The sequence below is a fragment of the Pseudomonas sp. SJZ131 genome (genome assembly GCF_007828705.1).
Lineage (GTDB): Bacteria > Pseudomonadota > Gammaproteobacteria > Pseudomonadales > Pseudomonadaceae > Aquipseudomonas > Aquipseudomonas prosekii.
In genome coordinates this window covers 1,318,986-1,375,937 of sequence record NZ_VIVC01000001.1, presented here as the reverse complement: position 1 = coordinate 1,375,937, position 56,952 = coordinate 1,318,986, and the positions used below count along the sequence as shown (strand labels likewise).

At 60.2% G+C, this 56,952-nt stretch carries 49 protein-coding genes and 1 pseudogene (1 of these 50 cut by a window edge); 25 read left to right on the top strand and 25 right to left on the bottom strand.

The features are described from left to right. The first annotated feature begins 101 nt into the window (after positions 1–101). A complete protein-coding gene (gene cynR, locus FBY12_RS05950) occupies positions 102–980 on the top strand; it encodes a transcriptional regulator CynR (RefSeq protein ID WP_145251945.1) in 879 nt (292 codons plus the stop codon). A 162-nt stretch (positions 981–1,142) separates the two neighbouring features. Here the strand turns inward: cynR and FBY12_RS05945 are convergent, their stop codons facing one another. The 5 genes from FBY12_RS05945 to FBY12_RS05920 form a co-directional block, all read right to left on the bottom strand. Further along, positions 1,143–1,472 (bottom strand): hypothetical protein, encoded by a 330-nt coding sequence (locus FBY12_RS05945; RefSeq protein ID WP_092280526.1) that lies wholly within the window; start codon positions 1,470–1,472, stop codon positions 1,143–1,145. A gap of 495 nt (positions 1,473–1,967) precedes the next feature. Next, on the bottom strand, positions 1,968–2,486 hold the full coding sequence (locus tag FBY12_RS05940; RefSeq protein ID WP_145252340.1) for a GNAT family N-acetyltransferase: 519 nt from the start codon (positions 2,484–2,486) through the stop codon (positions 1,968–1,970). A gap of 47 nt (positions 2,487–2,533) precedes the next feature. Beyond that, positions 2,534–3,163 carry a glutathione S-transferase family protein gene (locus FBY12_RS05935; protein WP_109503736.1) on the bottom strand — a complete coding sequence of 210 codons (630 nt, stop codon included), beginning with the start codon at positions 3,161–3,163 and terminating at the stop codon, positions 2,534–2,536. A gap of 79 nt (positions 3,164–3,242) precedes the next feature. Continuing rightward, positions 3,243–5,192, bottom strand: a complete 1,950-nt coding sequence (locus FBY12_RS05930) for a DNA topoisomerase III (RefSeq protein WP_145251943.1) — start codon at positions 5,190–5,192, stop codon at positions 3,243–3,245. A 230-nt stretch (positions 5,193–5,422) separates the two neighbouring features. After that, positions 5,423–6,340, bottom strand: coding sequence for an AraC family transcriptional regulator (locus tag FBY12_RS05920; RefSeq protein WP_145252338.1), 918 nt, complete (start codon positions 6,338–6,340; stop codon positions 5,423–5,425). Positions 6,341–6,547: 207 nt separating this feature from the next. Between FBY12_RS05920 and FBY12_RS05915 the strand changes: the two genes are divergently transcribed. From FBY12_RS05915 to FBY12_RS05905, 3 genes are all read left to right on the top strand, one after another. Further along, entirely contained in the window at positions 6,548–7,381 is an 834-nt protein-coding gene (locus tag FBY12_RS05915; RefSeq protein ID WP_145251939.1) for an oxidoreductase, read from the top strand. Positions 7,382–7,591: 210 nt separating this feature from the next. Continuing rightward, the gene (locus tag FBY12_RS05910; RefSeq protein ID WP_145251937.1) at positions 7,592–7,960 is read left to right on the top strand and encodes a DUF427 domain-containing protein; all 369 of its coding nucleotides are present in this window, start codon (positions 7,592–7,594) and stop codon (positions 7,958–7,960) included. Between the two features lie 197 nt (positions 7,961–8,157). Then, positions 8,158–9,141, top strand: coding sequence for a GlxA family transcriptional regulator (locus tag FBY12_RS05905; RefSeq protein ID WP_145251935.1), 984 nt, complete (start codon positions 8,158–8,160; stop codon positions 9,139–9,141). A 138-nt stretch (positions 9,142–9,279) separates the two neighbouring features. On the opposite strand, the gene lldD is transcribed toward FBY12_RS05905, so the two are convergent. From lldD to FBY12_RS05890, 3 genes are all read right to left on the bottom strand, one after another. Further along, entirely contained in the window at positions 9,280–10,428 is a 1,149-nt protein-coding gene (gene lldD / locus FBY12_RS05900) for an FMN-dependent L-lactate dehydrogenase LldD (protein WP_145251933.1), read from the bottom strand. A 376-nt stretch (positions 10,429–10,804) separates the two neighbouring features. Beyond that, the gene (locus tag FBY12_RS05895; RefSeq protein WP_145251931.1) at positions 10,805–12,427 is read right to left on the bottom strand and encodes an MFS transporter; all 1,623 of its coding nucleotides are present in this window, start codon (positions 12,425–12,427) and stop codon (positions 10,805–10,807) included. 149 nt (positions 12,428–12,576) lie between these two features. Continuing rightward, complete coding sequence (locus tag FBY12_RS05890; protein WP_145251929.1) at positions 12,577–14,229, bottom strand: GMC family oxidoreductase; 1,653 nt, start codon at positions 14,227–14,229, stop codon at positions 12,577–12,579. A 133-nt stretch (positions 14,230–14,362) separates the two neighbouring features. Here FBY12_RS05890 and FBY12_RS05885 point away from each other — a divergent pair, with 133 nt between their 5' ends. After that, positions 14,363–15,259, top strand: a complete 897-nt coding sequence (locus tag FBY12_RS05885) for a LysR family transcriptional regulator (RefSeq protein WP_121733068.1) — start codon at positions 14,363–14,365, stop codon at positions 15,257–15,259. 237 nt (positions 15,260–15,496) lie between these two features. Here the strand turns inward: FBY12_RS05885 and FBY12_RS05880 are convergent, their stop codons facing one another. Continuing rightward, on the bottom strand, positions 15,497–16,600 hold the full coding sequence (locus FBY12_RS05880) for a DNA alkylation repair protein (protein WP_145251927.1): 1,104 nt from the start codon (positions 16,598–16,600) through the stop codon (positions 15,497–15,499). Between the two features lie 389 nt (positions 16,601–16,989). Between FBY12_RS05880 and FBY12_RS05875 the strand changes: the two genes are divergently transcribed. Continuing rightward, positions 16,990–17,394: a TraR/DksA family transcriptional regulator gene (locus FBY12_RS05875; RefSeq protein WP_010459637.1), complete on the top strand. Its 405-nt coding sequence runs from the start codon at positions 16,990–16,992 to the stop codon at positions 17,392–17,394. 196 nt (positions 17,395–17,590) lie between these two features. Continuing rightward, the gene (locus FBY12_RS05870; RefSeq protein WP_145251925.1) at positions 17,591–19,195 is read left to right on the top strand and encodes a methyl-accepting chemotaxis protein; all 1,605 of its coding nucleotides are present in this window, start codon (positions 17,591–17,593) and stop codon (positions 19,193–19,195) included. A gap of 194 nt (positions 19,196–19,389) precedes the next feature. Here the strand turns inward: FBY12_RS05870 and FBY12_RS05865 are convergent, their stop codons facing one another. The 3 genes from FBY12_RS05865 to FBY12_RS05855 form a co-directional block, all read right to left on the bottom strand. Then, positions 19,390–19,626 carry a DUF2789 domain-containing protein gene (locus tag FBY12_RS05865; protein ID WP_121733071.1) on the bottom strand — a complete coding sequence of 79 codons (237 nt, stop codon included), beginning with the start codon at positions 19,624–19,626 and terminating at the stop codon, positions 19,390–19,392. A 127-nt stretch (positions 19,627–19,753) separates the two neighbouring features. Next, complete coding sequence (locus FBY12_RS05860; RefSeq protein WP_092280552.1) at positions 19,754–19,984, bottom strand: hypothetical protein; 231 nt, start codon at positions 19,982–19,984, stop codon at positions 19,754–19,756. A 159-nt stretch (positions 19,985–20,143) separates the two neighbouring features. After that, a complete protein-coding gene (locus FBY12_RS05855; protein WP_145251923.1) occupies positions 20,144–20,392 on the bottom strand; it encodes a hypothetical protein in 249 nt (82 codons plus the stop codon). Positions 20,393–20,802: 410 nt separating this feature from the next. On the opposite strand from FBY12_RS05855, the gene FBY12_RS05850 reads away from it, so the two are divergent. The 3 genes from FBY12_RS05850 (at position 20,803) to FBY12_RS05840 (ending at position 22,621) form a co-directional block, all read left to right on the top strand. Continuing rightward, positions 20,803–21,273 carry a hypothetical protein gene (locus tag FBY12_RS05850; RefSeq protein WP_121733073.1) on the top strand — a complete coding sequence of 157 codons (471 nt, stop codon included), beginning with the start codon at positions 20,803–20,805 and terminating at the stop codon, positions 21,271–21,273. Next, entirely contained in the window at positions 21,273–21,476 is a 204-nt protein-coding gene (locus FBY12_RS05845; RefSeq protein ID WP_145251921.1) for a hypothetical protein, read from the top strand. The genes FBY12_RS05850 and FBY12_RS05845 overlap by 1 nt, the downstream gene beginning before the upstream one ends. A 128-nt stretch (positions 21,477–21,604) precedes the next feature. Then, a complete protein-coding gene (locus FBY12_RS05840) occupies positions 21,605–22,621 on the top strand; it encodes an ABC transporter substrate-binding protein (protein WP_145251919.1) in 1,017 nt (338 codons plus the stop codon). A gap of 150 nt (positions 22,622–22,771) precedes the next feature. Here FBY12_RS05840 and FBY12_RS05835 read toward each other — a convergent pair. Beyond that, positions 22,772–24,916: pseudogene (locus FBY12_RS05835) on the bottom strand (TonB-dependent receptor). Positions 24,917–25,005: 89 nt separating this feature from the next. Continuing rightward, positions 25,006–25,392, bottom strand: a complete 387-nt coding sequence (locus tag FBY12_RS05830) for a DUF2946 domain-containing protein (RefSeq protein ID WP_145251917.1) — start codon at positions 25,390–25,392, stop codon at positions 25,006–25,008. Positions 25,393–25,487: 95 nt separating this feature from the next. On the opposite strand from FBY12_RS05830, the gene FBY12_RS05825 reads away from it, so the two are divergent. Beyond that, positions 25,488–25,925, top strand: coding sequence for a DUF3995 domain-containing protein (locus FBY12_RS05825; RefSeq protein ID WP_145251915.1), 438 nt, complete (start codon positions 25,488–25,490; stop codon positions 25,923–25,925). A gap of 111 nt (positions 25,926–26,036) precedes the next feature. On the opposite strand, the gene FBY12_RS05820 is transcribed toward FBY12_RS05825, so the two are convergent. The 7 genes from FBY12_RS05820 to FBY12_RS05790 form a co-directional block, all read right to left on the bottom strand. Then, positions 26,037–26,399: a Na+/H+ antiporter subunit G gene (locus FBY12_RS05820; protein ID WP_145251913.1), complete on the bottom strand. Its 363-nt coding sequence runs from the start codon at positions 26,397–26,399 to the stop codon at positions 26,037–26,039. Then, positions 26,396–26,674: a K+/H+ antiporter subunit F gene (locus tag FBY12_RS05815; RefSeq protein ID WP_145251911.1), complete on the bottom strand. Its 279-nt coding sequence runs from the start codon at positions 26,672–26,674 to the stop codon at positions 26,396–26,398. The genes FBY12_RS05820 and FBY12_RS05815 overlap by 4 nt, the downstream gene beginning before the upstream one ends. Further along, entirely contained in the window at positions 26,671–27,159 is a 489-nt protein-coding gene (locus tag FBY12_RS05810) for a Na+/H+ antiporter subunit E (protein ID WP_145251909.1), read from the bottom strand. The genes FBY12_RS05815 and FBY12_RS05810 overlap by 4 nt, the downstream gene beginning before the upstream one ends. Next, positions 27,156–28,841 carry a monovalent cation/H+ antiporter subunit D gene (locus FBY12_RS05805; RefSeq protein WP_145251907.1) on the bottom strand — a complete coding sequence of 562 codons (1,686 nt, stop codon included), beginning with the start codon at positions 28,839–28,841 and terminating at the stop codon, positions 27,156–27,158. The genes FBY12_RS05810 and FBY12_RS05805 overlap by 4 nt, the downstream gene beginning before the upstream one ends. After that, on the bottom strand, positions 28,838–29,182 hold the full coding sequence (locus tag FBY12_RS05800; RefSeq protein WP_007986256.1) for a Na+/H+ antiporter subunit C: 345 nt from the start codon (positions 29,180–29,182) through the stop codon (positions 28,838–28,840). Before FBY12_RS05800 ends, FBY12_RS05805 begins: the two co-directional genes overlap by 4 nt. Next, on the bottom strand, positions 29,182–32,118 hold the full coding sequence (locus FBY12_RS05795; RefSeq protein ID WP_145251905.1) for a monovalent cation/H+ antiporter subunit A: 2,937 nt from the start codon (positions 32,116–32,118) through the stop codon (positions 29,182–29,184). Before FBY12_RS05795 ends, FBY12_RS05800 begins: the two co-directional genes overlap by 1 nt. A 311-nt stretch (positions 32,119–32,429) precedes the next feature. Next, a complete protein-coding gene (locus FBY12_RS05790) occupies positions 32,430–33,458 on the bottom strand; it encodes a DMT family transporter (RefSeq protein WP_145251903.1) in 1,029 nt (342 codons plus the stop codon). On the opposite strand from FBY12_RS05790, the gene FBY12_RS05785 reads away from it, so the two are divergent. From FBY12_RS05785 to FBY12_RS05735, 11 genes are all read left to right on the top strand, one after another. Continuing rightward, the gene (locus FBY12_RS05785; RefSeq protein WP_145251900.1) at positions 33,453–34,016 is read left to right on the top strand and encodes a helix-turn-helix domain-containing protein; all 564 of its coding nucleotides are present in this window, start codon (positions 33,453–33,455) and stop codon (positions 34,014–34,016) included. The genes FBY12_RS05790 and FBY12_RS05785 overlap by 6 nt on opposite strands. Before the next feature lie 156 nt (positions 34,017–34,172). Continuing rightward, entirely contained in the window at positions 34,173–35,366 is a 1,194-nt protein-coding gene (locus tag FBY12_RS05780; protein WP_121733082.1) for an SfnB family sulfur acquisition oxidoreductase, read from the top strand. 10 nt (positions 35,367–35,376) lie between these two features. Then, complete coding sequence (locus tag FBY12_RS05775; RefSeq protein WP_145251898.1) at positions 35,377–35,826, top strand: acyl-CoA dehydrogenase; 450 nt, start codon at positions 35,377–35,379, stop codon at positions 35,824–35,826. Further along, positions 35,826–37,229, top strand: coding sequence for an LLM class flavin-dependent oxidoreductase (locus tag FBY12_RS05770; RefSeq protein ID WP_145251896.1), 1,404 nt, complete (start codon positions 35,826–35,828; stop codon positions 37,227–37,229). The genes FBY12_RS05775 and FBY12_RS05770 overlap by 1 nt, the downstream gene beginning before the upstream one ends. 151 nt (positions 37,230–37,380) lie before the next feature. Beyond that, positions 37,381–38,283 (top strand): AMP-binding protein, encoded by a 903-nt coding sequence (locus FBY12_RS05765; RefSeq protein ID WP_145251894.1) that lies wholly within the window; start codon positions 37,381–37,383, stop codon positions 38,281–38,283. Further along, the gene (locus FBY12_RS05760) at positions 38,280–39,056 is read left to right on the top strand and encodes an ABC transporter ATP-binding protein (RefSeq protein ID WP_145251892.1); all 777 of its coding nucleotides are present in this window, start codon (positions 38,280–38,282) and stop codon (positions 39,054–39,056) included. Before FBY12_RS05765 ends, FBY12_RS05760 begins: the two co-directional genes overlap by 4 nt. After that, a complete protein-coding gene (locus FBY12_RS05755) occupies positions 39,056–39,937 on the top strand; it encodes a branched-chain amino acid ABC transporter permease (RefSeq protein ID WP_145251890.1) in 882 nt (293 codons plus the stop codon). Before FBY12_RS05760 ends, FBY12_RS05755 begins: the two co-directional genes overlap by 1 nt. Before the next feature lie 4 nt (positions 39,938–39,941). After that, positions 39,942–40,991 carry a branched-chain amino acid ABC transporter permease gene (locus tag FBY12_RS05750; protein WP_145251888.1) on the top strand — a complete coding sequence of 350 codons (1,050 nt, stop codon included), beginning with the start codon at positions 39,942–39,944 and terminating at the stop codon, positions 40,989–40,991. Between the two features lie 26 nt (positions 40,992–41,017). Then, a complete protein-coding gene (locus FBY12_RS05745) occupies positions 41,018–42,358 on the top strand; it encodes an ABC transporter substrate-binding protein (protein ID WP_145251886.1) in 1,341 nt (446 codons plus the stop codon). 3 nt (positions 42,359–42,361) lie between these two features. Further along, positions 42,362–43,129 (top strand): ABC transporter ATP-binding protein, encoded by a 768-nt coding sequence (locus FBY12_RS05740; protein WP_121733089.1) that lies wholly within the window; start codon positions 42,362–42,364, stop codon positions 43,127–43,129. Positions 43,130–43,142: 13 nt separating this feature from the next. Beyond that, positions 43,143–44,576, top strand: coding sequence for an FAD/NAD(P)-binding protein (locus FBY12_RS05735; RefSeq protein WP_145251884.1), 1,434 nt, complete (start codon positions 43,143–43,145; stop codon positions 44,574–44,576). A gap of 174 nt (positions 44,577–44,750) precedes the next feature. Here FBY12_RS05735 and FBY12_RS05730 read toward each other — a convergent pair whose 3' ends face one another. From FBY12_RS05730 to FBY12_RS05715, 3 genes are all read right to left on the bottom strand, one after another. Next, positions 44,751–44,996 carry a hypothetical protein gene (locus tag FBY12_RS05730; protein ID WP_121733091.1) on the bottom strand — a complete coding sequence of 82 codons (246 nt, stop codon included), beginning with the start codon at positions 44,994–44,996 and terminating at the stop codon, positions 44,751–44,753. Between the two features lie 935 nt (positions 44,997–45,931). Continuing rightward, positions 45,932–46,318: a hypothetical protein gene (locus FBY12_RS05720; RefSeq protein WP_145251882.1), complete on the bottom strand. Its 387-nt coding sequence runs from the start codon at positions 46,316–46,318 to the stop codon at positions 45,932–45,934. Between the two features lie 171 nt (positions 46,319–46,489). Next, positions 46,490–47,230, bottom strand: a complete 741-nt coding sequence (locus FBY12_RS05715; protein ID WP_092280586.1) for a response regulator — start codon at positions 47,228–47,230, stop codon at positions 46,490–46,492. Positions 47,231–47,488: 258 nt separating this feature from the next. Between FBY12_RS05715 and FBY12_RS05710 the strand changes: the two genes are divergently transcribed. The 3 genes from FBY12_RS05710 to FBY12_RS05700 all read left to right on the top strand — a co-directional run bounded on the left by FBY12_RS05710 (position 47,489) and on the right by FBY12_RS05700 (position 52,250). Then, complete coding sequence (locus tag FBY12_RS05710; RefSeq protein ID WP_145251880.1) at positions 47,489–48,511, top strand: alpha/beta fold hydrolase; 1,023 nt, start codon at positions 47,489–47,491, stop codon at positions 48,509–48,511. Positions 48,512–48,782: 271 nt separating this feature from the next. After that, positions 48,783–49,835, top strand: a complete 1,053-nt coding sequence (locus FBY12_RS05705) for a YCF48-related protein (RefSeq protein WP_145251878.1) — start codon at positions 48,783–48,785, stop codon at positions 49,833–49,835. 39 nt (positions 49,836–49,874) lie between these two features. Next, positions 49,875–52,250 (top strand): RND family transporter, encoded by a 2,376-nt coding sequence (locus FBY12_RS05700; RefSeq protein ID WP_371918724.1) that lies wholly within the window; start codon positions 49,875–49,877, stop codon positions 52,248–52,250. A 63-nt stretch (positions 52,251–52,313) separates the two neighbouring features. Here FBY12_RS05700 and FBY12_RS05695 read toward each other — a convergent pair whose 3' ends face one another. After that, positions 52,314–56,952 carry the 3' portion of a dermonecrotic toxin domain-containing protein gene (locus tag FBY12_RS05695; RefSeq protein ID WP_145251876.1) on the bottom strand. 92 nt of this gene lie beyond the right edge of the window, so only the last 4,639 of its 4,731 coding nucleotides appear in the window; its start codon lies off the right edge, out of view — the gene reads right to left on this strand; its stop codon occupies positions 52,314–52,316.

Sequence of the window (56,952 nt, the reverse complement as noted above, 5' to 3'; positions counted from 1 at the left end):
GTCGCTGGGTGTGGAGCAATCTTCGGCCGATTGATCCATAGCGTCCAAGACCGATATACAATGCCGCGCATAAGCACAGCCTATAGATGGAAGTCGCCCCGATGCTGCTCCGCCATTTGCGTTACCTGATAGCCGTCGCCGACCACGGCGGCTTCACCCGCGCTGCCGAAGCGCTGCATGTGTCGCAGCCGACTTTGTCGCAGCAGATCCGCCAATTGGAGGACACCCTCGGCGTCAGCCTATTTGATCGCACCTCGCGCACGGTCAAACCCACCGATGCTGGCACCGCGTATATCGAATGCGCTCGGCGGGTGTTGGTGGAACTGGAGGCGGGAAAACGTGCGTTGCACGACGTCAAGGACCTGTCCCGTGGGACCTTGCGGCTGGCGATGACGCCGACCTTTATGGCGTATCTGGTCGGGCCGCTGGTGCGCGACTATGCGGCGCGCTTCCCGAATATCCGGCTACAGATTTTCGAACTGTCGATGGACGACATCGAGGCCGGGTTGACGGATGACTCGCTGGACATCGCCATCGCTTTTACCCCGGTGCGCAATCCCGAGATCGAGTGCATTCCGGCATTTGTCGAGACGTTGGCGCTGATGGTCGGGCGCGATCATCCGTTGTATGCGAGTGATACGACGCTGACACCGAGCGAAGTGGCGCAACTGGATTTCGCGCTGCTGGCGCCGGAATTCATCACGCGCTCAGCCACCGACGAGTATTTCCGTGAGCAAGGGATCACGCCCAACGTGGTGATCGAGGTGAATTCGGTGAGCACCTTGCTGGAAGTGATTCGGCATACGGCGGTGGCGACGATGTTGCCGGAGCCGATTGCGACGCAGGATCGCGCGTTGCGCAAGATTGCTGTGGCAGGTGAAGCGCCGCAGCGGGGCGCGGCGTTGTTGCGGCGGCGTAATAACTATCACAGCGCGGCAGCGTTGGCGTTTGTGGAGATGGTTTTGTCACCGCGCAACTAATGTAGGAGTGAGCCTGCTCGCGATGGGGTGTTCATATCCAACATCATTGCTGACTGATCCGCCGCGATCGCGAGCAGGCTCGCTCCTACAGGAGAAGGTGTGATTTTTGGGCAATAAAAAGGGCCTGCTCCATGAAGAAAGCAGGCCCTTTTTTAATCTTGATCAGTAGAACCGATCAATCACCCGAACTTCGTTCTGGTTCTGCATCGATGCCCACGCCTGTTTGAGAGTTTGCAGAACATTGCCGATGAAGTCCTTGTCGGCCGCGGCTTTCTTGCCGACGTAACCTTGGCCGCGACGGTACATCTTCAGGCGAGCCAGCAGGTTCTGGTTGTTCTTGTCGAACTCTTCTTCGTGGGTGTGTGGCGACAGGCAGTCCATGTGCACCTGGCCGGACTTGCTGATCCACAGAATATGGCTGTCGTGGCTGTCTTTTTGTTCAGCGAACATACGCGCCAGTTCATCGATAGTCGGTTGATTGTTCAGATTCATAATTAAGCCCCTTGACCATTTGGTGATCTTTCAAAGTTGATTCGCTAATACAAGTAGCCCATCGGTTAGTTGATCCCTGGCACCGAAACCAGGACGTCAGCGGTCAGCCGCCAAATTGACGGGGTCCCGCGTCTGCTGCATGTAGTCATGTTGAATAACTGCTACGCAAAAGCGTCACAACGAAGAGAAGCGGCGAAAACCTGGAGGCCACTGCCGACGTTTCAAGGGTCGGCCACAAGCTTCATGAGAACATTTCGCCAGCGCTTCTCGTCCTTGTACTGGACGTTCGGGCCAGGTCAGCTTCTTCAATCTGCCTTGTGGGCAGTGTGTATCCGGAAAAAAAAGCTCGGCGGTCAGACGAGCTTGCTCAAACATGTTGCCTGTACTCCCGATCGGGGAGACGTCTGCATCATGCAAGGGCAAATCGAAGACGTCAACGGTTATGTAGTGATTATTTTTAGCCACTACATATTGTCGGACAAAGTGCTTTTGGAATTAGAGAGGGCGCCCAACAGGCTGCTGGGGCGAGCTTTCGAGGCGGTAGAGCGTGCACGGATAACCGTCTACGGTCAGTGGCTGCGTGGTGAAGTTTCCCTCGGTGAAAGCAGGGATCAAACGCGCCCAGAACCGCCGTGCAGGCTGGTTGGCGTCGATGTGGAAAATTTGCCATTGACCGGGGATTTGGCTCAAGAGGGCAGAGACGACAAATTTCGCGACACCTTGGCCACGAAAGCGCTGACTGACAAAGAAATAACCGATGTTGTGCTCGGCGCCGGGGACATGAGTGTCGGCATCCACGACAACAAACCCGCCGAGTTCGCCGTTTACCTTGATAAGAAATGGCCGGGTTGCCGGGTTGCGCCAGTAGCCCGGTTTTATCTGGAAGTTGAACAAACCCTGTTCGCCCAGCTTCAGCGGCAGCCATTCACTGAAATCGTGCAGGTAGAACTGCATCATGTTTTCAATGGTTGCCACTTCGTCGCGCTGAGCGGCGTGCAGTTCTATTGACGACATGGCTGGCTCCTGATGTTCCGGGCCATTGCTGGCCCGGACATGTGTGCTCAGTGCGGCGCGAAGTCGTACTTGCCACCGGTTTTCAGTGCAGCGGCGTAGGCCGGGCGGGCCTGGAAGCGATCGACCCAAGCCGCAACGTGCGGGTAGTCGCGCAACTTGCCTTGAGCCCGAGCGATCTCGCCGATAAAGCTCATCTGAATGTCAGCGGCGCTGAATTCGTCGCCCAACAGATAGTCGGATTGGCTCAACGCGCTGTCGAGGTAGCTCAGGTAATTGGCCACTTCCGAGTTGATCCGTGGGTGCAGCGGCGCCCCGGCTTCACCGAGTTTGCCGACGTACAGGTTGAGCATCAGCGGCAGCATCGCCGAACCTTCGGCGAAGTGCAGCCATTGCACGTATTGATCGTAAGCCGGGGTGGACGGATCCGGTTGCAGACGACCTTCACCGTGGCGGCGAATCAGGTAGTCGATAATCGCAGCGGACTCGATCAGCTTTTGCGCGCCGTCCTCAATAACCGGCGATTTGCCCAAGGCATTGATCGCTTTCAATTCCGGCGGTGCCAGATTGGTCTTCGGGTCGCGCTGGTAGAGCTTGAGTTCGTAGGGGATGGCCAATTCTTCCAGCAACCAGAGAATGCGCTGGGAGCGGGAGTTATTCAGGTGATGAACGATGATCATGGTCGATGCCTTTTCTGAAAGTGCGGTGAGCGCCTGGGCTTGAGCAACACTAGACCATTGGGCGCTGGCCGAAGTGCCCTTAAGCCTTGCTTGCCGGTTTGGCGGCGCGTTTGGTCCCGGTCGCAGCTTTGCGCGGAGCAGTTTTGCGTTTTTTCTTCCACGGGGCCGCACCGCGACCGGCCGGGCTGGCCGGGCCGGTGATGGTCATGCTCAGACCGGAGCACCGGGCGACTTGTTTGCTCATCCACGCCGCTTGTTTGGTGACGAATTCTTCGAGGCTCATTTCGCCGCTTTGCACCATGTCCAGTGCCTGCTCCCAAATGGCCGTGGTGCCGGGGTCGGCAATCGCCCGCGGCACCGCGTCGATCAGGCTGAACGCCGCCGGGGTGGCCGCCAGTGCCTTGCCGTTTTTCACCAGATAACCACGGTCGAGCAGGCCCTGAATGATCGAGGCGCGGGTCGCTTCAGTGCCGATGCCGGTGGTGTCCTTGAGTTTCTGTTTGAGCAGCGGGTCCTCCACCAGTTTGGCGACGTTCTTCATTGCCTTGATCAGGTCGCCCTCGGTGAACGGCTTGGGCGGTTGGGTCCAGAGGTCTTTGAGCCTGACCTCGTCCACCGCGTAATCGCAGCCTTCGGCGAGTGCCGGCAGGGTTTGAGGGGCCGGCGCCTCGCGTCCCTTGGCCGGGGCAAGCGCTTCTGGCAAGGCACGTTTCCAGCCCGGCTCGACGATTTGTTTGCCCACGGCGCGCAACGCTTCGCCGGCACATTTGAAGTCGGCCTGGGTGCGATCGTATTCATGGTTGGGCAGGAACTGCGCCAGATAACGCGCGCGAATCAACGTGTAGACCGCGCGTTGTTTGCCCACCAGCCGCTCGAGGTTTTTCGCCGCCGCGGTGGGGATGATGCCGTGGTGGGCACTGACCTTGGCGTCGTTCCAGGCCCGCGAGCGTCGCTGTGGCTGCAAATGATCGTTCAGGGCGTTCAGGCTCGAATCGGCCTGACGCAGCGCGGCAAGAATGCCCGGCGCCTCGCTGTGCTGGCTCAGCGGCAGGTAACCGCAGTCGCTGCGTGGGTAAGTGATGACTTTGTGGGTTTCGTAGAGCGCCTGTGCGATGTCGAGGGTTTCCTGGGCGCCCAGGCCGAGCTTCTTCGAGCAGACTTCCTGCAAGGTGCCGAGGTCGAACGGCAGCGGGGCGATTTCACGCATGCGCTCGGTGCGCAGTTTCAGCAGTCGGGCGCTGCTCGCGTTGCTCATCGCCGCTGCCGCTTGTTGCGCCAGCGACTGATTCAGGCAGCGGTCCTGATCGTCGCAAACGTCTGCAGCGGCGCGCCATTGCGCGGTGAACGGCGTGCCGTCGTGGAGCAGTTGCACGTCGATCGCCCAATATGCGACGGGGACGAAATCGGCAATGCTGCGATCCCGATCGACCACCAACCGCAATGTCGGCGTTTGCACGCGACCGACCGGCAACACGCCTTGATAGCCCGATTGGCGGCCGAGCAGGGTGAACAGGCGGCTCATGTTCATCCCGATCAGCCAATCGGCGCGCGAGCGACCCAGTGCCGAGTGGTAGAGGCTGAAGGTTTCGGCGCCGGGTTTGAGCGCCGCCAGTGCCTTGCGGATCGAGGCGTCGTCGAGTGCCGACAGCCACAAGCGGCGGATCGGCCCGCGATAGCGGCAATGCTCGACCAGTTCCCGGGCGATCATTTCGCCCTCACGGTCGGCGTCGGTGGCGATCACCAGTTCGGTGGCTTCGCCGAGCAGGCGTTTGACTGCTTTGTATTGGCTGGCGGTACGCGGTTTGACGGTCATCTTCCATTTGTCCGGGATGATCGGCAGGTCGGCCAGCACCCAGCGCTTGTAGCGCGCGTCATAGGCGTCCGGCGGCGCGGTTTCGAGCAGATGGCCGATGCACCAGGTCACCGTGACGTTCGTTCCCAGCCAGCAACCGTCGCCGCGACGCTTGGCGCCGAGCACTGCTGCAATGTCTTTGGCCTGGGAAGGTTTTTCACAGAGGTACAGCTGCATAACCACCATCGTTCGAGTCGGTTTGAAGAAGTGCACAGAATGCGCAGGGATTGTGAATGGGGCAACCTTTATCTGTATGGATATACAGATAAAAGGATTTCAGTGATAACAAAATATTGCGCCGGCAATGGAGCCAATGTGGGAGTGAGCCTGCTCGCGATGGCGGTTTGGAATTCAAAAGAGCAAGTGACTGACACTGCGCTTTCGCGAGCAGGCTCGCTCCTACAGGGTCAGTGCGAGGACACGAACACCGCATCCTCCAGCGGCGGCGGCAGTGCGAACGCGTCCTTCATCCGTGCCACCTCGGCGGTCGGCGTGCGCCCGAACAGCCTCTTGAATTCACGACTGAACTGCGAGCCACTTTCATAACCCACCTGGGCGCCCGCCCGCGCCACGCTGTAGCCATTGCGCGCCATCAACAACCGCGCCTGATGCAAACGGGTCGACTTCAAATACTGCATCGGCGAGGTGTGCGTCACCGCTTTGAAATGCGCGTGAAAGGTCGGCACGCTCATGTTGGCTTGCGCAGCCAGCTGTTCGACGTCGAGCCGTTCACCGAGGCTGCCATGGATTGTGCGCAATGCCCGGGAGATGCGCCCGAACTGCCCGCGAGCGGCGAGGGCGGCGCGCATCGAGCCACCCTGCGCGCCAGTGAGAATCCGGTAATAGATCTCGCGCACCAGCGCCGGCCCCAGCAAACGGCCGTCCAGTGGCGAGTCGAGGGCTTCGAGCAGACGCAGCACTGATTGGCGCAAACGCGGCTCCATCGGCGAGGCGTACATACCCTTGGGCTCGGCGCTTGGCTGGTCATCGACTTGCAGCAAGTCATCGATCTGCAACATCAGCTCGGCGGCGAGGTTGAAATCCAGATGTAAATAGATCGCCAGCAATGGTTCTTCAGCACTCGCGTCGGTTTCCATGGTGAACGGCACGGGCACCGCGACCGCCAGGTAATGCTGGGCGTCGTAGCGATAAATCGCCTCGCCCCAATAGCCAATTTTGCGGCCCTGACAAACGATGACGATGCCCGGATCGTAAAGCACTGGCGTGCGTTGCAGCGCCCGGTTGGAGCGCAGCAATCGCACGTCGGGCAGCGCCGTGAGGTTGTAGCCCTCATCCGGCGCGAGTTTCGCCAGCAGCGCGACCATCTGCTGCTGTTCATCGTTTTGAGCAATCGCTGGTGCGCTCACCTGTCGGTCCTGTTCGATAACGCTGGGCTGAATGTGGACCCCCTCGCGCGGGAAATCAATCACCTCATAGGATTAGGCAAAACACTCACAACAATCGGCGTTCAACCGCCGCCAGTGCCTGCTTACCATGGTCGACAACTCCACAAACCACGGCGGAACTTGATCATGACTGTCCCTAAAACCTTGTTTATCACCGGTGTCAGCAGCGGTTTTGGCCGCGCGCTGGCCAACGAAGCACTGGCCGCCGGTCACCGGGTGATCGGCACCGTGCGCAGCGAAACGGCGCGGGCCGAGTTCGAACAACACCCCGGCGGACAGGCATTTGCTCGCTGCTTGGATGTCACCGATTTCAGCGCGATCGACGCGGTGGTTGCCGAGGTCGAAAACAGCCTCGGTCCGGTGGATGTGCTGGTGAACAACGCCGGTTACGGGCATGAGGGCGTGTTCGAAGAGTCGGCGCTGGAGGAAATGCGCCAGCAGTTTGATGTCAACGTCTTCGGCGCCGTCGCGGTGACCAAAGCCTTCGTGCCGTTCTTCCGCCAGCGCCGCGCCGGGCACATCATCAACATCACTTCCATGGGCGGTTTTATCACGATGCCCGGCATCGCTTACTACTGCGGCAGCAAATTCGCCCTTGAAGGTATTTCCGACACGCTGAGCAAGGAACTCAAACCGTTTGGTATCGCCGTCACGGCGGTCGCGCCGGGCTCTTTTCGCACCGATTGGGCGGGGCGCTCGATGCGTCGCTCCGAGCGCAGCATTGCCGACTATGACGCCAGTTTCGATCCGATCAGAGCTGCGCGTCAGGCCAAAAGTGGTCAGCAATTGGGCGATCCACGCAAAGCCGCGCGCGCCATGCTGAGCTTGATTGCCAGCGACGCACCACCAGCGCATCTGCTGCTGGGCAGCGACGCGTTGAAACTGGTGCGTGAGCGGTTGGCGAGCATGGCGCAGGAGATTGACGCGTGGGAGGCAGTGACGCGTTCCACCGATGGTTGAGGCGCTCCGTTCGGCTGCGCAGCCGTCGTCGAGGCGAAAGTTGGGTTATACCTGACAGATCGTGGTCTCAGGTTTTGGGGCCGCTTCGCCTACCTTCCTGTAGGAGCAAAGCTTGCTCGCGATCAAGCAAAACGCGGTGTGCCCGGCGCGCCGCCCTCGCGGGCAAGCCTTGCTCCCACAGGTTTATCAGCGTCAGGAGGAACGTCGTCCATGAAAAGCACCGGTCCCAGCCCCGTCATCACCATCGCCGAGCAGCCTGGCTGCCTGTTGGTGAAATTCCACGGTATTCAAGTGGCCGCGTCCGCCCGGGCGCTGGTGTTGCTGGAGGCCAACTATCCGCCGGTGTATTACATCCCGCGCGAAGACATCGACGAAAAGTATTACGCGCGCACCGACCACAGCAGTTATTGCCCGTACAAGGGCGACGCCAGCTATTTCAGCCTGCAGATCCCGGGGCACGAAGGCGCCAACGCGGTGTGGAGCTACGAAGACCCGAAAGTCTCGGTCGAGCAGATTCGAGGCTACATGGCGTTCTACCCCGACGAAGTGAAATTCGAGATTCTCGACAACGTCGATTGAATGCCTTCCCGGCGTTGAGCATTTCCAGCAAGCCGGTTGAGGCCTTTTGTGAACAGGGTTTCAGCCGTGCTCCGCTCCAGCGAAAAAACACTTTGATTCGCCGCTGGCAGAACACCGCGCAAACCCCGCAAACTACGTGCTCGTTAACGCAACCGAGTGGGCGAGCATTGATCGAACGACGGCAATTCAGCGGAGGCATGAAAGGTAAAAACCTTCGCTACCTGAATGAGCAACCTGGCGCGGCGAGCCGAACCGTTCGCGCCGGTTTTCTGCTGCTGGAGCATTTTTCCCTGCCGGCGTTTACCCAGGCGCTGGACACGATTGTCACCGCCAATCTGCTGCGCGCCGAATCGTTCGCCTCGCAGACATTCGGCTTGCAGGACGGCGAAGTGGTCAGCGACCTCGGGCTGGTGATTCGCCCGGACGCGCGCCTTGATTGTGCGGTGATCAAGACCCTGGACTTGCTGGTGATTTGTGGCGGTTACCGGACCGAGCTAAAAGCGTCGGAAGACTTCATTCATGTGCTCAGAACCGCCGCCGAACTGGGTGTCAGCCTGGCCGGTTTGTGGAATGGCGCGTGGTTTCTCGGGCGTGCCGGGTTGCTGGACGGTTATCGCTGCGCAATTCACCCGGAACATCGCCCGGCGCTGGCTGAGTTCTGCAAGGTTACACAGGTCAGCAGCGAGCCTTATGTGATTGATCGCGACCGGCTCACGGCGTCGAGTCCGTCAGGGGCGTTTCACATGGCGCTGGACTGGATCAAGGGTTTGCACGACAAGGCGTTGGTCGAGGGCATCGAGGACATTCTGGCGTTCGAGGAGTCGCGATATCGGCGGATCAAACCGACGGAAAACATCTGCTTGAGCGCGCCGCTGCGTGAGGTGGTCAAGTTGATGGACGCCAACCTCGAAGAACCACTGGAGCTGGAGCAGCTGGCGGTGTATGCCGGGCGTTCGCGGCGGCAACTCGAGCGGCTGTTCAAAGAGCAATTGGGCACCACACCGCAGCGCTATTACCTGGAATTGCGCATCACTGAAGCGCGGCGCTTGTTGCAGCACACCGAGTTGTCACAGGTGGATGTGCTGGTGGCGTGCGGGTTTGTTTCGCCGAGCCATTTCAGCAAATGCTACAGCTCGTATTTTGGGTATCGGCCTTCGAAGGAAAAGCGATTGGTCAAGTGAGCGAAAATCCTTCAAGCGCCGAGTGACTTGTGGCGAGGGGGCTTGCCCCCGTTGGATTTTTCAGCGGTCGCATAAAAGCGGGGCCGCTGCGCAGCCCAACGGGGGCGAGCCCCCTCGCCACAAGGGAATCTGTTTGACTTAGGGAATCGGGGCAGCGCTTACCAGTGTGGATTCGTTGATTTCGGCAATCGAGGTCACCCCGGTCAATGTCATCGCCACGCGCATTTCCCTGGCGAAAATATCCAGCATGTTTTCCACCCCGCGCTGGCCGTCCGCCGCCAGTGCGTAGGCCATCGAACGCCCGAGCAACACGCCTTTCGCGCCCAGCGCCAGCATCCGCACGACGTCCAGCCCCGAGCGAATTCCGGAATCCACCAGCACGGTCAAATCATCGCCAATCGCCTGCATGATTGGCGGCAACGCCTTGGTCGTCGACAACACGCCGTCCAATTGCCGGCCGCCGTGGTTTGACACAACAATGCCGTCGGCGCCGAAGGTCACGGCGTCCTTGGCGTCCTGCGGATCGAGAATGCCCTTGATGATCATCGGGCCTTGCCAGAAGTCGCGAATCCACTCCAGATCGCTCCAACTGATCGACGGGTCGAAGTTGTTCGCCAGCCAGCCCATGTAGTCTTCCAGCGTCACGGCTTTGCCGAGGTACGCGGAGATATTGCCCAAGTCGTGCGGCCGGCCCATCAGGCCGACGTTGAACGCCCAGTCCGGTTTGGTCATGGCTTGGAGCATGCGTCGTGACGACGCGAACGGCCCCGACATGCCTGAATGCGCGTCGCGATAACGCGCGCCGGGGGTGGGCATGTCGACGGTGAACACGAGGTTTTTCACCCCGGCAGCCTTGGCCCGCTCCAGGGCATTGCGCATGAAGCCGCGGTCTTTCAATACGTACAGCTGAAACCAGATGGCCTGTTGGCTCTGCGCGGTGACTTCCTCGATGGAACACACCGACACTGTCGACAGGCACAGCGGAATGCCTTTGTTCTGCGCCGCGCGCACCGCTTGCACTTCACCTCGGCGGGCGAACATGCCCGTGAGGCCGACCGGCGCGAGGATGATCGGCATGGCCAGTGGCTGGTTGAAGAGGGTGGTTTCCAGGCTCAGGGTTTCAACGTTTTTCAGAATCCGTTGACGCAGGCTGATGCTGGTCAGGTCGGCGCTGTTGGCGCGCAGCGTGTGCTCGGCGTACGCACCGCCATCAATGTAATCAAAGAGGAATCGCGGAAGTTTGCGCCGTGCGGCCTCGCGATAGTCGGATGCGGAGGAAATGATCATGGGGCCTCGGTCGTTTGATTGGCGGGGCTGAAATGTCCACCGAGCTTAACCTGTCACGAACCTTTGTAGCAGCTGCCGAGGCACGAGGCTGCGTTCGGCTGCGCAGCAGTCGCAGGACCTGAGCATGCGGTGTTTCTGAAACACCGCAGTGCCTGATTTCACTGAATGTGCATCGAATCTAACCTGTCGCGAGCTTTTGTAGCAGCTGCCGAGGCACGAGGCGGCGTTCGGCTGCGCAGCAGTCGCAGGACCTGAGCACGCGGTGTTTCTGAAACACCGCAGTGCCTGATTTCACGACTGCTTCGCAGCCGAACGCAGCCTCGTGCCTCGGCAGCTGCTACAGGGTGAACGAGCTGCTACAGGGGGGATCCTTGGATCAGTTTTTGTCGAGGTCGACGTTCTTTGTTTCGCGCAAACAGATCATGCCCACCACCAGGCTGACACCGGTAATCACCACCGGGTACCACAAGCCATAAAAGATGTCGCCGGTGTACACCACCAACGCAAACGACACGGTTGGCAGGAAACCACCGAACCAGCCATTGCCGATGTGGTAGGGCAGCGACATCGAGGTGTAGCGGATGCGCGTCGGGAACAGTTCGACCATCAGCGCCGCCAGCGGGCCGTAGCACATGGCGGAAATGATGATCAGCGCCACAATCAGCGCGACGATCATCGGTTTGTTGATTTGCTGCGTATCAGCCTGCGACGGATAACCCGCCAGCGTCACCGCGCCGCGCATCGCCGCTTCGTCGTAACCGTCAATTTTCACGTCGCCGACGCTGACCTGCACTCCGGCACCGGCCGGTGCGGCGGCGCTGGTATAAGGCAGGCCTTGCTTGACCAGGAAAGTCTTGACCTTGTCGCACGGGCTATCAAATTTTGCCTTGCCCACCGGGTCGAACTGGAAGGTGCACGTCGCCGGGTCGGCAATAACGGTGATCGGTGCCTGCTGGCTGGCCTGATCGATCGCCGGGTTGGCGTAATGCGCCAGGGTTTTGAAAATCGGGAAGTACAGCGCGGTCGCCAGCAGCAGGCCGATCATCAGCACCGGTTTGCGCCCGACCTTGTCCGACAGCCAGCCGAAAAAGATAAAAAACGGCGCGCCGATAATCACGCTGACAATCAGCAGACTGTTGGCCAGCGCCGGGTCCATCCGCAGGAATTGCGTGAGGAAAAACAACACGTAAAACTGCGCCGCGTAGAAGGTCACCGCTTGCCCGGCGTTGATGCTGAACAGCGCAATCAGCACCACTTTGAGGTTTTCCCACTTGCCGAACGAATCGCGCAGCGGCTGTTTGCACAGCTTGCCTTCCTCCTTCATTTTCACGAAGGCCGGCGACTCGTGCAGGCTCAGGCGGATCCAGGTGGAAATGCCCAGCAGCACGATGGAAAAGAGGAACGGAATGCGCCAGCCCCAGACTTCAAACTGGTCGCCGGTAAAGTAACGGCAACCGAGCACTACCAACAGCGACAGCAGCAAACCGAGGGTCGCAGTGGACTGAATCCAACTGGTGTGGAAACCGCGTTTGCCCATCGGCGCATGTTCCGCGACGTAGGTGGCGGCGCCACCATATTCGCCGCCGAGCGCCAAGCCCTGAAGCATGCGCAGGATGATCAGAATGATCGGCGCGGCGATGCCGATGGTCGCGTAAGTCGGTAGCAGGCCTACGCAAAATGTCGCCAGGCCCATGAGAATAATGGTCGCGAGAAAGGTGTATTTACGCCCGATCATGTCGCCCAAACGGCCGAACACCAACGCGCCGAACGGCCGCACGATGAAACCGGCGGCAAACGCCATCAGCGCAAAAATGAACGCCGTGGTGTCGTTGACCCCGGCAAAAAACTGCTTGCTGATCACCACCGCGAGGGCGCCATAGAGGAAAAAGTCGTACCACTCGAACACCGTCCCCAGGGACGAAGCGAAGATGACTTTGCGGGTGTCGCTGCTGGTGCCCGCGCTGCGCGTGGCTTCCAGGGGTTGAACGTGCTCTGACATATCGGTATCCCTCACAGTGATTGTTTTTGTTGTTCCACTGTCGGCGCCGACCTTGTGGGCCAGTGCCGCGTTTATCCATAAAGCGCGGTGTATTCGTGCCCTGTAGGAGCAAAGCTTGCTCGCGAAGGCGTCAGACCTGGCACCCCGCGTTATCCTTCTTCGCGGGCAAGCCTCGCTCCTACAGGGTTTGAACTGCGTGTAGCGGGGTTGAGCATCATCTGCGCAGCCTTCTCGGCAATCATCAGCGTAGGCGAACATGTGTTGCCCGAGGTGATTCGCGGCATGATCGACGCATCGGCGATGCGCAAACCGGGAACCCCGTGGACTTTCAACTGCGCGTCCACCACCGCAGCAACATCATTGCCCATCCGGCAGGTGCCCACCGGGTGAAAAATCGTTGTGCCAATTCGCGCCGCTGCTTCATGCAATTGCTCTTCACTCTGCAAACTCTCGCCGGGTAGATATTCGACCGGTTTGAACGCGGCGAGGGCGGGCGCCGCGACAATGCGCCGGGTCAGGCGAATAGCGTCCGCCGCCACGCGCAAATCCTCGGGATGGCTCAAATAGTTGGGTTGGATAACCGGCGCATCCTGCGGATCGGCGCTGCGAATCTCGATGCGGCCGCGGCTCTGCGGACGCAGATCACACACCGACGCGGTGAACGCCGGGAACGCGTGCAGCGGTTCGCCAAAACGCTCCAGCGACAGTGGCTGCACATGGTATTCAAGATTTGCCGAGGTCTGCTCCGGGCCCGAGCGGGCAAACGCACCCAACTGACTCGGCGCCATCGACAGCGGCCCGCTGCGGTCATACAGATAACGCAAACCCATGCCCATCTTGCCCAGCAAGGTGCCGGCGATCTGATTCAGCGTGCGCGCGTTTTCCAGTTTGTAGATCAGCCGCAGTTGCAGGTGATCCTGCAAGTTGCCGCCAACCCCCGGCAGCTCATGCGCAACACCGATGCCGAGGCGTTGCAGCAGCGCACGCGGGCCGATCCCGGAGCGCTGCAAAATGCTTGGCGAACCCACCGAACCGGCGCATAGAACGATCTCCTTGCGCGCCTTGAAGGTTTTCGCCTGACCTTGCCAGCGTGCGCTCACCGCAGCGGCGCGGCCGTTTTCCAGCAGCACGCGGTCGACTTCCACTTCGGTCAAAACGGTCAGGTTGGTGCGATGGCGGATTGGTTTGAGAAAGGCCTTGGCGGCGTTCCAGCGAATCCCGGATTTCTGGTTGACCTGGAAGTAACCGCATCCTTCGTTATCGCCCTGGTTGAAATCATCAATGCTGGCAATGCCGCTTTGCTCGGCAGCGCTGCGAAACGCATCCAGCACGGGCCATGACAGCCGCTGGCGTTCAATCCGCCATTCGCCGGCAGCGCCATGGAATTGGGAATCGCCGGCAAAATGGTTTTCGCTCTGTTTGAACAGCGGCAGCACGTCCTGCCAGGCCCAGCCCGGATTGCCCTCGGCGGCCCAGCCATCGTAGTCGCCGGCCTGGCCGCGCATGTAGATCATGCCGTTGATCGAAGAACAGCCGCCGAGCACTTTGCCGCGCGGATAACTCAACGCCCGACCTTGCAGACCCGGTTGCGCTTCGGTCTTGAAGCACCAATCGGTGCGCGGGTTGCCGATGCAGAACAGATAACCGACGGGAATATGAATCCACGGGTAGTTATCGCGACCGCCAGCTTCGAGCAGCAGCACCCGATGTTGCGAGTTGGCCGACAATCGATTGGCCAGCAAACATCCGGCGGGCCCGGCGCCGACCACGATGTAATCGTATTCGTCCTGGGAAGTCTGCATCCGTGACCTCTGATTGTTTTTGTTATTGGGTTCATCCTAGTTGTTAGCTTTCGTATAAAGAATGTTAGTTTTTGCGCAGCCGCTGTGCGTTTTCAGACAGCATCGCTTTTACGTTTGTCCCTGAGGAAGTCGGATGTTCGATTGGAATGACCTGCGGTTTTTTCTCGAATTACAGCGCAGCGGTCGATTGCTCACAGCCGCCCGCCGTTTGAACACCACGCACGCCACAGTGGCTCGGCACATCGAGGCGATTGAGAAGAGCCTCGGCACGGCGCTGTTCGTCCAGCATGCGCAGGGTTATCAACTGACGCCGGCCGGGGAGGCGCTGCTCAAGCATGCCGAAGCAATGGAAAATGTCGCGCTGCTGGCGCAAGAGGAAATCACCCAGTCCACCGCGCCGCTGGGCAAAATCCGCGTTGGCGTCACCGAGGGGCTGGGCATCATGTTTCTCGCCAGCCGCATGAACGGGTTGTTCGAGCGTTATCCCGGCCTCGAAGTGGAACTGGTCGCCGTGCCGCGCTTCGTGAGCATCCTCAACCGCGAAGCGGAAATCAGCATCCACCTCGAACGCCCGGCCGCCGACATGCTCGTCACGCGCAAACTCACGGATTACCGACTGGCGCTCTACGCCAGCCGAGCCTACCTCGACCAGGCACCGCCGCTGCTCAGCCGCGAAGACCTCGGCCGCCACGCCTGGATCGGCTACGTCGACGATTTGTTGTTCAGCCAGGAACTGATGTTCCTCAACAGCTTCTGCCGCAACCCGCAAGTGGTGTTCCACAGCACCAGCGTGATCGCCCAGCACCAGGCTGCGCGCTCGGGGCTGGGCATTGCGGTGTTGCCTTGTTACATGGCGAGTGCGGATCCGCAGTTGGTGGCCCTGCTGCCGGACGAGAGCATCCAGCGCAGTTACTGGATCAGCACGCGGCGCGAACTGCATAAATCGGTGAGGTTGCGCGTGTTGTGGGATTACGTGGTGGAATTGTGCGAGCGCGAGCAGGGGTTGTTGTTGGGCAGCGGTCCCGGATGAAACACAAATCCCCTGTAGGAGTGAGCCTGCTCGCGAAAGCGCTCTCTCAGGCGACATATGTGCAAGCAATGCCATCGCCTTCGCGAGCAGGCTCACTCCTACATTTATTGTGTGTGGCCCGGAAAATCGCGAACGACGCAATCTCTCTGTGGGAGCAAAGCTTGCTCGCGATGGCGTCCGGTCTGATACACCGCGTCATCGTTATTCGCGAGCAAGCTTTGCTCCTACGGTGGGCGGCTAGGGGAGGATTTCGAATGCGCTGCTTGCCAGCCGCTCGCCATTCACCATGATGTGCACCGCGTGCTGGCCCGCGTAATGCCGGCGCGTAGTGAGTTCCTTGATCTGCTGGCTGCGGCTGACGAACTCGCTGGAGTGGCCCGGCAAGGTCAGCGCTTTGAGCTTGAACACCTTCGCGGAAGTGCTGCCGTTGGCTTTGACGTAATCGATTGCATAGTCGATCACCAATCGCTGACTGTCCGGGACTGTGGATTTCAGCGTAAACGACAGGCTGATTTTCTGCCCCAGCCGAATCACTGCCGGCTCAACCTTCACCCCGACAATCTCAACCTCAGGCTTGCCGCCCGCGCCGATCACTGCCAATGCGCGCTGATTGCCCTGTTTGATCAAACTGCGCAGCGCATGTTTGGCGATCCACGCCGTGTGCCGGTTTTCCAGCGACCAGCCTTCGATCAAATCCAGCACCCATTCCGGGTGATCCTTGGTGATGTCGTTGAGGTGATTGGCCACGGACTTGCGCACATACAGGCTTTCATCAGCCTTGAGGTTGTCGAGAATTGCCGCCGCCAGCGTCGGGTCAGCCTGAATCGGCTCCAGCCGAAACGACCACGGCAGACGCGGCCGACTGCCTTCACTGGCCAGGCGCCGGACATGCTCGTTTTCATCGCGCGACCACTCCAGCATCAGCGCCAATGAACGCTCAAGGTCGCTGCGCAGGAAATGCCGGATCGCGAACTCGGACGAGCCGAACGTCGTGAAATACTTCAGCGCCTCCATCGACTGCTCAAACGAATGCGCGCCATACATCGCCACATAATGCGGCAGCGAAATACTCACGAAACCGCTGTTCAGCCGAGGCGCGAGGGCGCGCAACACTTCGAGCGATTCTTCATAACTCAGCGGCAACACCGCGTGCAGGCACTCGCTGACCCGCGCCATGCGCTGCATGATCGACAATTCGGCGAGGCCATCGTTGGCCATTTTCAGGAAAGCCTTGGCGTCGAATGCCGGGTAGACCGCGGTCATTTCGGTGGCGATGTGCTTCAGGCGCTCGGCGTTGAAAATCTCCTTCAATGCCGGGGCGGGTTGTTCGGCGGCAGTCATGGGCGTATCCGTGGAGAAGGGCGGCTCAGGTTATCGGGGTAGCGGTGAAGGCCTCAAGCTTTTCCGCCAGCAACACGCATCGCGCAATGCCTGGATACCGCGTGCCGCCGCCGTTTGTCTTCTATATAAAGCCGCTGGACTGAATTTCTTGCTATAAACGCACTCCGATAACCACCACAACGGCTGCCATGGTGCACTTTGCGGCTGTTGTCGGACAAATTCGCTGTCTTTTCAGTTGCTGAGGCCTCAAGTCGGCCTTAGACTGCCGCCCCTCGTAAATTGAGTGCCGGGTGGCGCTTGGAATAAATGGCGCCTTTGCGGCGGACGACCAACGTTCGCCGGAACGCTCCCTAATTCGCCTTAATGCACGTTTTTTTATAGAGATATCAATGACAAAGGACAAGTTGCTGGCCATGCCGGCGGATGACTACATGAATGCCGAGCAACATGCTTTTTTCTACGAGCTGTTGCAGAACATGAAAGTCGAAACCCACGAGCGCATCGAGCAGAACCGCATCGCCATCGAAAGCCTGGATACTCCGGCTGACCCGGCCGACGCTGCTTCCGTTGAAGAAGAGCGCACTTGGCTGGTCAACGCAATCGATCGCGATCAGCGCATGCTGCCTCAGTTGGAACAGGCTCTGGAACGCATCAAAGAAGACAGCTTCGGCTGGTGCGACGACAGTGGCGAGGCCATTGGCCTGAAACGCCTGCTGATCAGCCCGACCACCAAGTACTGCATCGAAGCTCAAGAGCGTCACGAACAGATCGACAAGCACCAGCGTCAGGCCTGATTCGGTAGCGCCCACATCGCGGGCAAGCCTTTTTCCTACACACAACCGTAGGAGCAAGGCTTGCCCGCGATGTTTTTTGCCGTCTGCGTTTTCTATTGACCCACTGCAACACCCGCGACCAACGGACCATAGATAATGGCCCATTAGTGGCGTTTAATGCAGTCACAACAAATAGAAGACGCATGGGGTGACGAAGATGACGAGAGACGGATCTCTGGTTGGGCGATTGCCTGCACCAGCGCTTGCAGCACCAAACCGCTGGCTGACGCCGACATTGCAAAGCATCGCCCTGGTGCTGTTGCTCTGCGGCATGAGTCTGGGCGGTGCATCGCTTTACGTCGGCCTGCCGGTGGCGGTGCTGATTATCTGGTTGCCGCGCCTGCGCAGCCGCGCGACTGTCGATTCAACGCCGGTCGACAACAGCAGCGCGATCGCCGAACTTACCCGCGATCTTTCCTACACCACCAGCCACAACGCCTTGTCCGCCGCGGGCGTGGCGTTCTCGGTCAAGCAACTGGCGGAGAAAGTGCAGTCGCAGCTCGACGCCGCCAAGCGCATCGTCAGCAACGCCGAAGTGATGATTGCCACCGAACAGGCGACTTCGACGCTCAGCCGCGAAGCGTTGAGCGCTGCCAGCGAAGCCCATCAAAGCAGCGCCGCCGGGCGCACCGAGTTGATCGAATCGATATCGCGCATGCATCAGCTCAGCGACCGCGCGAGCGCCAGCCGCGAACTGATCGAAGCCTTGAGCCTGCGCAGCGACGATATTCAGCGCGTCACGCTGGTGATTCAGTCCATCGCCAGCCAGACCAATCTGCTCGCACTCAACGCCGCCATCGAAGCGGCGCGGGCCGGCGAGCACGGTCGAGGTTTTGCGGTGGTCGCCGATGAGGTGCGCGGTTTGGCCGCGCGCACGGCGACGGCGACGGGTGAAGTCGGGGAAATGGTCGCTGACATCCAGCAACGCACGGCGCAAGTGGTCGAGCAGATCCGCCAACTCTCCGGCGATCTCGACGTCGGTGTGCAGCAGGTCGAGCACACTGGCCAGCATCTGGATAACATCGCGCGCCTGGCCGCCGGTGTTGAACAGCAGGTCGGCGAAATCGCCCGTGGCGCCGAAACCAATCGTGAACAACTGGACAGTCTGTTCCACGCCATCGAGCAGATGCGCAGCGATTTGGCGATCTGTGACGAGCAAACCCGACGCCTGGCCGAGGCCGCCGTGCAAATGGAAGGTCAGGCCGAAACCATCAGCGAGCGCCTCGCCGAAGTCGGTCTGGACGATTATCACCAACGCATTTACGACCTCGCCCGCGAAGGCGCGAGTCAGATTGCCGCGCGTTTTGAGGCGGATATCGATCAGGGTCGCGTGAGCCTGGAGGACTTGTTTGATCGCAATTACCAGGCTATTGCGAACACCAGTCCGGCGAAGTTCCAGACGCGTTTCGACCGTTACACCGATCAGGTGCTACCGGCGATTCAGGAACCGTTGTTGCCGCGCCATGAAGGTCTGGTGTTTGCGATTGCCTGCACGCAGCAAGGTTACGTGCCGACGCATAACGCCGCATTCAGCCAGCCGCTGACGGGCGATCCGCAGGTCGATACCGTGCAGAACCGCACCAAACGCAAGTTTGCCGACCGCACCGGGATTCGTTGTGGCAGCCATCAGCAACCGGTGTTGTTGCAGACGTACACGCGCGATACCGGTGAGCTGATGCACGATTTGTCAGTGCCGATCATGCTCAAGGGCAGGCATTGGGGTGGGTTGCGCTTGGGCTATAAACCAGAAAAACCGCGCTAGTGGCGCGGTTTGTAGTGCGAAGTCACGAAGTTCCTGACCCTTGTAGCAGCTGGCGCAGCCTGCGTTCGACTGCGCAGCAGTCGTGAAATCAGCCAACGCGGTGTATCAGGAACACCTCGCGCTCAGGGTTTACGACTGCTTCGCAGCCGAACGCAGGCTTCGCCAGCTGCTACAGGGGGGGGTGAGGGTCGAGATTAGTGATTTTGATGCAGGCGCAGGTTCAATTCGTCCACTACCCGTGCCCAATCGGCGTCGATGCGCAGTTCTTCTTTCAGGAATGCAGCTTGGCGCTCGTTCCAGAAGTCGGCTTCGATCAGTTTTACATCGTCGGGCAATCTGTGATCAGCAATGAATCGGTCGATGGATTGCTCGTCGGAGGGCAGACCGAGCTGGTCGAACAAGCCTTGCAAGTCGTGTGTAGGTGAGTCCATGTTCATCTCCTTGGGTCGCGTCGAATGCGATATCTGAGTGCGGCTTCATTGCATCTGAGGCAGCCGCGCTGCAGGAGTTCGATCGCGATGTTCGAAAGCAGCAAAGAGCATGGACGGCAACCGGGAATCAGGCTTTCAGCGCACCTTCATCGACCGCCAGCTTCAGGGCTTTGGCGGCATCCTGGGCGGCAACCGCGGCGACGTCCGAAGTTTTGAACCAGCGATCTTTCTCGACCTGATGGTAAGTCACGGTGTTCAAGGGCGGTTTGGTGCGCATCACGATGACAGCCTGAAACTCGCCTTCGATCTCTCGGGCTTCGCCCCGGATAAAAAATTCGCCGATATCAAATTCCGTCACGTAGCAGCCTTCCCTTGAAAATATTCTGTTGTATTGAAGCCGTCCGCCGAGGGGAGCGGCCTTCATGGGTCGCGCAGTATGGCAGTTGTTGCCGCCCGACGGCTGAGTTAAGTCGTCGGCATGACGAAACGTCATTTGAAGTCAATGCAATAAAGTGTGTCAGGCGCGTGCCGCCAATGAGCGGGCGAGGGCGCAGGCCTGGTTATGGTCGGTGCGGAAACCTCTGACACGTCCTGTCGAAGTTTCCTTGATATGGAAGAACGCCTTGCCGGCCGGCACTACCTGGAAAGTAGGCAGAATCAACGCTTGCAGGCTCAGTCCATTTGCCTGCAACAGCGCCGGGTGCAAGGCTGCGCAGCTGTGCTCGTGCAGCGTTGGGCGATGGGCAAAATGAGTCAAGGTGCACATTAGAAGTCCTTTTCGTATGTTTACCGACGTATGTCCGTCGTTTTGAGTAGTCTCGATGAGCATCGCTGCTCTAGAATCGCCAACGCTGGTTAGCGATGACGTCCATCTAAAGCAATTTTTTGCCGCTGATATGTCAGAAAAATCGCTTTTTTCAGGCGGACTCTTCCCTAATGTTGGTAGTCCGCTATTTTTGGTTGCAATTAGAGTGTTCTCCTCACGTTTCTGACGAAAGTCAGGGAGGACGGCGCGAGTGACAATCCAGTAATCTTACTTACCTCGCGTTGGACGAGCGCTCTGCTCGGTTCAGGATTTCAACCCGGCTGGTTCGGCAAACTATTCGCCATGGCCGCTTTTTTCTGCTGTGCGTCTTTCCTGCGTGCAGCATCATTTTCAGATGTGGGGATGTTTCCTTGGCAGTAAGTAATCTTGATATGCACGCGTTGTTCGTACTGGGCGATTTGCGTGCGAAGTTGGTTAAACAGTTCCAGTCGCGTTTTGTTTATGTCACCGAACAGAACGCCGAAGGCATTTACATCGCCGAGATCGACACCGAAGCTTCATTGGTGGTCGACGACAAGCCCGGCCTCAAACTCAAGGTCGGCGATCATTTCAGCGCGTCCGTGCTGCCCAGCCGTGAAGGCGGGAAACTCGAGATCAAATTTCGCGAAATCAAACTGACCGTTTACGGCTTGGGCGATTACGCGTTTGTCACCACGGCTGACGGCCACGGCGTGGTGTTCAAGGAAGGCCACAGCGTGGTGATGGTTTTTGCCGCTCACCAACAGTTGCAGGAAGGCCTGACCAAAACCCTCAAAGCCGTGACGGCCAAGGCTGCCAAGTGGCGCAAGGGTGAACTGGTGACGTTCAAGGCCAGCGAGTAATGGCGCTGACCCGCGCCGATTTTCACCAGCAGAACCTCGCCAGTGCCAAACTCGAGGCTCAACGCCTGTTCGACCAGAAGGCTGTCATGCACAGCGCTTGGCTGAACTGGGTGGCGTCGCAGATCTACACATTGCGTCCGGCGGAGTACGCCAGCATGGTGCGGCGGGAACTGGCGCAGTTGCAGCAACCTGCTGAAAAGTAATCCCCCACCTCATCACCGCGAAAAAACAGGAACCTCTACTACAGTCAGTGGACTGACTATTCAGAGGCTTGCGGTGTTGTCTGTCAGGCCATCCTGCTATTGCTGTGAACCGCACGAGGTGCAAAAGCATGAAAGGAATTCGACGGTTGCTGGCGGCCACCCTGGCCACCTTCGGTTTGCTGACGACGCCGCTCCCGGTGTTCGCCGCGCAGGCCCCGATACATTTCGCCGACCTGAACTGGGAAAGCGGCAGCCTGATCACCGATATCCTGCGGATCATCGTCGAAAAGGGTTACGGCTTGCCGACCGATACGCTGCCCGGCACCACCATCACCCTGGAAACCGCGCTGGCCAACAATGACATTCAGGTCATCGGCGAAGAGTGGGCGGGGCGCAGTCCGGTGTGGGTCAAGGCTGAGGCCGAAGGCAAAGTCGTCAGCCTCGGCGACACCGTGAAAGGCGCCACCGAAGGCTGGTGGGTGCCGGAATACGTGATCAAGGGCGATCCGGCCAAAGGCATCAAACCGATGGCGCCGGACCTGCGCAGCGTCACTGACCTGGCGCGCTACAAGGATGTATTCAACGACCCGGAGAGCCCCGGCAAAGGGCGCTTCCTCAACAGCCCGATCGGCTGGACTTCGGAAGTGGTCAACAAACAGAAACTTACCGCCTATGGGCTCAACGACAGTTTCGTGAATTTCCGCAGCGGCTCGGGTGCAGCGCTGGACGCGGAGATCAGTTCGTCGATCCGTCGCGGCAAGCCGATCCTGTTTTACTACTGGTCGCCGACGCCATTGCTCGGGCGCTTCAAGTTGATCCAACTGGAAGAACCGCCGTTTGACGCTGAAGCGTGGAAAACCCTGACCGACGCCGATAACCCGAATCCGAAACCGACCCGTTCGCTGCCGTCGAAACTGTCGATTGGCGTGTCGACCCCGTTCCAGAAAGAGTATCCGCAGATTGCCGAGTTCTTCAGCAAGGTCGATTTTCCGATCGAGCCATTGAACAAGGCGCTGGCGCAGATGAGCGAGAAACACACCGCACCGCGCCAGGCGGCCGAGGCGTTCATGAAGGCGCACCCGGATGTGTGGCAGGCGTGGGTGCCGAAGGATGTGGCGGATAAGGTCAGCGCTTCATTGAATTAACCATTAACTTTCAGGAGCAAGGCTTGCCGGCGATGGCGATTTCGAGGATGCCTTCGCGGGCAAGCCGTGCTCCTACAGGTATTTGTCGAATCGAATCGACGGACAACCCGAAATCTGTGGGAGCAAGGCTTGCCCGCGAAGCTTTTGCCTCTAAAACCTGGTCTGCACCGCCAATTCAAACGTACGCGGTGTCCCGAGGTAATACGCCGGCGACACATGCGCAAACTCGGCATACACCTCATTGGTCAGGTTGCGTACCCGCCCGGTGACCGTGGTGTGCCGATCCACCTTGTAACTCAAAAAACTGCCGAACAACGTGTACGACGGCACGGTCATGGTGTTGGCATTATCGGCAAACACTGACGCCACGTAGCGCGCATCGACACCACCCTGCCATTGCGGCGCAAAGTCGTAGGTCAGCCACAGATTGCCGACGCGCTCCGGGACATTGGTGGGCGTATTGCCCTTGCGCGAAACCACCGCGCCCGCTGCATTTTTCTCGTTGAACTCATCGTATTGCGCATCAACCCAGGCGAAATTGCCCTCGGCCAACAGCTTGTCGGTAATGCGCAGAGAGCTCGCCAACTCGATGCCTTTCGAGGTTTGCTGGCCCACCGGAATGCTCTGGGTTGTGTCCAGCGGATCAGTCACCGCGAAATCCTTGCGCTCGATTGTGTACGCCGCCAGAGTCGCCGAGCCGCGACCATCCAGATAATCAAACTTGCTGCCCACCTCCCATTGCTTGCCGGTGGACACCTCGAAATCCTGCGTGCCATTCGGCTGCTCGGCGGCAGTGCTGTATTGCACATAAACGTTGGCCGAGGGAATGAACTGATAGGTCAACCCGACCCGGCCAGTCAGCGGTTCCCAGCTGCGCTTGAGGTGTCGCGGATTGCTCGCGGTCACTTCCCGGTGATTGGTCACGTCGAGGTCAATGTCGTCGTAGCGCAGGCCGGTGAGCAACGCCAGTTTGTCGGTCAGTGCCAGGCGGTTCTCGACGAACAGCGCTTTGGTCGTGACTTGGTTGGTCTTGTCGCTGACAAACCCCGGTCTGGTCCCCGGAATATCGTAGAAGTGACCGGGCTGAAAGTTGTTCGGGTCAACGCTGCTGGTGCCTTTGACATTCAGCGGTGAATTGGTGGTCTGGTTGACCTTGTACTCAAAACCGCCGGACCAGGTGGTCTCCAGACCCCAAAAAGTGTTGTCGTGGCGCAACTCGAACTGGTTGCCGTTCTGCTCGCCCTGATGCCGCACCTGATACGCCGTGGAGCGATTCACCGCGCTGTTGTCGGCGTTGTATTGGTAGGTTTCGAGGTTGCGGTAATCGCGCTGGCTGTCGAGGTGATACAGGGTATTGCGAAACGTGGTGTTGTCGTTGATCCGGTAATCGATGATCGAGCGCACCCAGACCGTACGCTGCTCATAACGACCGTCCGCGACGTTGTAGTTGTTGAAGCGATTACGCTTGTCGATCTTCAGTTCGCCCGCCTTGGGATTGAGCACCGGCGTGCCCAGTAAGGGCTGTCCTCGTGTTCGTCCTGATACTCCAGCGCCAGCGTGTGCGACAGGTTTGGCGTCAGGTCGCTGAGCAGCGAAAACGCCACACTCCAGGCGTCGCGTTGCTGGCGGTCGATGTAGCCGTTGCTGTCGTTGTGGCTGACGTCGAGCCGCGCGTAATGCTGCACGTCTGCGCCAGCCTCGCTGAGCGCGTGGTTGAGGCCGAACGCGGTTTCAGTGGTGTCGTGACTGCCGTAGCTGACTCGACCTTCAGCCGCCTGCTCGTCGCGGGTTGCGAGTTTGGTCACGTAGTTCAACGAGCCGCCGACCGAGCCGGCGCCATTGATCAGCGAGGAGGGCCCGCCGACCAGTTCCACCCGATCATAAATCCACGCGTCCACCGGCCGGGCGAGGCCGCCGGAAACGTTGATGCCGTTGAACATCTGGGTGATCTGGCTGCTGGTGAAACCTCGATAGGAGACGAATCCGCCAAACCCCCGGCGGCGCGCTGGCATTCACGCCGGGCAAGGTGTTGGCGGCGTCCTGAAAGTTCTGCGCGCCGTGACGTTCGATGTCGTTGCGGTTGGCGATGGCGACTGAGGCCGGCGTGTCGCGCACGCTCAAACCAAGGCGCGAGGCCATGCCGCTGGATTGATCGAGGCTGAGGCCCGGCTCGGCATTGGTTTCGCCATCAATGGTGATCGGCGCGAGGTCGATGCTGGTTTGCGCCCAAGCGCTTGCGCACAGCGAAAGTGGCAGACAGCCAAACAGGCTCGCCAGCAAAGGGATGTGTTTCATCGATTGAATCCTGAATTCTTGACTGGAAAACAGCGCACAGGCAAACGCCACGCGTTAGCGAGCAGGCTGATCGATACGGTCGAGGTGATTCAGGCGAAAGGCGGGGCGCGGGGATTGGCCGATGGCCAAGTGTGGCGGGCAGGCAGGTCGATGGCTGCAACACCGGCCAATGGCGGACTGTGTTGCTGCGGCAGAATCGCCAGGGTCAGGCTGGAATTGAGCGCCGGACCCATGCCGCCGGTGGAGCACAGCGGGCAGCCGAAGGCTTTGGCGAGCGTCGGCAGTTTGTCTTCGCCAGGGTTGGCGGCGGCGGGCGCCTGAGTCGCTGGGTCGACGCTGCAAAACTGCCCGCCGAGGCCGTTGAGCTGCATCCCGACCATTTGCCCGTGACCGATGCTGCAGGCGAACACGTTGAACAGGACGCAGCAATAAAGCATCCAGGCCATTAGTGTGCGATCAGATCGGGCGAATTTCATGGAGCGGCACTTTAGCACCGTCGATGACATTTACCCTTACAAAAATGCGCGATGAAGTTCATCCTGCTGCGACATTTCACGCTGGAATTCTGAATATGAGCCTAATGGTCGCGCAATGGATGGCTGCAATCTTCCTGCTGATCAGCCTGATTCATCTGTATTGGGCAGCAGGTGGCAAGCTCGGAAGTGATGCGGCGGTGCCCCGGGTGCCCAGCGAGGGCGGCGGCGAATCCCGGCCGGCGTTCAAACCATCGGGTTTTGCGACGTTGCTGGTCGCCGTGGGATTGTTGCTGATTGCGATGCTGGTGTGTTTGCGTGTCGGTTTGTATCTGCCGACGGTGCATCACTGGTCGCTGCAATGGGTGATCAGCGCTATTGCGATGCTGATGTTCGCCCGGGCGATCGGTGATTCGAACCTGGTGGGTTTTTTCAAACAGGTCAAGGATTCGAAGTTTGCGCGTCTGGATACCTGGGCGTATTCGCCGCTGTGCGTAGTGTTGGGGGCGGGGCTGTTGGCGGTTGCGTGGATTTGAGTCGTTGCTGAGGAGCTTCGCGGGCAAGCCTCGCTCCTACGGGGTTTGCGCAGCTGTAGGAGCGGGGCTTGCCCGCGAAGACGCTCGCTCAATCAATACAAACCGTTGAGCCTAGCCCTGACTCTCACTGTTGCGGCTACTCACCTCGGCCGGCACATCGTCCCCGGCCATGCGCTTGCGAAACAACGCCGCGCGCGCCAGCAGCAGCGTGGTTACCGGCACGGTGATCGCCAATAGAATCGGAATCAGCCACGCGTGCAGCACCGGCGCCGACTTCAGTGCCGAGAAATAAATGATCGACGCCAATGCCACGCACCACGCGCCTAACGTCGAGGCCAGGGCCGGCGGGTGCATGCGCTGGAAATAATCCTTCATTCGTACCAGCCCCACCGCGCCAATCAGCGCAAACAGGCTGCTGAGCACAAGCAGAATCGCCACTGGAATCTCGACCCACATCGACAATTCGCCATTCATTCGATCACCTCGCCACGCAGGAGGAATTTGGCCAGGGCAAACGAGCCGACGAAGCCGAACAAGGCGATCAGCAACGCCGCCTCAAAGTAAGTGTCACTGGCATAACGAATGGCCAGGGTGAGCATCATCAGCATGGCGATGATGTACAGGTAATCCAGCGCCAGAACCCGGTCCTGAGCCGACGGGCCGCGAAACAGTCGCAGCAGCGTCAGGATCATCGCCACGGAGAAGATGAACAGGCTCAGCAGAATCGCATTCGCCAACAAAGGGCTCATTCGAAGATCTCCATCAGGGGCCGCTCATAGGTCGTCTTGAAGTGCTCGATAAACGTCGTTTCATCGTCCAGATCAAACACGTGCAGCAACAGAATGCTGCGGTCCAGCGCCAGTTCCGACCAGACCGTGCCGGGCACCACCGTGCAGATCACCGACAACGCCGCGAGGCCATTGGCGTCCTGCAAATCCAGCGGCACTTTGACGAATGCCGAGCGCGGCGGGCGGTGGCCGGCGGTCAGCACGCCCCAGGCCACGGCGAGGTTCGACACCACCACGTCACGCCCGACCAGCAAGAACAACCCCACAATTACCCCCGGCCGGCGAATCCGGATCGGCAAGGGGCGCAGTTTGCGCGTCATCAGCGGCGCGCAAAAGCCTAGCATTGCACCGAGCAACAGATTGCCGGGGCTCAACGACAAGTTCAGCAGCAGCCACAACAACCACAACGCCAAAGATAACCACGGTGCCGGAAACAAACGCTTCATGGCTGCGCCTCCAGCAGGGCCGCTTTGCCTTCGGGGCTCGGCACCGCGCGGGTGGCGAGCACCGCCATTACGTATTGCTCCGGGTTATTCAGCGCCTGCGCGGCAGCCTGGGTGTAGCGCAGCAGCGGTTCAGCCTTGAAAGTCAGCGCAACGCTCAACCCCAGCAGGACGATGATCGGTACGCATTCAAAGCGCCGCAGCAGCGGCGAAGGGCGCTCTTCCGGGGTCCAGAAGCGCTGGATGCCCAGCCGCGAAAAGGCAATCAGCGAAGCCAGACCGGAAAGCACCAGCAGCGCCAGCAAGCCCCACGCCGCGTTCGACACCGGGACGTCGCCGCTATCGCCAAAGCCCAACGGATTCAGCAGCGCGTGCAGCAAGCCGAGCTTGCCGATAAACCCGGACAGCGGCGGCATGCCGATGATCAGCAACGAACAGGCAATGAAACTCAAACCGAGGAACGCCATGGTCCAGGGAATCACTTGGCCGACCACGGCTTTCTGTTCATCGTCGAGGTTGATGCCTTTGGGCGGTTGCAGCGATTCCATTGGCCGTGGCAGCAGGTCGCTGTCGTCGAACAGTGGGATTTCATTGGCAGAACGAGAGCGCTCGATCAACTCGGCCAAGAGGAACAGCGCGCTCAAGGCCAGCGTCGAGCTGACCAGGTAAAACAGTGCTGCGCCGATCAGGTTGGGTTGGGCGAAACCGATGGCTGACAGCAGAATCCCGGCCGACACCAGAATGCTCAGGCTGGCCAATCGTTCCAGGCGTTGCGCGGCGAGGATCGCCACGGCGGCGCAGGTAATGGTCGCCATGCCGCCATAGATCAGCCAGTCGCCACCGAAATACGCCGACGCCCCGGCTTGCCCGGAGAACAACAGCGTCCACAGACGCAGCAAGGTGTAGACGCCGACTTTGGTCATGATCGCGAACATCGCCGCGACCGGCGCGCTGGCGGCGGAGTAGGCCGGCACCAGCCAGAAGTTCAGCGGCCACATCCCGGCTTTTGCCAGAAACGCCACCGCCAGAATCGCCGCGCCGGCATGCAGCAAGCCGAGATCGGCTTCTGGTACCAGCGGGATTTTCATCGCCAGGTCGGCCATGTTCAGCGTGCCGGTGACGCCGTAGATCAGTGCCGCGCCAATCAGAAACAGCGAAGAGGCGAGCAAGTTGATCGAAATGTAATGCAGCCCTGACGACACCCGCGCCCGGCCGGAGCCGTGCAGCATCAAGCCGTAAGATGCCGCGAGCAGCACTTCGAAGAACACGAACAGGTTGAACAGGTCGGCCGTCAGGAACGCGCCGTACAGCCCCATCAATTGAATCTGGAACAAGGCGTGAAAGCTCGAACCGGCGCCATCCCAGCGAGCCATGGCGAACAGCAGGGCGCTGACGCCGATGATCCCGGTCAGCACCAGCATCATTGCCGACAGTTGATCGACCACCAGCACAATGCCGAACGGGACTTGCCAGTTGCCCGGCAGATACACGCCAATCGAACCCGGCATGCCGCTGCTTTGGGTCCATTGCAGCAGCATCACCGAAATGCCCAGCCCGACCAGACTGGAGAAAAGATTGATCTTGGCTTTGAGCGGGCGATGCCGTTCGCCGAGCATCAGCATGATCGCGGCGGTCAGTAGCGGCAGCAGAATCGGCGCGGCGATCAGGTGCGTCATCACATTCATTCTTTAGGCTCCCGGCCATCCACGTGGTCGGTGCCGGTCAAGCCCCGCGAAGCCAGCAACACCACGAGGAACAGCGCGGTCATGGCGAAACTGATGACGATGGCAGTCAATACCAGCGCTTGGGGCAACGGGTCGGTGTAATGCAGCAAGTCCTGCGGCACGCCGTCCTTGATGATCGGTTCTTTGCCGATGAACAGGCTGCCCATGCTGAAGATGAACAGGTTAACCCCGTAGGACAGCAGGCACAGGCCCATGACCACCTGAAATGTCCGTGGCCGCAGGATCAGCCAGACGCCGGAGGCTGCGAGGACGCCGATGGCGATTGCGATGACTTCTTCCATCAGACGGCTCCTTTGGCAGCAACGGCTCTAGGCAGGGCATTGGGTTTGGGTTGCGCGGCGGTTTTGTGACCTCGCACCGATTGGTGGGCGATGGCGGTGAGCATCAACAGCGTCGAGCCGACTACCACGGCGTACACGCCAATGTCGAAAAACAGCGCGCTGGCAATGTGGATGTCGCCCAGAACCGGCAGTTTGAGATGCCAGGTGTGCGTGGTCAGGAACGGATAACCGGCCGCCATCGCCCCGAGCCCGGTGACGGTGGCGAACAGTAAACCGGTGCCCATCCAGCGCAACGGTCGCAGACTCATTTGCGCCTCGACCCACTGCGTGCCGGCGACCATGTATTGCAGAATGAACGCCACCGACATCACCAGCCCGGCGACAAAACCGCCGCCCGGCTGGTTGTGCCCGCGCATGAATAGATAGAAGGAAATCACCACCGCAATCGGCAGCAACAGACGCACCAGCACCGCCGGGACCATCATGAAGCCGAGCGCTGTGTCGCTGGCCGAACGCGGGTTGACCAGATCAGTGACCACGTCCGGTGCCAGCAAACGTTGCTGTGCTGGCAGTTGCAGACTTTCTTTCGGTGGGCGGAAGCGCCGCAGCAGGGCGAAGACTGTCAGCGCCACGGCCGCCAGCACGGTGATTTCGCCGAGGGTGTCGAAGCCACGGAAGTCCACGAGCATCACGTTGACCACGTTGCTGCCGCCACCCTCGGGCAGCGCGCGACTGAGGTAAAACGAGGAAATATCGTTCGGTGTCTGCCGCGTCAGCATCGCATAGGACAGCAGCGCCATCCCGCCGCCGACCACCACCGACAACAGGAAGTCACGAATACGCCGCACGCGCGCCTTGCGCAGGGTGCTCGGTAATGGCGTGACTTCTTCGATCCGTCGCGGCAACCAGCGCAGGCCGAGCAGAATCAGGACCGTGGTCACCACTTCGACCACCAGTTGGGTCAAAGCCAGATCCGGCGCCGAGAACCAGACGAAGGTCACGCAGGTCATCAACCCGCAGACACTGACCATGGTCAGGGCCGCGAGTCGGTGATATTTGGCCTGCCACGCGGCGCCGAGGGCACAGGCAATTGCCAGCAACCAGAGGGTCACGAAGACGATCGAACCCGGAATCTTCGGCCGGTCGCCCCAGGTCAACTGGCTGTTGAGCATCGGGATCAACCCGGCCAGCACAGCGGCGACAACCATCAGGAACAGTTGGGTTTGCAGGCGTTTGGAACTGACGAGGCGTTCGAGGCGTCGGGCCAGACGCATCATCACCACGAGGCTGCGCTCGAACTGGCGCTTGCCGTTGAAGCGGCCAATGATCGGCGGGTATTTGAAGCGTCCGCGTTTCAGTTGGTTGCGCAGCAGCAGATAGAGGACGATGCCGCCGGACATGGCGACCAGACTCATGATCATCGGCGCGTTCCAGCCGTGCCAGATCGCCAGGCTGTATTCCGGCAGCGTGCCGCCGACGACCGGCAGTGCGGCAGCGGCGAGCAACGGGCCGACCACTTGCGCCGGGAAGATTCCGACAATCAGGCAGGTGAACACCAGCAGTTCAACGGGCGCGCGCATCCAGCGCGGCGGTTCGTGCGGGACGTGGGGAAGATCGGTGGCGGTCGGGCCAAAGAACACGTCGACGGTGAAGCGCAGGGAATAGGCGACGCTGAACATGCCGGCGATGGTCGCGACAATCGGCAGCGCCATTTCGACCCACGCCGTGGCGTTGATGAACACGGTTTCGGCGAAGAACATTTCTTTCGAGAGGAAGCCGTTGAGCAGCGGCACGCCGGCCATCGAGGCGCTGGCGACCATTGCCAGTGTTGCGGTGAACGGGATCAGCTTGATCAGACCACTGAGCTTGCGGATGTCGCGAGTGCCGCTTTCGTGGTCGATGATGCCGGCGGCCATGAACAGCGAGGCTTTGAACGTGGCGTGGTTGAGGATGTGGAACACCGCGGCGACGGCGGCAAGCGGACTGTTGAGGCCCAGCAGCAGGGTGATCAGGCCAAGGTGGCTGATGGTCGAGTACGCCAGCAGACCTTTGAGGTCGTTCTGAAACATCGCGCAATAAGCGCCGAGCAACAGCGTACACGCGCCGGCCCCACCGACGATGTAGAACCATTCTTCACTGCCGGACAGCGACGGCCACAGCCGCGCAAGCAGGAAAACCCCGGCCTTGACCATGGTCGCCGAGTGCAGATAAGCCGAAACCGGGGTAGGTGCCGCCATGGCGTGGGGCAGCCAGAAGTGGAAGGGGAATTGCGCGCTTTTGCTTAAAGCGCCGACCAGAATGAGCGGGAGCAGGATGGGGTAGAGGGCGTGTGCGCGAATCAGATCGCCGGCGGCCAGGACCTTGTCGAGGTCGTAGCTGCCGACCACATGGCCGAGCAGAATTACCCCCGCCAACAGGCACAATCCCCCGGCGCCGGTGACCATCAGCGCCATGTAGGCGCCGCGTCGGGCATCCGCGCGGTGGTGCCAATAGCCGATCAGCAGGAATGAGAAGAGGCTGGTCAGCTCCCAGAAAAATACGATTTGAATCAGGTTGCCGGAGATCACCAAACCGAGCATGGCGCCCATGAACGCCAGGAAAAACGCGAAGAATCGCGGCACCGGATCGTCCGGCGACATGTAGTAGCGGGCGTACAGCGACACCAGGGTGCCGATGCCCAGCACCAACAGCGAGAACAGCCAGGCAAAGCCGTCCATGCGCAAAACGAAATTCAGCCCGAGGCTGGGTAACCAGAAGAACTCTTCGCGAATGACGCCGCCATCGGCGATCTGCGGGTACAGGAGCGCGACCTGAATGGTGCCGATCAAAGCAACCAGGCCAGCCAACAGTGATTCAGCGTTACGCGCGTTGTGGGGCAGCAAAGCCGCGACACAGCTGCCAATGAATGGCAGGAGCAGTAGAACTATCAGGGACATAGGCTTCTAATCTGCGGAAGTTTGTGAAGCATCATACGTGCCAGCTCCCGGATCGCAAAACGCCAACTTGTGGCAGGATCCTACAAAGTGGACTGAGAAAGGTTGATTGGCATTGTTTCTTGCGGCGGGGGATGGCAGGTCTGGCCTGATCGCGGGCAAGCCTTGCTCCCACTGAATTGCTTAAGCCAGACGTTTTGTGCGCAACGCCTAACCAGTGTAGGAGTGAGCCTGCTCGCGATAGCGGTGTACCAGCCAACATCAGTTTTGAATGGTCAATCGCCTTCGCGGGCAAGCCTCGCTCCTACAGATGCCTAATCGACCGCTTCGCTCTCCAGCGCTTCGTCGCGCTGCTCGCGATCCTTGCCCTTGGTTTTCAGCTCACTGACGATCACCGCCGCGACGATCAACCCGGCGCCGAGCAGCGCAATTGCTGGCAATCGCTCGCCGGCGAGGCGCCCTACGATCCCCGCCCACACAGGCTCGCCGGCATAAATCAGCGTCGCCCGAGTCGGCGAAACGCTCTTCTGCGCCCAGTTCATCGCCACCTGGATCGCCGCACTCGCCGCGCCCAGCCCCAGCGCGCTACCCAGCAATAACCAGGAAAAACCCGGAAGCACTTCCTGCGTCGGCACAACCATCAAGAACGCCAGCACCGACGTCACCGCCAGTTGCACCACGGTCACCCGCCGCACATCAACCTGACCGGCATAAGTGCTGATCAAAATAATCTCGGCGGCAATCGCCACGGTGCTGATCAACGTTGCGATCTCGCCGGGGCTGAAATCCAGCGAAGCGCCCGAAGGCCCGGACAACAGCATCAACCCAGTGAACGCCAACATGATGCCAATGCTCGGCATCAGCCCCGGCCGCTTGCCGAACACCAGCCATTGCAGCAACGGCACAAATGGCACGTAAAGCGCGGTAATAAAGGCTGATTGGCTGCTGGGAATGGTCTGCAAGCCAACCGTCTGCAAGCCGTAACCGAGCATGATTGCCACGCCAATAAAAGCGCCGGCCTTGAGCTCCAGCAGCGTCAGATCGCACAGGCTGCGCCAAGAGAACAGGGCAACGATGCACGCCGCCGCGGCAAAGCGCAGACCGACGAAAAACATCGGGCCGCTGACGGTCATCGCGTGCTGCACCAGCAAAAACGTGCCGCCCCAGATCATGGTGATCACCACCAGCACGCACTCGGCTTTGCTGAACCGCGAGAAACGAGAAGAAGCCTGAGGGGAATTCACCGACGTCATAACCTTGCGCGCTACCTGAGTGAGACGCACAATGCGCCCGAAGTTGCGCAGTATACTGCCCAACACCAGCGAGTGAGCAATATAGTGCACAAAGATTCCACCCCTCGAGCGTCGGTCCTGCAGCACGTTAGCCAGAACGTCCGGCGCCTGCGCCACGCTGCCGACATGAGCCAGACCGCGCTCGCCGAGAAATCCGGCGTCAGTCGGCGGATGCTGGTGGCCATCGAGGCCGGCGAGAAAAACGTCAGCTTGACCACCCTCGACCGCGTCGCCGAAGCGCTCGACGTCGCCTTCAGCGACCTGATCCAGGCACCCGATGTGCGCGACCCAAGCCGCATCAACGAAATCGCCTGGGCCGGCAGCATCCCCGGCAGCAAAGCGGTATTGCTCTCCAAAGCCACCGCGACCCGCGAAGTGGAGCAATGGGAATGGTGCCTGCAACCGGGCGAAGTCTACCCCTCGCAACCGGACGCCGATGGCTGGAGCGAACAACTTTATGTGTTCGAAGGTTGTCTGACCCTGATGCTGGGCGACACTGTGCAGAAAATCGCTGCCGGCGAGTTCTTCATGTTCGCCAGCAACCAGCCGCATTCCTATCGCAACGACGGCGAAGTGGCTGCGCGGTTTGTCCGTAACGTGGTGATTTAACTGTTTGCCGATCAACAGTGGATGAACAGATTGCTGGTTTGAAGCTGCAAGCGATTCTCTGATTGTTCCGTAAGCTTCTGAAATAATACGTTTTAAGATTCAGGCACGACTCCTGCAAATGCTCTGGGTAATCACCCGGAACCACGGAGTCGGCTCATGACAACTTCCCCCAGCAACGCCCACATCATCCGCTCGGACGCCGAAGCAATCGCCGTTGCGCACAAGCTTGCCGCGCGTTTTGCCGTCGAGGCCGGCGTGCGCGATCGCGAGCGCCGCTTGCCGATCAGCGAGTTGGACGAGTTCTCCGCCAGCGGCCTCTGGGGCATCACGGTGCCCAAGGAATACGGCGGCGCCGGGGTTTCCTACGTGACCGTCGCCGAAGTGATCAAGATCATTTCCGCTGCCGATTCGTCCCTCGGGCAAATTCCGCAGAACCACCTCGGCGTGCTCGACATCCTGTTGCAGACCGGCACCGAAGAGCAGAAGCGCTATTACTTCGGCAAAGCCCTGCAGGGTTACCGATTCGGCAACGCGTTCTCCGAAGCGAAAAGCAAAAACGCCGGAGCGTTTGAAACGCGCATACGTTTCGAGGCGGACACCGCGCAAATCGACGGCGAGAAGTTCTACTGCACTGGCGCATTGTTCGCGCATATCGTTCCGGCGGTCGGGGTCGATGAGGACAACAAGGCGTTCATTGCTTTCATCGAGCGCGACACTCCAGGGCTGACCGTAAACGACACGTGGGACGGTTTCGGCCAACGCACCACGGCCAGTGGTGGCGTGACGTTGAATGCGGTGAAAGTCCCGCGCAGCGCTGTGATTCCAGCGCACAAGGCGTTCGATGAACCGACCGCCGACGGCCCGATCTCGCAAATCATCCAAGCCGCCGTCGACACCGGAATCGCCCTCGGCGCCCTTGAAGAAACCAAACGTTACGCCCGTGAATCGCGGCCATGGATCGACAGTGGTCATGATCACGGCTGGCAAGACCCGTTCAGCATCGCCGCGATTGGCGAGCTCGAATGGCGCGTCCACGGCACCGAAGCGATCCTGAAAAAAGCCGGGCTGGCCGTCGATCAAGCGCTACTCGAGCCCAACGAAGACACGGTGGCGCATGCCTCGCTAGTGGTCGCGCAGGCCAAAGTGCTCTCGGCTGAAATCGCCTTGCTCGCCAGCAGCAAACTCTTCGAGTTGGCCGGCACCCGCTCGGTGCTCGGCAAATACAACCTCGATCGCCACTGGCGCAACGCCCGCACCCACACCTTGCACGACCCGGCGCGCTGGAAATTTCACCTGATCGGCAATTATTTGCTCAACGGCGTGAAACCCGCGCGCCACGCCTGGAACTGAGGACGTCACCATGAATGCCTTGACCCAACCGCTTAGCGCCGGGCAATCCCTGGCAAAAAGTCAGCACGACTTGCACAACGCCCGCAGCCTGTTTGACGCGACGTTGCGCCTGGTTCGCCAGCAAAAACAGGCCAGCGATGATCCGTTTGTGATTAGCCGGGTCGGCGATTTGCACATCCGTATCGAAGTCGCCGCTGCGCTGCTGGAGCGTGCTGAAGCGTTTCTCGACAGCGCTTTCGACGATACCGAAATCAGCGTTGCAATTGCCGAGTCGCACCTGGCCAGTGCCGATGCCCTGAATGCCGTGAGCAACGCCGAGTTCGAACTCACCGGCCAGCGCACCGCATTGCACGGATCACTTGAGGATCCGCTGCGCTGGAAACTGCATCTGATCGGCAACTTCCGCCTCAACGGCATTCATCCGCCGAGCGTGCGCGCACTTGAACAGGGAGCCGTTTGATGGCCCGTGAAATTCGTCTGAATGCTTTCGACATGAACTGCGTCGGCCATCAATCGCCCGGGTTATGGGCGCATCCACGGGATCGCTCGTGGCAGTACAAGGACCTCGAATACTGGACCGATCTGGCGAAGATCCTTGAGCGCGGCAAGTTCGATGGCTTGTTTATCGCCGACGTGCTCGGGATTTACGACGTCTACAACGGCAACGGTGACGCGGCGATTCGGCAGGCTGCGCAAGTGCCGGTCAACGATCCGCTGCAACTGATTCCGCCAATGGCGCTGGTCACGGAACACTTGGGTTTTGGCCTGACGGCGTCGTTGTCGTTCGAGCATCCGTATCCGTTCGCCCGACGCCTGTCGACGCTCGACCACCTGACCAAGGGCCGCGCCGGGTGGAACATCGTCACTTCTTATCTGGAGAGCGGAGCAAAGAATCTCGGGCAGAAGAATCAGACCGAACACGACGCGCGTTACGACTTCGCCGAGGAGTATCTGGAGGTTTGCTACAAGCTCTGGGAAGGCAGTTGGGAGGAGGGCGCGATCCTGCGTGATCGCGAGCGGCGGATCTTCAGTGACCCGAGCAAGATTCATGAAATCCAGCACGTCGGCAAACATTTTCAAGTGCCCGGTATTCACCTCTGCGAGCCGTCGCCGCAGCGCACGCCCGTGCTGTATCAGGCCGGCGCCTCGAGTCGTGGCAAGCAGTTTGCCGCCGAGCACGCCGAGTGCGTGTTTGTCGCGGCGCCGTCGAAAGTGCTGCTGAAGAAAACCGTCGCGGATATTCGTCGGCGGGCGGCGGAGGCGGGGCGCGACCCGCGCAAGATTCTGATCTTCAACCTGCAAACGGTGATTCTCGGCGAGACCGACGCCAAGGCTAAAGCCAAGTTTGAGGAATACAAAACCTGGGTCAGTTACGAGGGCGCGATGGCGCTGATTTCGGGCTGGACCGGGATTGATTTCAGCCGGTTCAAACCGGATGAACCGCTCAAGCACGTGCATACCAATGCGATTCAATCGGCGGTGGAAGCGTTTTCCACGGCCGATCCGAACAAGGTCTGGACACCGAATGAATTGGCCGATTGGGTCGGCATTGGTGGGTTTGGCCCGTTGTTTGTCGGCAGTCCGGAGACGGTGGCGGACCTGCTGCAGGAGTGGGTCGAGGACACCGATGTCGACGGGTTCAACCTGGCGTATGCGCTGACCCACGAAACGTTTGTCGACGCGGTGGAATTGCTGGTGCCGGAATTGCAAAAGCGCGGCGTGTACAAGACCGAATACGCGCCGGGGACCTTGCGCGAGAAGTTGTTTGGCGCAGGGCCGCGATTGCCGGACATCCATCCGGGCGCCGGGTATCGAGACTTGGCGGCGTTGCGGCAGCAGGAGAAACAAGCCGCATCGGCCTGAACCCTGTGGCGAGTGGGCTTGCCCCGATTGGGTCGCGAAGCGGTCCCTGACTTTTTTCTTCGCTCAACACCCTGCGTACAGGATTACGACTGCTGCGCAGCCGAACGGGGGCAAGCCCCCTCGCCACAGCCCATGAACAGGAGGTCAACCCATGAGCGTGCATGAACTCAAACGTCCGACCGTTGCCGATTCTGCCGAATGGCACGTCGAGGCACCGCTGGCCCTGGAGCAGTTGCGTCACTGGGGCCAGGTCAGTCCGTTGCACATCGCGCTGCGGCACAAACGCCACGGTCAGTGGTATGTCTGGCGCTGGATCGATGCCTTGCGCGATGTCGAGCGTCTCGCTGACGGCTTGCGCCAGCAGGGCTTTACCGAAGGCTCGCGACTGGCCCTGAGCGGTGCTTTCGAGCCGGATCTGTTGCTGCTGGCGTTAGCCGCCCGGCATGTTGGCGGCGAAGTGCTGACCTTGCCCGACACCCTCGACCCCGAGGCGCTGCGCAAAGTGCTGTGGCGCAGTCACCCGACGCACGCTTTTGTCCAAGGACGACAGACCCGACAACGCTGGCTCAACCACGGCCAGACGCTATTGAATTTCGCTGAACTGCTCGGCCCGGTCGAACCTGCGCAGCGCCTGCGCCTGAATATCAAAACGGCGCAGCTGTGGAGCGAAGAAAGCACCGCATGGCAGGACGGCCTCGGCGTGTTGCTCGACCAATGGCTGGCCAGCGGTCACGTCTTGGCATTCCCCGAAAGCCCCGGCAGCGCCAGTCGCGATCGCCGCGAAGTGGCGCCGTCCGGGCTGCTGTCCGCCGAGCGTCTGGACACCTTGGCCGGCGAAATCGAAAGCCGCCTCGCGCCACCAAACACCTGGCGCCGACGCCTCTGCGACTGGGCCATCGCCCACCCGGAGAAACCACTGCAACGCCTGATCAAAAACCGGGTGCGGCGCTTGCTCGGCTTTCACAACCTGCACTTTATCTGGCAAGCCACGCGCAGCCGCGACGTGCCCACCGCACCGACCTGGCTTGCCGAATTCAAACGGGACATCGCATGAGCTCGACCGAATCGATCCTCCAAGTCAGCGGCATTTCCCTGTCATTCAAAGGCGTGAAGGCGATCAACCAATTGTCCTTCGACGTGCGCAAGGGCGAAATCTGCGCATTGATCGGCCCTAACGGCGCCGGCAAAAGTTCGCTGCTCAATGTGCTCAACGGCGGGTATCGCTTCGATGCCGGTTCGATCATTTTCGAGCAGCAGCCGTTCAAGCGCATCGACCCGCTGACTGCCGCGCGCCGGGGCATTGGCCGCACGTTCCAGAACAACGCGCTGTTCAAGAAAATGAGCGTGATCGACAACATCCTTACCGGCCTGTCGCGGCACCTGCGCAGCAGCTTCATCGAACAAGCGCTGAACCTGCCGCGCGCGCGCCGCGAAGCCGCCGAATTCCGCCAACAGGCGCAAGGCATTCTGGAGTTTCTGGAACTGCAAGCGCACCGCGATGTGCCGGTCGGCAACCTCTCCTATGGCCTGCAAAAACGCGTCGAGTTGGGTCGCGCGTTGATCGCCGGGCCACGCCTGTTGCTGCTCGACGAGCCAATGGCCGGGATGAACGCTGAAGAGAAACAGGAAATGGCCCGATTTATCGCTGACATCAACCGCGACCTCGGCACCACCGTAGTGCTGATCGAGCACGACATGAGCGTGGTCATGGGCCTGTCCGACCATGTTGTGGTGCTCGATTACGGGAGCAAGGTCGGCGACGGCACGCCCGCCCAGGTTCAGGCCGATCCCGAGGTTATCGCGGCGTATCTGGGAGTGGTGCACTGATGACATTTTTCTTCGAAACCCTGCTCGGCGGCTTGCTCGCCGGCACCATGTACTCGCTGGTCGCCATCGGTTTTGTGCTGATCTACAAGGCCAGCGGCGTGTTCAATTTCGCCCAGGGCGCGATGCTGCTGTTCGCCGCGCTGACTTTTGTCAGCCTCCACGACCAAGGCATTCCGTTTGTGCTGGCGCTGTTGCTGACGGTGCTGGTGATGATCATCGGCGCGTTGCTGATCGAGCGGTTGGTGCTGCGGCCGCTGGTCAACCGTTCGCAAATCACCCTGTTCATGGCGACGTTGGGGCTGTCGTTCATCATCGAAGGGCTGGCGCAGGGCTTGATGGGTTCGCAGGTGCGGGCGCTGGATCTGGGCATCGACGACGTCCCGATTTTCATCGGGGCGATGATGGTCAGCCAGTTCGACCTGATCGCCGCCGCCGTTGCCATTGTGTTGGTCACGGTGCTGGCGCTGCTGTTCAACAAGACCCGGATCGGCGTGTCGCTGCGCGCGGTAGCGGACGACACCACCGCAGCCTTATCGATTGGCATCAACCTCAACCGTATCTGGCAGATCGTCTGGGCGGTCGCCGGGGTGGTCGGGCTGGTCGCCGGATTGCTCTGGGGCGCGCGCCAAGGGGTGCAGTTTTCCTTGTCGCTGGTGGTGCTCAAGGCTTTGCCGGTGTTGATCATCGGCGGTTTCACCTCGATTGGCGGGGCGATTGTCGGCGGGTTGATCGTCGGTGCCGCCGAGAATCTCGCCGAGGTGTACATCGGCCCGTTGATCGGCGGCGGCATCACGCCGTGGTTCGCTTACGTCCTGGCCCTGGCCTTCCTCTACATCCGTCCCGCCGGCCTGTTCGGCGAGCGCGCCATCGAGCGAGTCTGAAACCATGTCGATCTCCCTCACCCGCGAAACCGCGCCGTCAGTGTTGCTTCAGCGTCGTTTGCCGCTGGCCTTGAGCGCTTTGTTGTTGATCGCGTTTGTAATCGTGCCGCTGACCGGCAATGACTATTGGCTGAACGCAATTCTGATCCCGTTTCTGGTGCTGTCACTCGCCGGGCTCGGCCTCAACCTGCTGACCGGCTACACCGGCCAGACCTCGGTCGGCGCCGCCGGGTTCATGGCCGTCGGCGCGTTTGCCACTTATGGATTTCTGCTGCGTTTGCCGGAATTGGGCTTGCCGGTGGCATTGCTGGGCGGTGGATTGATCAGCGCCGTGGTCGGTTACGTGTTCGGTTTGCCGAGCTCGCGGATCAAGGGTTTTTACCTGATGGTCACGACGCTGGCCGCGCAGTTCTTCCTCGAATGGCTGTTCGTCAAATTCCCCTGGTTCTACAACTACGGCTCGTCCGGGACCATTTCCGCGCCGAAACTGGCGCTGTTCGGGCATGACCTCAACACCCCGGTCGGGCGTTATCTGCTGACGTTGACCACGGTGCTGTTGCTGACCTGGGTTGCGCTCAATCTGGTGAAAAGCCAGATCGGCCGCAACTGGATGGCGATTCGCGACATGGACACCGCCGCTGCGGTGATCGGCATTCCGGTGGTGCGCTACAAACACCTGGCGTTCGCCGTCAGCTCGTTCTACCTCGGCATTGCCGGCGCATTGTGGGCCTTCGCTTATCTGGGCACGGCCAGCGCCAGCAGTTTCGATATCAACCGGTCGTTCCAGATCCTGTTCATCATCATTATTGGCGGCATGGGCAGCATTGCCGGCAACTTCGTTGGCGCGGCGTTTATCAGTCTGTTGCCGATTCTGCTGAGCCATGCCGGGCAGGCGTTGTTTGGCGGTGCGGTGGATGCCGGGCAATTGCAGAACCTGCAAAAAATCATCTTCGGCGTGCTGATCATCCTGTTCCTGATCAAGGAACCGGAAGGCTTGATCCGTTTGCTGAGCAACTTTCGTCAACGGCTGAGTCACTGGCCGCTGCGCTTCTGAATTCCACATCTGATCAGAGAGAAACCATGCGTGCATCGTTGAAACGTTCGTGGGTGAGCGCCGCTCTGGCGCTCGCGATTTATGCCAGTGCGGCGCCGGTGGTCCAGGCCTCGCCCGACCAGCAGTTTTTCCCGTTGGCCACTTACCGCGTCGGCGCCTACGCCTCCAGCGGCGTGCAGGTGTGGGCTGGGATGCTCGATTACCTGAACTACATCAACGAGGTCGAGGGCGGGATCAACGGGGTCAAACTGGTTTGGCAGGAATGCGAAACCGAGTGGACGGCAGAAAAGGGTATCGAGTGTTACGAGCGCTTCAAAAATGGTCTGGACGGCGCGCCGGTGGCGATTTACGCACCCAACGGTGCACCGGCCGCGTATGCCCTGAGCGAGCGCGCCGAGGTCGACAAGATTCCGCTGGTGACCCTCGGTTACGGGCGCACCGAAGCCACCGACGGCACGGTGTTTCCGTACAACTTCCCGGTGATGCTGACGTTCTACAGCGAGGCATCGAGCCTGATCAATTACATCGCCCAGCGTGAGGGCGGATTCGACAAGCTCAAGGGCAAGAAGATTGCCACGGTCTATCACGACTCGGCGTACGGCCGCGAAACGCTCGGGCCGCTGAAGTTGTTGGCGCAGAAATACGGGTTCGAGAATATCCAGATTCCAGTCGCCGATCCGGGCAACGAGCAATCGGCGCAATGGCGGCAGATTCGCCAGGCCAATCCGGATTGGGTGTTCCTGCGCACGTGGGGCGTCTCGACGCCGGTGGCGGTGAAAACCGCTGCGCGTTTCGGTTTCCCGGTGGACCACATCGTCGGCGATATATGGGCCAGTTCCAGCGAAGACGTATTGCCCGCCGGCGCCGCTGCCAAAGGTTATCTGGCGCTGACGCCATACCCGGCCGGCACTGATTTCGAGATCCACAAACGCCTCAAGCAACACATCCTCGACAAGGGCAAAAGCGACCTCAAGGACCTGAAGAATTTCGGCAGCGTCTATTACAACTCCGGGCTTGTAAACGCGGCGGTGATGGTCGAGGCGATCCGCACCGCGCAGGGCAAATTCGGCAAGCGGCCGTTGAACGGTGAGGAAGGGCGCTGGGGTCTGGAACACCTGAATATTGACGACGCGCGGCTCAAGGACATGGGCTACCTGGGCCTGATGCAAAACCTCAAGTTGTCGTGCAAGGACCACGAGGGCGGCGGTTCGGCGCGGGTGCAGCAGTGGGACGGCGCCAATTGGACGCTGATCAGCGATTGGGTACCGGCGGATCGCGCATTGCTGCGGCCCTTGATCGATGAAAAATCCGCAGCGTTCGCCAAGGAAAAGGGCCTGACGCCACGCACTTGCACCGGGGATGAATAAGCCATGAACCACGCCGCCAGCGAGATTGCTGCCACCGATTTGCTGCAGGTCAAGGACATCGAAGTGATCTACGACGGCGCAATCCTCGCCGTGGCCGGGGTGTCCCTCGCGGTGCCCAAGGGCGGCATCGTCGCGTTATTGGGGGCCAACGGCGCCGGGAAAAGCACCACGCTGAAGGCAATTTCCGGACTGGTGCGCGCCGAACGCGCGCAAGTCAGTCGCGGCAGCATCGAGTTTCTCGGGCGCGATACGGCGGGCGTCGATCCCAGCGTGCGGGTGGGCCAAGGCATGGTGCATGTGCTGGAGGGTCGGCATGTATTCGCGCAACTGACGGTCGAGGACAATTTGCGCAGCGGCGGGTTTGTCCGGCGCTTGAGTCGGCAGGACATGGCGCGCGATCTGGAACGGATTTATGCCTGGTTCCCGCGCCTGAAAACCAAACGCAAAACCCAGGCCGGGCTGACCTCCGGCGGCGAGCAGCAAATGATTGCCATTGGCCGCGCGTTGATGACGCGGCCGACGCTGGTGTTGCTCGATGAGCCGTCGATGGGTTTGGCGCCGATTATCGTCCAGGAGATTTTCGAGATCATTGCCCAACTCAATCGCGACGAACAGGTGAGCTTCCTGATTGCCGAGCAAAACATTAATGTGGCGCTCAAGTATGCGTCGCACGCTTATGTGCTCGACACCGGGCGGGTGGTGTTGGCGGGCAGTGCCGAGGCGCTGTTGGCCCGGGGCGATTTGCATGACTTTTATCTAGGCAAACATTGACCGTGAGAGTGCGATGAATCCAACTTCCAGCGGACAGGCGACCGACGCCATCCGCCACGCAGACATCCTGATCATCGGCGGCGGCCTCAGCGGCGCAATGCTCGCGGCGCAATTGTTGCGGTTGCCCGGACAGCGCTCGCTGCTGGTCATCGAGCCACGCGCCGAACTCGGCCGGGGCGAAGCGTACAGCGCGGTCGAGTTGGGCCACACGCTGAACGGCAACGCGGCGCGCATGAGCGTCGACCCGGACAACGCCGATGATTTGACCCAATGGCTGACGCAGTACATTGCAGCGGGTGGTTGGCCGCAGTCGGATGAACAGGATGTGCCGGTCAGCGAGCTGTTTCCGCCGCGCGGGATTTTCGGCTTGTACGTGCAGCAGCGGTTGGCTGAGGCGCAGGAAGTGGGAGCGCTGAACGGTTCTACGGTTGAGCACGTGCGCGCGGAAGTGGTTGATCTGCTCGCGCAGGATGATTCGGTGCAGCTGACCTTGAGTGATGGCCAGCGGTTGCAGGGTGCTTTTGCGGTGTTGGCCACCGGGATGTTTGCTGCCGCGCGCACGCCGCAAACCGCGTCCAGCGGCGTCAATGCAGCGGCGCTGGACCCATGGGATGTCGCGGCGATGCGCCAACTGGACGCGCAATCGACGGTGTTGATCATCGGTTCCGGTTTGACCATGGTCGACGCCGTGGTGTCGCTGGAGCAGGCCGGGCATCGCGGGCCGATCGAAGTGTTTTCCCGACATGGATTGCTCCCGCATGTGCGGCGCCAACCGCCGGCCTGGGTGGATTTTCTTGCCGAGGACCAGAGTCTGCGCACGCCGCGTCAATTGGTCCGCGAGTTGCGCCGCCAATGTCGCGCGGCGCTCACCCAGGGCATCGACTGGCAAGCGCCTCTGGACACGGTGCGCGCGCACATCGGTCGCTTGTGGAGTCAGGCAACTGATCGGCAGCGTCGGCAATTCGTGCGGCACGTGCGGCCGTGGTGGGAAAGTCATCACCATCGCTCGCCGCCGCTCAGCGCCGAGTTGGTGGAGCGCTTGCACGGGGAGGGGCGGCTGCGTATTCACGCGGCGTCGTTCAAGGACCTGGCGGCGGATGGCAATGGCGGCGTGAATATTCGCATTCGGCGGCGCGGTGAGGCTGAGGAAGTAATTGTCAGCGGCGCGGCGTTGATCAATTCCAGCGGTATCGAATACGACTGGCGGCGCGTTGCCCGGCCATTGCCGCAGCAGTTGCTGGCGCGCGGGTTGATCCAGCCTGGGCCGTTGGCGTTGGGGATTGCGGCGACGGCGGATGGCGCGGTGCTGGAGGCTGACGGGCGGGTTGGCGGAAGGTTGTTTGCGATGGGGCCGCCGTTGCGCGGGATGTGGTGGGAAAGTACCGCGGTGACGGATGTCGCGAGTCAGGCGAAAGCGCTGGCGGCGCGGCTGGCTGGCGAAGGCTGAATCAAGTCTGTGGATCAAGACGCACCTGTGGCGAACGCGCTTGCTCGCGCTGGACTGCGCAACTGATCCCTTTTTCCACTCCAAAGGAGCGGGGGTCGCTGCGCAACCCGGCGCGAGCAAGCTCGCTCGCCACAGGTTTGGGGGTGGTCTTGAGTGCTTGTGGCGCCTGCCGGATCAAGCATCGATGCGCTGATGCTTGGTGCCGAACTCAGGACGGTTTTCCGCGACGTAGAGTTTGGTTTGTTCGGCGTTCTGCTGCAGATTGACGCTGCCTTTGCGTTCGGTGTCGATGCCGACAGTGTTCACGTTTTGAACCGCTTGCTGGCCGACTTTGACCGCAGCGATGGCTTGAGGCGCGGCCATGGCCGAAGTAGCGCCAAGGACGGTAAGGGCGAAGGTCAGACCAATAATGCTTTTCATGATGTTGCTCCAGAGAGTGGGAAGAAGATGTCGCCACTCTAGTGCTGGAACCGCACGATGAAAAAACACCCTTGCGCATAGTTGATATCGAGAGCGTTGATCCATGACTGCCGAATGCCTACCCGACAACCCAAGTCCCCCTGTAGGAGCGAGCCTGCTCGCGATGGCTGCGTAACATTCAACATCACATTCGCCTGGTAGGCCGCTATCGCGAGCAAGCTCGCTCCCACAATTGATCGGTGTCGGTCGCGATTTCTGTACCCAACGCACAACCCCTGTAGGAGTGAGCCTGCTCGCGATGGCTGCCTAACATTCGGCATCTCAGGCGCTTGGCAGACCGCTATCGCGAGCAGGCTCACTCCTACAATTGATCGGGGTCGGTCGCGATTTCTGTACCCAACGCACAACCCCTGTGGGAGCGAGCTTGCTCGCGATGGCTGTTTAACATTCGACATCACAGTCGCCTGTCAGACCGCTATCGCGAGCAGGCTCACTCCTACAATTGGTCGGTGTCGGTCGCGATTTCAGCGCTCAATGCAGAATCCGTGTGGGAGTGAGCCTGCTCGCGATGGCTGCTTAACATTCAACTGTTCTGTCGCGGGGCATACCGCTATCGCGAGCAAGCTCGCTCCCACAATTGATCGATGTCAGTCGCGATTTCAGCGCCCAATGCGGAACACCTGTAGGAGCGAGCTTGCTCGCGATGGCTGCTTAACATTCAACATCACATTCGCCTGGCATGCCGCCATCGCGAGCAGGCTCACTCCTACAATTGATCGGTGTCGGTCGCGATTTCAGCGCCCAATGCGGAACCCCTGTAGGAGCGAGCCTGCTCGCGATGGCTGCTTAACATTCGACATCTCAGGCGCTTGGCATACCGCTATCGCGAGCAGGCTCGCTCCTACAATTGATCGGTGCTGTATGGGCGGATTTGATCAGTAGCGCTGATATTTCGAGCCGAACTCCGGGCGGTTTTCCGCGACGACTACACCAGCCACCAGCGCATTCCCCGGGCTGACTTGCGCCACACGTTCACGCAATTCCTGCAGACGATCCGCGCCACCTTCAGCCACACGATTCTGCATCAGCCGATCCGAACCGCCCTCGGCCACACGTTCACGCAGTTCCTGCAGACGGTCGGCGCCGCCCTCGGCCACACGATTCTGTTGCAACCGGTCCGATCCACCCTCCACCAGCAGTTGCTGAACCGAAGCGTGAGAGCCTGTACTCGGGCTGTTTGCCGACGCCAGATTCGATAAACCTAAGCCGCCAACCAATGCGAGACCGAGTACCAGGGACGAGACTTTCGAGAAGTTGAACATGGGTGATTCTCCGTGCGTTTAAGTTGAGTGAGTCAGTAGCGCCGAGTAGCTCAGTGCTAGCTGGTGGTCACAGTTAAACGCCCGGGTGTATCGCTGATGTGTGCTTGGACGCCGCGAAATCGGCGGCAACGTATCTATCGGCGGTTCATATACACGCAGATACAAATCAACTCATGACGATGCGCCGAGCATCTCCACTGGGTAGGAAAACACGTAGCCCTCATTGCGCACGGTCTTGATGTAGGTGGATTCACGCGAATCATCCCGCAGCCGCTGGCGCAACCGGCTGACCAGCAAATCGATGGAGCGGTCGAACAGATCAGCGTCGCGGCCCTGGGTCAGGTTGAGCAATTGGTCGCGGCTGAGCACCCGTTGCGGATGATCGAGAAACACTCGCAGCAGACGATATTCGGCGCCGCTGAGGGCGACCATGGTGTCGTCCTCGTCGAGTAGATGGCGGGCGGTGGTATCGAGGCGCCAGCGACCAAACGCCAGCAGCCGACCGCTTTCGCTGATCAGCAGGTTCGGCGGCAGCATGCGCGTGCGGCGCAGCACGGCGTTGATCCGGGCCAGCAGTTCGCGGGCGGCGAACGGTTTGGTCAGGTAATCGTCGGCGCCCATTTCCAGGCCGAGGATGCGGTCGGTTTCATCGTTGCGTGCCGTGAGCATCAGGATCGGCGTGGCTTTGTGTTTGCCCGAGCGCAGTTCGCGGCACAGCAGCAAGCCGTCATCGCCGGGCATCATGATGTCCAGCACGATCAAATCCACCTGATTGGCCTCGAGGAAGCTGCGCATCTGCCGGCCGTCAGCCACGACGGTGGTGCGCAGGCCGTTTTTCTTCAGGTAATTGCCGACCAGCTCACGGATCTCGCGATCGTCATCGACGATCAGGATGTGGTCCACATGTTCCATCGCCCACCTCTTGTTATTCGCCTGATTCACCCGCCACAGCACATCCCCTTGCAGGAGCAAGCCCTCTCGCGAAAGCGACCCGGCCGCCCGCAGAAAGGTTCGCTGTGCATTTGTATCGCACTGTATCTCACCCACCGCTGGACACGTTAAGGGATGTTAGCCGTGGTTTTACGACACATGGCAGATACCCCAGAGCGTTTGAATAGCTTCCGTCAAGGCAATCAAAACTGCCTTCATTCGCAGCCTGAGGAGATCACCATGAACTGGAACACACTCGCCACCGCCAGCCTGTTCGCGGCCCTGAACGTCGCCGCGTTCTCGGCGCATGCCGATGTTAAAACCTCGACCCCGGTGGCGGCCAGCACGGCTATCAGCAAATCCGATTCGCTCGGCGCGCTCAAGCACGTCAAAGCCGGATTATTGGACGTAGCTTATGCAGAAGTCGGTCCTGCTGACGGCCCCGTGGTGATTCTGCTCCACGGCTGGCCTTACGACATTCACAGTTATAGCGACGTGGCGCCGCTGCTCGCAGCCAAGGGTTATCGGGTGTTGATCCCGTATGCGCGCGGTTATGGCGATACCCGCTTCCTCTCCGACAAAACCCTGCGCAACGGCCAACCGGCGGCGCTGGCCAGTGATGTCATCGATTTCATGGACGCGTTGAAGATCAACAAAGCCGTGCTCGGCGGCTACGACTGGGGCGCACGTTCGGCGGATATCGTCGCAGCGCTGTGGCCGGAGCGGGTAGAGGCGCTGGTGGCGGTCAGTGGTTATCTGATTGGCAACCAGGCTGCCGGGAAAACTCCGCTGCCGCCCAAAGCCGAGTTGCAATGGTGGTACCAGTTCTACTTCGCGACAGAGCGTGGCGAGGCCGGTTATGCGAAAAATCGCCATGACTTCGCCAAGTTGATCTGGCAAACCGCGTCGCCGAAATGGACCTTTGACGACGCCACGTTCGACCGCAGCGCGGCGGCACTGGACAACCCGGATCACGTCGCCATCACCGTATTCAACTATCGCTGGCGTCTGGGTATGGTCAAGGGCGAAGCGCAATACGAAGCGCTGGAACAACGGCTGGCCAAGGCACCCGACATCAGCGTGCCGACCATCACTCTGGAAGGCGACGCCAATGGTGCGCCGCACCCGGCCGCCGAAGATTACGCCAAACGCTTCACCGGCAAATACCAATACCGGCTGATCAGCGGCGGCATTGGCCACAACCTGCCGCAAGAAGACCCGCAAGCCTTCGCCAACGCGGTGATCGACGCGGATCAACTGTAAACAGGCGTGTTCAGGGAGTGTAATCAACCCACTTGATACCCATTCATTCAGCCAACCCCACATCCCGCCCCAGTTAACAAAAGATAACGTGGCGTCGATTGTCAGACCTTTCCAAACCCCGATAGGATAGGCCAGCTTCCGAAGGGGCTCTAGATTGCGCGTTTCAGGACCATGTTTCAGGACTATGCTCCAAAAACAGCCAATCTCGCAGCGCACCCTTACGGCGCCCTGAAAGGTTGAACGACCTAACAATAATAATGGGGGAAGGTCTATGAGTGAGCCTGTCATGGGTGTGGGTATCTGCCGCCCGCCGGCATTACGCAAAATCGCGTTGCTGGCTACAGCGCTCTCGCTGTTGGGCTGTGCGGCATGGTCGATGCCGGTGCTTGCCGCCGACGCGCCGCCGGCCGATCTGGTGCATTCCGTGGAATCCGCCAAAGCCGCCAAAAGTCTGATGCTCGACGTCGTCCACGCCGGCAAGCGCCTGGTGGCGGTCGGTGATCGTGGGCACATTCTGTATTCCGATGACCAGGGCAACACCTGGACCCAAGCCAAAGTGCCGACCCGGCAACTGCTCACCGCCGTGTTCTTTGTCGATGATCAACACGGCTGGGCCGTTGGGCATGACGCGCAAATCCTCGCCAGTGAAGACGGCGGCGTCACCTGGACCAAACAATTTGAAGACCTGAAACGCGAATCGCCGCTGCTCGACGTCTGGTTCAAAGACGTCAACAGCGGCTTTGCCGTGGGTGCGTACGGCGCGTTGCTGGAAACCATCGACGGCGGCAAGCACTGGGAAGACGCCAGTGATCGTCTCGACAACGAAGATCAGTTCCACCTCAATGCCATCGCGGCGGTCAAGGACGCCGGGCTGTTCATCGTGGGCGAGCAGGGCAGCATGTTCCGCTCCGCCGACTGGGGCCAAACCTGGGAAAAACTCGAAGGCCCGTACGAAGGTTCGCTGTTCGGCGTGATCGGCACCGCTCAGCCCAACACCCTGCTGGCCTACGGACTGCGCGGCAACCTGTACCGCTCCAGCGATTTCGGCAGCAACTGGGAACAGGTCGATCTGCAGGCTGCGCGCGGCTCGCTGGAATTCGGCTTGTCCGGCGCTACGCTGCTCGACGACGGTTCGATCGTGATCGTCGGCAACGGCGGCTCGGTGATCAGCAGCAGCGACAACGGCGAAACCTTCACTGTGTTCAATCGCCCGGACCGGATTTCGGTGTCGGCGGTGACGGCTGCGGGCAATGGAAACTTGATTCTGGCAGGACAGGGCGGCGTTCGCGCCACTTCGCCAACCGGCGCCGAGCTCAGCAAATAAGCCGGGCCACATAATAAGAAGGGCGGAGACATGACATCCATGACAAGTCATCACCAAGACAAGGCGACGTTTCTCGAACGCCTGATCTTCAACAACCGGCCGGCAGTGATCACCATCTGCCTGCTGGTGAGCATTTTCCTGTTCTGGCAGGCCACGCTGATTCGGCCGTCCACCAGTTTCGAAAAAATGATCCCGCTCGAGCATCCGTTCATTCAAAAGATGATGGAGCACCGCAACGATCTGGCGAACCTCGGTAACACCGTGCGGATCTCGGTTGAAGCCACCGACGGCGACATTTTCTCCAAGGAATACATGGAGACCCTGCGTCAGATCAACGACGAAGTGTTCTACATTTCCGGCGTCGACCGTTCCGGCCTCAAGTCGTTGTGGAGCCCGAGCGTGCGCTGGACCGAGGTGACGGAGGAGGGTTTTGCCGGCGGTGAAGTGATCCCGCAGAGCTATAACGGCTCCCAGCAAAGCCTCGATCTGCTGCGCAACAACGTGCTCAAATCCGGCCAGGTCGGGCGTCTGGTGTCCAACGACTTCAAGTCGAGCATCGTCGATATTCCGCTGCTGGAGTCGTACCCGGACCCAGCGGATCAGGGCAAATTGCTCGCGCTGGACTACCGCAAGTTCTCCCACGAACTCGAAGACAAGATCCGCGACAAGTTTGAAAAACAGAACCCCAACGTGCAGATCCACATCGTCGGTTTCGCCAAGAAAGTCGGCGATTTGATCGACGGTCTGGTGATGGTGGTGATGTTCTTCGGCATTGCCTTCGTCATCACTTTGATCCTGCTGTACTGGTTCACCAACTGCATGCGCAGCACCGTGGCGGTGTTGAGTACGACGCTGGTGGCGGTGGTCTGGCAGCTCGGTTTGATGCACTTTTTCGGTTTTGGCCTCGATCCGTATTCGATGCTGGTGCCGTTCCTGATCTTCGCCATCGGTATTTCCCACGGCGTGCAGAAAATCAACGGCATCGCTTTGCAATCCAGTGAAGCAGACAACGCGCTGACGGCGGCGCGGCGGACTTTCCGGCAGCTGTTCCTGCCGGGGATGATCGCGATTCTTGCGGATGCGGTGGGTTTCATCACGCTGCTGATCATCGACATCGGCGTGATCCGTGAACTGGCGATCGGCGCGTCCATCGGCGTGGCGGTCATCGTGTTTACCAACCTGATCCTGCTGCCGGTGGCGATTTCCTATGTCGGCATAAGCAAGCGTGCGGTCGAGCGCAGCAAGAAGGACGCGCACCGCGAACACCCGTTCTGGCGCCTGTTGTCGAACTTCGCCAGCCCCAAGGTTGCGCCGATTTCGATTGCCCTGGCCCTGATCGCGTTCGGCGGCGGCCTCTGGTACAGCCAGAACCTGAAAATCGGCGACCTCGACCAAGGCGCGCCGGAGTTGCGTCCCGACTCGCGCTACAACAAGGACAACAACTTCATCATCAGCAATTATTCGACCAGTTCCGACGTGTTGGTGGTGATGGTCAAGACCAAGTCCGAAGGCTGCTCGCGCTATGAAGCCATGGCGCCGATTGACGAGCTGATGTGGAAGATGCAGAACACCGAGGGCGTGCAGTCGGCGATTTCGCTGGTGACCGTGTCCAAGCAGATGATCAAAGGCATGAACGAGGGCAACCTGAAATGGGAAACCCTGTCGCGCAACCCGGACGTGCTGAACAACTCCATCGCCCGTGCGGACGGTCTGTACAACAACAGTTGCTCGTTGGCGCCGGTGCTGGTGTTCCTCAACGACCACAAGGCTGCCACGCTGGACCGCGCAGTGCATGCGGTGCAGGAGTTCGCCAAGGAAAACAACAAGGACGGCCTGGAATTCATCCTCGCGGCCGGTAACGCCGGGATTGAAGCCGCGACCAACGAGGTGATCAAGGAATCCGAGCTGACCATCCTGATCCTCGTTTATATCTGCGTCGCGACCATGTGCATGATCACCTTCCGTTCCTGGGCGGCAACCTTGTGCATCGTCTTGCCGCTGGTGCTGACCTCGGTGCTGGGTAACGCACTGATGGCGTTCATGGGCATCGGTGTCAAAGTGGCGACCCTGCCGGTGGTGGCGTTGGGCGTGGGGATTGGCGTCGATTACGGCATCTACATTTACAGCCGACTGGAAAGCTTCCTGCGCGCCGGGCTGCCGTTGCAAGAAGCCTATTACCAGACCCTGAAGTCGACCGGTAAAGCCGTGCTGTTCACCGGTCTGTGCCTGGCCATCGGCGTGTGCACCTGGATTTTCTCGGCGATCAAGTTCCAGGCTGACATGGGCCTGATGCTGACCTTCATGTTGCTGTGGAACATGTTCGGCGCGCTGTGGCTGCTGCCAGCGCTGGCGCGTTTCCTGATCAAACCGGAGAAACTGGCAGGGCAGAAGGGCAACTCGTTGTTCGCTCACTAAGCCTCGCAGAAACACAAAAGCCGCAACCTCGGGTTGCGGCTTTTTTATGGGCGCCTCTCAGACTCAGTAAGGTTGCAACGGCAGGAAATACTTATTGGCCAGCGCCAAGTCGATGGCGCCGTGGTAGATCTGGATTTTCTGACTCGGATTTGTTGCTTTGGCCAATGCCGATTCATACGTTTCGAAACGTTGGCCCTCGGTTTTCAGATGCGCGGTGGTGAAGTGGGTTTTGTCATCCGTCAAAGCGGCATAGTGAAAGTGCGCATACCACAGTGCTTTGTTGTCGCGGGTGTATAGACCGTATTCCTGCATGAAATCCTGGCGCCCGGTTTTCAGTTGAATGCGCGTGCCGATGGCCCGGATGGTCAGTTCATGCTGCTGCAACAGGTATCGCGCGCCGACGCTGGTCGGGGCCTGCGCCAGCGTCAAGCGAATGCGCAATCGGGTTGCGTGGTTTTCCAGCGCCAGCGCCTTGTCCCGCAGTTCACTGATCAGCGCCGCCGCTTTGTCACTGGCCGCGGGCGCGTCCTCGTGACCCAGCAGTTTCTCGGCGAATCGGCGAAGTTTTTGCGCTTCGCGTTGCAGCTGTTCCTCGACTTCCAAAGGAGAACTGCCGCCTTGCGCATAACTTTCGATTTTGCGCGTTTGTAAGTCGACTTTTGCCAGGGCTTTTCCTGCGTCGCCCTTGAGCTGCGCGTAAGGCGCGGAAATCCTCGGGCTGGGCGGGCGGACCGGAACAATCTCGACCCAGACGTCGGGTTCGTGCTCGTGAAAAGACGCCAGTATCTGATCGTCCATCGGGCCGTTGATGTCGACGATGTCGCCGTGCTGATCGGCCTCACGCGGGCGCAGCTCCCCGATCATCGTGCCCCGGGACGTTTTGATGACGCGTTTTTTGCTCGCGGCAGGTGAGGTCTTCGGTTTTTTTCGGTTGGTTTCTTTGGCGGCGACCGTTATTTGCGAGGCAGCGTCCCTGGCGGTTGTTGCCTGCTGCGCGGCGAGTTGCTGGATTTCCTCTACCAGACGCTGCTCGGCATCGACGCGCAATTGATCAATGATGAACCGCATGCGGTTGAACGCCGGCATCTGCAGTTCTTCGGTGTTGAACACCCAGATGCCGCCAAGCGCACTCTGGGCGTTTTTGTAGCGTGCGACCAGATTGTCCAGCACGGCGATGCGGTCGCTGGGCAGGTAATCTTGGCTGGCCTGCAACTCGGCGTGCGAGCGCGACACGATCAACACCGGTTCAATCACCGCTTCGAGCACCTTGGCGACCTCGGTGTTCAATGCTCTGATGCTCAGAATGCGCAGGATGATCAACTGAAAAGCCTTGACCTTCAACGCGGTCATTTCGCCTTCCGGGCGGTCCTTCATCAACAGCTCGATGGCTTTGGGCCCCTGCAAGGGAATCTGTTCGAGTTCCTGAAATCGAGCTTCTTGCGCCTCGTAACAGGCAATCATGGTTTCATTTGTTTCACTGGTCTGACGCATGAACTCGAAATAGCGCTGCACCGCCGCCTCACCCTGCGCTTTCAGAACTTTGTAAACATGCTCCTCACCTTGGGAAAACTCGCTGTAGCGATGCTTGGTCGCCACTCGTTCGATGTCGGCCATTACCACTCTTTTGCGCAGATTCCTGATCAAGTTGCTCAGCAGATGGCAGACCTTTTCATGATTAAGTGGTGAGTCGGTCAATACGCTGATTTCGCGCATTTCGGCAATCAGCGTGGCATAGCCTTCAGTTTGCTTTTGCAACTCGACAATGTAGCGTTCGCGCGATGCTGTGCGTTGTTGACCGGTGCTGGCAGGATCGCGTTCGATGGCCACTCTGACGTGCTCGGCAATGTCGACACGCTGTTGCACCTGCGCCTGTTGCTCGAGAAATTGCTGATGGTTCAAGCCGAGTTCGGCAATGCGCTGCCGGCGTTTTTCGCGCTCGGCGGTGATGCGGCTGTGGCGCCCGCCGCCCACCAATTGCAGGCCCTGATCCAGCATCCAGTGGCCACGGCCGTTGGATTTGAGCTTGATCCCGGGATGGTCAGGATGCTCAGGGGGCACAAGAAAAACCTCACCAAAACCCGGCACGATGCGCACACGAAACAGCAGGCCGGCAAGGCTCGCATGCCATTTGTCGTTGATTCGGTAAAGGCCGGCGAAGGGGCCGATGGCGATCGGTTCCGGCAGCGTGGACGGCCACGGCACACGCACCGATTGCAACTGCGCCAGCAACCGCGCCGAACTCGAATCCCGCGCTGCCGACAGGTTGAAATCGAGCAACGTGTGGCCGCTGCCGGGAGGTTCCGAGGGCAGGCCAGGTGCGACTTCGATCACGGCATTGGCGCTGATCACCGGCGCTTGCGCCGAACGGCGGAGCGGTGCGAGTGCCACGGCCGATTCCCGAACTTCGCCGAGTGCGGGCGCAGGTTCGCCGTGTTGTGCGACGTGCAACAGCACTAACCCAAGGTTCAACAACACATCGACCCAGGCCTGCTCGCGGGCGTTCACATCATCACTGTCCAGCGCCGGCAAGTCTTCGAGCAAGCTATGGGTGAGTTGCAGCATCCAGCCGACGAGCATCACCGGGCCGCGCAACAAGGGCAGCAGCAGGTTGTTGAATACCAGCCAGCCACCTTCAAGAATGATCGCCCAGCGACTTTCTGCGTTCGATACCGATTCGCGGTCCGCCAGTTCGACCAGCGCCTGCGCATTGCTTTTGAATAACTGCGCCATCAGTTGTCCTTCAGCCAGCGCGGCAAGCCATTGCGCGGCGCTTTCATCACCGACGAGCAACGCCGGTTTCGGCGCGCGTGGCGGGCTGAATTCGTCGCCCACATGCACATGCACAATGTGCGGCTGATCAAACCCGTTGTGCTCATAGATCGGCCGCGCGCGGTCGGTCAGCCAGGTGAGCACGCTGGTTTGCACGGGACCGCTTTGGGCGATGGCGCTCAGCAGTTGCTGGCGGCTGGAATATTGCTGCAGCGCCGGCGAGTACATCGGCCGGTAGAGAATGCGCGGGCCGTCGGCATTCAGGTCGTGCGGCTCGATGATGAACATGTTGCTCACCACATCAGGCGCAGCGCCTGCTTTGCGTTGGAAGGCCAGCGGTCGCAGGACGATTTGCTGGCCACCGACCGTCCGTTCGGCTTGCGTGCCGTGCATCAACGCTTCGACGTAGCGATAACCCTGACGCGTGAAACCCTGCTCGGATTTGATCGATTGTTCCAGCGCCAGCATCGGCAGATGCACCGAGAGCTCCAGTCCGAACAGCCGCGCACGTTCCTGCGCCTGCGGGGTATCGCCCAACAATTGGCTACGAATCAGTTCGGGATAGTGTTTGCCGACATCGACGCGAGTAACCAGATCCAGCACATAGGCTTGCGTGGTCCAGTCCTGAATCAGCTGCCCGCCGGTATGCCGAATCGTCATCCGGCCGTTGGGACGCCCGGCAAGATTGCGGATCGCCAGTTGTGTCAGGGTCATTTTCACCGGTTGCAGATAACCGCTGCCCAAATCACCGACCGGCACATGAAACGTCAGCTCCAGTTGGTCGGCGTCATAACCCGGCGCCAGCGGTTGATCCTTGAGCATCTGTTGATGCAGGGTTTTTTTAGCGAACGTGTGGAGGTCGTCGATGCCGGTCTGGAAGCTGCGTCCACCGGTCTTTTGCTTGATCCCGGCGAGGCTAAGCACCTGCTTGCGGTAAGCCATGCGATCTGCGGCGCTGGCGGTTTGCAGCCACTGCGGAATGGCTGATTGAAGGTGTTGAAAACGCATTGGAGTGTGCGCTTCAGGGGTTTGATCATCGATGAACAGCGCTGCGACGTCGGTGATCGCCGCGAAGCGTTTTTCCAGTTGTGCAAGGCGCTGGCCGGCCGGAAGCTTCAGCGCGGCGAGGTCCTCCAGTTGTTGGTTCAGCAGCAGGGCGGCCTGGGTATCGAAGATATTGCCGTCGGGCTCATAGCGTTTCCACGCGACACTGTCGGCCATGAAAGTCTGCTCAAACCGCTCGCCCCACGCTTGACCGAACGCTGCCACCGACGGGAATGATTCGATGCTGCCAGTCACTGCGCACAGCAACACGCTTTCACCACAGATCACCAGGATGTCGGGGCTTTGCAGGCTGACCGAAACCTCGCCGACGTTCAGGGTTGTTTTGATGACAAAAGCCTGAAGGGTACCGACCGGTGGAGGTGCGTCGAGGCGTTGCTGTTTGTCGGGATGACGGCACAGTTCACTCAAAATGTCGGCGTGCCGGGAGTGAATCGCAGCGTGGCGGATCGCTGATGTTTTCAGCGTGCCATTCAGTAAATCCCCTAACCATTGCCAGCGACTGACGCCGGCATCCACCGGTTCGTTCCAGTAATCACTCAGTGCTTGCTGAAAACCGACGAAAACAATCGCCGGCAACTCGCGGATGAGCCCGGCGATCAGTTGCATGTCGGGCTCGCGGTGGCTGCTGCTGTCTTGCGGAAGGTATCTGGTTCCGTCGTTGGTCAGGTAGCAGGCACGGCCGAATTGCTCATCGAGCGCCGGCGGTGTGCCGCTGGCCAGATATGAGAGCACGACGTCGAGCAACAGCGTTATCCGCCAGCCACCTTCAGGGTCCGGCTGGGCGAGGCGGGTGCTGTACGGATCGAATGCCAGCAGCGGGTATTTTTCCAGCAGATCGTCCTTGAGCAGGCTGGCGGTGACGGAGCGC

What these genes read in the sequence shown, in the direction of transcription:
- FBY12_RS05755 (WP_145251890.1), top strand. Translation starts at nt 39,056, where the DNA reads ATGACATTTTTCTTCGAAACCCTGCTCGGCGGCTTGCTCGCCGGCACC.
- FBY12_RS05830 (WP_145251917.1), bottom strand. Translation starts at nt 25,392, where the DNA reads ATGAAATTCGCCCGATCTGATCGCACACTAATGGCCTGGATGCTTTAT.
- FBY12_RS05825 (WP_145251915.1), top strand. Translation starts at nt 25,488, where the DNA reads ATGAGCCTAATGGTCGCGCAATGGATGGCTGCAATCTTCCTGCTGATC.
- FBY12_RS05840 (WP_145251919.1), top strand. Translation starts at nt 21,605, where the DNA reads ATGAAAGGAATTCGACGGTTGCTGGCGGCCACCCTGGCCACCTTCGGT.
- FBY12_RS05710 (WP_145251880.1), top strand. Translation starts at nt 47,489, where the DNA reads ATGAACTGGAACACACTCGCCACCGCCAGCCTGTTCGCGGCCCTGAAC.
- FBY12_RS05760 (WP_145251892.1), top strand. Translation starts at nt 38,280, where the DNA reads ATGAGCTCGACCGAATCGATCCTCCAAGTCAGCGGCATTTCCCTGTCA.
- FBY12_RS05905 (WP_145251935.1), top strand. Translation starts at nt 8,158, where the DNA reads ATGAAAGGTAAAAACCTTCGCTACCTGAATGAGCAACCTGGCGCGGCG.
- FBY12_RS05700 (WP_371918724.1), top strand. Translation starts at nt 49,875, where the DNA reads ATGACAAGTCATCACCAAGACAAGGCGACGTTTCTCGAACGCCTGATC.
- FBY12_RS05715 (WP_092280586.1), bottom strand. Translation starts at nt 47,230, where the DNA reads ATGGAACATGTGGACCACATCCTGATCGTCGATGACGATCGCGAGATC.
- FBY12_RS05910 (WP_145251937.1), top strand. Translation starts at nt 7,592, where the DNA reads ATGAAAAGCACCGGTCCCAGCCCCGTCATCACCATCGCCGAGCAGCCT.
- FBY12_RS05745 (WP_145251886.1), top strand. Translation starts at nt 41,018, where the DNA reads ATGCGTGCATCGTTGAAACGTTCGTGGGTGAGCGCCGCTCTGGCGCTC.
- cynR (WP_145251945.1), top strand. Translation starts at nt 102, where the DNA reads ATGCTGCTCCGCCATTTGCGTTACCTGATAGCCGTCGCCGACCACGGC.
- FBY12_RS05820 (WP_145251913.1), bottom strand. Translation starts at nt 26,399, where the DNA reads ATGAATGGCGAATTGTCGATGTGGGTCGAGATTCCAGTGGCGATTCTG.
- FBY12_RS05935 (WP_109503736.1), bottom strand. Translation starts at nt 3,163, where the DNA reads ATGATCATCGTTCATCACCTGAATAACTCCCGCTCCCAGCGCATTCTC.
- FBY12_RS05885 (WP_121733068.1), top strand. Translation starts at nt 14,363, where the DNA reads ATGTTCGATTGGAATGACCTGCGGTTTTTTCTCGAATTACAGCGCAGC.
- FBY12_RS05770 (WP_145251896.1), top strand. Translation starts at nt 35,826, where the DNA reads ATGGCCCGTGAAATTCGTCTGAATGCTTTCGACATGAACTGCGTCGGC.
- FBY12_RS05780 (WP_121733082.1), top strand. Translation starts at nt 34,173, where the DNA reads ATGACAACTTCCCCCAGCAACGCCCACATCATCCGCTCGGACGCCGAA.
- lldD (WP_145251933.1), bottom strand. Translation starts at nt 10,428, where the DNA reads ATGATCATTTCCTCCGCATCCGACTATCGCGAGGCCGCACGGCGCAAA.
- FBY12_RS05735 (WP_145251884.1), top strand. Translation starts at nt 43,143, where the DNA reads ATGAATCCAACTTCCAGCGGACAGGCGACCGACGCCATCCGCCACGCA.
- FBY12_RS05875 (WP_010459637.1), top strand. Translation starts at nt 16,990, where the DNA reads ATGACAAAGGACAAGTTGCTGGCCATGCCGGCGGATGACTACATGAAT.
- FBY12_RS05720 (WP_145251882.1), bottom strand. Translation starts at nt 46,318, where the DNA reads ATGTTCAACTTCTCGAAAGTCTCGTCCCTGGTACTCGGTCTCGCATTG.
- FBY12_RS05740 (WP_121733089.1), top strand. Translation starts at nt 42,362, where the DNA reads ATGAACCACGCCGCCAGCGAGATTGCTGCCACCGATTTGCTGCAGGTC.
- FBY12_RS05765 (WP_145251894.1), top strand. Translation starts at nt 37,381, where the DNA reads ATGAGCGTGCATGAACTCAAACGTCCGACCGTTGCCGATTCTGCCGAA.
- FBY12_RS05895 (WP_145251931.1), bottom strand. Translation starts at nt 12,427, where the DNA reads ATGTCAGAGCACGTTCAACCCCTGGAAGCCACGCGCAGCGCGGGCACC.
- FBY12_RS05805 (WP_145251907.1), bottom strand. Translation starts at nt 28,841, where the DNA reads ATGAATGTGATGACGCACCTGATCGCCGCGCCGATTCTGCTGCCGCTA.
- FBY12_RS05865 (WP_121733071.1), bottom strand. Translation starts at nt 19,626, where the DNA reads ATGGACTCACCTACACACGACTTGCAAGGCTTGTTCGACCAGCTCGGT.
- FBY12_RS05795 (WP_145251905.1), bottom strand. Translation starts at nt 32,118, where the DNA reads ATGTCCCTGATAGTTCTACTGCTCCTGCCATTCATTGGCAGCTGTGTC.
- FBY12_RS05930 (WP_145251943.1), bottom strand. Translation starts at nt 5,192, where the DNA reads ATGCAGCTGTACCTCTGTGAAAAACCTTCCCAGGCCAAAGACATTGCA.
- FBY12_RS05705 (WP_145251878.1), top strand. Translation starts at nt 48,783, where the DNA reads ATGAGTGAGCCTGTCATGGGTGTGGGTATCTGCCGCCCGCCGGCATTA.
- FBY12_RS05810 (WP_145251909.1), bottom strand. Translation starts at nt 27,159, where the DNA reads ATGAAGCGTTTGTTTCCGGCACCGTGGTTATCTTTGGCGTTGTGGTTG.
- FBY12_RS05730 (WP_121733091.1), bottom strand. Translation starts at nt 44,996, where the DNA reads ATGAAAAGCATTATTGGTCTGACCTTCGCCCTTACCGTCCTTGGCGCT.
- FBY12_RS05815 (WP_145251911.1), bottom strand. Translation starts at nt 26,674, where the DNA reads ATGAGCCCTTTGTTGGCGAATGCGATTCTGCTGAGCCTGTTCATCTTC.
- FBY12_RS05870 (WP_145251925.1), top strand. Translation starts at nt 17,591, where the DNA reads ATGACGAGAGACGGATCTCTGGTTGGGCGATTGCCTGCACCAGCGCTT.
- FBY12_RS05775 (WP_145251898.1), top strand. Translation starts at nt 35,377, where the DNA reads ATGAATGCCTTGACCCAACCGCTTAGCGCCGGGCAATCCCTGGCAAAA.
- FBY12_RS05800 (WP_007986256.1), bottom strand. Translation starts at nt 29,182, where the DNA reads ATGGAAGAAGTCATCGCAATCGCCATCGGCGTCCTCGCAGCCTCCGGC.
- FBY12_RS05750 (WP_145251888.1), top strand. Translation starts at nt 39,942, where the DNA reads ATGTCGATCTCCCTCACCCGCGAAACCGCGCCGTCAGTGTTGCTTCAG.
- FBY12_RS05940 (WP_145252340.1), bottom strand. Translation starts at nt 2,486, where the DNA reads ATGTCGTCAATAGAACTGCACGCCGCTCAGCGCGACGAAGTGGCAACC.
- FBY12_RS05890 (WP_145251929.1), bottom strand. Translation starts at nt 14,229, where the DNA reads ATGCAGACTTCCCAGGACGAATACGATTACATCGTGGTCGGCGCCGGG.
- FBY12_RS05855 (WP_145251923.1), bottom strand. Translation starts at nt 20,392, where the DNA reads ATGTGCACCTTGACTCATTTTGCCCATCGCCCAACGCTGCACGAGCAC.
- FBY12_RS05920 (WP_145252338.1), bottom strand. Translation starts at nt 6,340, where the DNA reads ATGGTCGCGCTGCTGGCGAAACTCGCGCCGGATGAGGGCTACAACCTC.
- FBY12_RS05915 (WP_145251939.1), top strand. Translation starts at nt 6,548, where the DNA reads ATGACTGTCCCTAAAACCTTGTTTATCACCGGTGTCAGCAGCGGTTTT.
- FBY12_RS05880 (WP_145251927.1), bottom strand. Translation starts at nt 16,600, where the DNA reads ATGACTGCCGCCGAACAACCCGCCCCGGCATTGAAGGAGATTTTCAAC.
- FBY12_RS05845 (WP_145251921.1), top strand. Translation starts at nt 21,273, where the DNA reads ATGGCGCTGACCCGCGCCGATTTTCACCAGCAGAACCTCGCCAGTGCC.
- FBY12_RS05945 (WP_092280526.1), bottom strand. Translation starts at nt 1,472, where the DNA reads ATGAATCTGAACAATCAACCGACTATCGATGAACTGGCGCGTATGTTC.